This is a genomic window from Paenibacillus sp. LS-5, from assembly GCF_056121505.1.
Map to the genome: position 1 here is coordinate 114,433 of NZ_JBWAVA010000005.1, position 57,671 is coordinate 172,103.

51 protein-coding genes (2 of these 51 only partly in view) are annotated in these 57,671 nt (G+C 50.2%); 8 read left to right on the forward strand and 43 right to left on the reverse strand.

The genetic code is table 11. From position 1 onward, the window contains the following. From AC0MA3_RS10085 to cobD, 6 genes are all read right to left on the reverse strand, one after another. Positions 1 to 398 carry the start of a D-alanine--D-alanine ligase gene (locus tag AC0MA3_RS10085; protein ID WP_474656061.1) on the reverse strand. The gene continues 556 nt to the left of window position 1, outside the view, so the window shows 398 of its 954 coding nt (coding positions 1-398); the start codon lies at positions 396 to 398; the stop codon falls past the left edge of the window. A gap of 15 nt (positions 399 to 413) precedes the next feature. Then, positions 414 to 1,874 carry a MocR-like pyridoxine biosynthesis transcription factor PdxR gene (gene pdxR / locus AC0MA3_RS10090; protein ID WP_474656062.1) on the reverse strand — a complete coding sequence of 487 codons (1,461 nt, stop codon included), beginning with the start codon at positions 1,872 to 1,874 and terminating at the stop codon, positions 414 to 416. Positions 1,875 to 2,215: 341 nt separating this feature from the next. Then, positions 2,216 to 2,878 carry a histidine phosphatase family protein gene (locus AC0MA3_RS10095; protein WP_474656063.1) on the reverse strand — a complete coding sequence of 221 codons (663 nt, stop codon included), beginning with the start codon at positions 2,876 to 2,878 and terminating at the stop codon, positions 2,216 to 2,218. Between the two features lie 7 nt (positions 2,879 to 2,885). Then, the gene (gene cbiB / locus AC0MA3_RS10100; protein ID WP_474656064.1) at positions 2,886 to 3,851 is read right to left on the reverse strand and encodes an adenosylcobinamide-phosphate synthase CbiB; all 966 of its coding nucleotides are present in this window, start codon (positions 3,849 to 3,851) and stop codon (positions 2,886 to 2,888) included. 37 nt (positions 3,852 to 3,888) lie between these two features. Continuing rightward, entirely contained in the window at positions 3,889 to 4,641 is a 753-nt protein-coding gene (locus AC0MA3_RS10105) for an adenosylcobinamide amidohydrolase (protein WP_474656065.1), read from the reverse strand. 758 nt (positions 4,642 to 5,399) lie between these two features. Next, positions 5,400 to 6,491, reverse strand: coding sequence for a threonine-phosphate decarboxylase CobD (gene cobD / locus AC0MA3_RS10110; RefSeq protein WP_474656066.1), 1,092 nt, complete (start codon positions 6,489 to 6,491; stop codon positions 5,400 to 5,402). Between the two features lie 239 nt (positions 6,492 to 6,730). On the opposite strand from cobD, the gene AC0MA3_RS10115 reads away from it, so the two are divergent. Further along, positions 6,731 to 7,732 carry a lipoate--protein ligase gene (locus tag AC0MA3_RS10115; protein WP_474656067.1) on the forward strand — a complete coding sequence of 334 codons (1,002 nt, stop codon included), beginning with the start codon at positions 6,731 to 6,733 and terminating at the stop codon, positions 7,730 to 7,732. 119 nt (positions 7,733 to 7,851) lie between these two features. On the opposite strand, the gene AC0MA3_RS10120 is transcribed toward AC0MA3_RS10115, so the two are convergent. Beyond that, entirely contained in the window at positions 7,852 to 8,571 is a 720-nt protein-coding gene (locus tag AC0MA3_RS10120) for a metal-dependent hydrolase (RefSeq protein WP_379155146.1), read from the reverse strand. Between the two features lie 235 nt (positions 8,572 to 8,806). Here AC0MA3_RS10120 and AC0MA3_RS10125 point away from each other — a divergent pair, with 235 nt between their 5' ends. Continuing rightward, the gene (locus tag AC0MA3_RS10125) at positions 8,807 to 9,733 is read left to right on the forward strand and encodes a DMT family transporter (protein WP_474656068.1); all 927 of its coding nucleotides are present in this window, start codon (positions 8,807 to 8,809) and stop codon (positions 9,731 to 9,733) included. Between the two features lie 181 nt (positions 9,734 to 9,914). Next, positions 9,915 to 10,718, forward strand: a complete 804-nt coding sequence (locus tag AC0MA3_RS10130) for a Cof-type HAD-IIB family hydrolase (protein ID WP_474656069.1) — start codon at positions 9,915 to 9,917, stop codon at positions 10,716 to 10,718. 122 nt (positions 10,719 to 10,840) lie between these two features. On the opposite strand, the gene bshB2 is transcribed toward AC0MA3_RS10130, so the two are convergent. Both bshB2 and AC0MA3_RS10140 read right to left on the reverse strand, forming a co-directional pair. Then, entirely contained in the window at positions 10,841 to 11,524 is a 684-nt protein-coding gene (gene bshB2 / locus AC0MA3_RS10135) for a bacillithiol biosynthesis deacetylase BshB2 (protein WP_474656070.1), read from the reverse strand. A 23-nt stretch (positions 11,525 to 11,547) separates the two neighbouring features. Then, positions 11,548 to 11,892 (reverse strand): YojF family protein, encoded by a 345-nt coding sequence (locus AC0MA3_RS10140; protein ID WP_379155134.1) that lies wholly within the window; start codon positions 11,890 to 11,892, stop codon positions 11,548 to 11,550. Between the two features lie 152 nt (positions 11,893 to 12,044). Between AC0MA3_RS10140 and AC0MA3_RS10145 the strand changes: the two genes are divergently transcribed. Then, a complete protein-coding gene (locus AC0MA3_RS10145; RefSeq protein ID WP_474656071.1) occupies positions 12,045 to 12,521 on the forward strand; it encodes a GNAT family N-acetyltransferase in 477 nt (158 codons plus the stop codon). A gap of 144 nt (positions 12,522 to 12,665) precedes the next feature. On the opposite strand, the gene AC0MA3_RS10150 is transcribed toward AC0MA3_RS10145, so the two are convergent. From AC0MA3_RS10150 to cysT, 17 genes are all read right to left on the reverse strand, one after another. Further along, positions 12,666 to 14,474 carry an ABC transporter ATP-binding protein gene (locus AC0MA3_RS10150; RefSeq protein ID WP_474656072.1) on the reverse strand — a complete coding sequence of 603 codons (1,809 nt, stop codon included), beginning with the start codon at positions 14,472 to 14,474 and terminating at the stop codon, positions 12,666 to 12,668. Positions 14,475 to 14,488: 14 nt separating this feature from the next. Beyond that, on the reverse strand, positions 14,489 to 15,073 hold the full coding sequence (locus AC0MA3_RS10155; protein ID WP_474656073.1) for a GNAT family N-acetyltransferase: 585 nt from the start codon (positions 15,071 to 15,073) through the stop codon (positions 14,489 to 14,491). Between the two features lie 202 nt (positions 15,074 to 15,275). Continuing rightward, a complete protein-coding gene (gene hydF, locus AC0MA3_RS10160; RefSeq protein WP_474656074.1) occupies positions 15,276 to 16,544 on the reverse strand; it encodes a [FeFe] hydrogenase H-cluster maturation GTPase HydF in 1,269 nt (422 codons plus the stop codon). Positions 16,545 to 16,585: 41 nt separating this feature from the next. Further along, entirely contained in the window at positions 16,586 to 17,998 is a 1,413-nt protein-coding gene (locus tag AC0MA3_RS10165) for an aspartate ammonia-lyase (protein ID WP_474656075.1), read from the reverse strand. Positions 17,999 to 18,022: 24 nt separating this feature from the next. Beyond that, positions 18,023 to 19,213: a [FeFe] hydrogenase H-cluster maturation GTPase HydF gene (gene hydF, locus AC0MA3_RS10170; protein WP_474656076.1), complete on the reverse strand. Its 1,191-nt coding sequence runs from the start codon at positions 19,211 to 19,213 to the stop codon at positions 18,023 to 18,025. 27 nt (positions 19,214 to 19,240) lie between these two features. Beyond that, the gene (hydG, locus tag AC0MA3_RS10175; protein WP_474656077.1) at positions 19,241 to 20,665 is read right to left on the reverse strand and encodes a [FeFe] hydrogenase H-cluster radical SAM maturase HydG; all 1,425 of its coding nucleotides are present in this window, start codon (positions 20,663 to 20,665) and stop codon (positions 19,241 to 19,243) included. Between the two features lie 43 nt (positions 20,666 to 20,708). Continuing rightward, on the reverse strand, positions 20,709 to 22,445 hold the full coding sequence (locus tag AC0MA3_RS10180) for an NADH-dependent [FeFe] hydrogenase, group A6 (protein ID WP_474656078.1): 1,737 nt from the start codon (positions 22,443 to 22,445) through the stop codon (positions 20,709 to 20,711). 17 nt (positions 22,446 to 22,462) lie between these two features. Beyond that, a complete protein-coding gene (gene nuoF / locus AC0MA3_RS10185; protein WP_379155106.1) occupies positions 22,463 to 24,340 on the reverse strand; it encodes an NADH-quinone oxidoreductase subunit NuoF in 1,878 nt (625 codons plus the stop codon). A 42-nt stretch (positions 24,341 to 24,382) separates the two neighbouring features. After that, positions 24,383 to 24,883: an NADH-quinone oxidoreductase subunit NuoE family protein gene (locus tag AC0MA3_RS10190; RefSeq protein ID WP_379155103.1), complete on the reverse strand. Its 501-nt coding sequence runs from the start codon at positions 24,881 to 24,883 to the stop codon at positions 24,383 to 24,385. Positions 24,884 to 24,970: 87 nt separating this feature from the next. Continuing rightward, the gene (locus AC0MA3_RS10195; protein WP_379155101.1) at positions 24,971 to 27,262 is read right to left on the reverse strand and encodes a thiamine pyrophosphate-dependent enzyme; all 2,292 of its coding nucleotides are present in this window, start codon (positions 27,260 to 27,262) and stop codon (positions 24,971 to 24,973) included. Positions 27,263 to 27,289: 27 nt separating this feature from the next. Continuing rightward, positions 27,290 to 28,279 carry a 2-oxoacid:acceptor oxidoreductase family protein gene (locus tag AC0MA3_RS10200; RefSeq protein ID WP_379155098.1) on the reverse strand — a complete coding sequence of 330 codons (990 nt, stop codon included), beginning with the start codon at positions 28,277 to 28,279 and terminating at the stop codon, positions 27,290 to 27,292. 61 nt (positions 28,280 to 28,340) lie between these two features. Continuing rightward, a complete protein-coding gene (hydE, locus tag AC0MA3_RS10205) occupies positions 28,341 to 29,399 on the reverse strand; it encodes a [FeFe] hydrogenase H-cluster radical SAM maturase HydE (protein WP_474656079.1) in 1,059 nt (352 codons plus the stop codon). A gap of 504 nt (positions 29,400 to 29,903) precedes the next feature. Next, complete coding sequence (locus tag AC0MA3_RS10210; RefSeq protein WP_379155093.1) at positions 29,904 to 30,695, reverse strand: MBL fold metallo-hydrolase; 792 nt, start codon at positions 30,693 to 30,695, stop codon at positions 29,904 to 29,906. A gap of 231 nt (positions 30,696 to 30,926) precedes the next feature. Next, a complete protein-coding gene (locus AC0MA3_RS10215; RefSeq protein ID WP_379155090.1) occupies positions 30,927 to 31,994 on the reverse strand; it encodes a sulfate ABC transporter substrate-binding protein in 1,068 nt (355 codons plus the stop codon). 74 nt (positions 31,995 to 32,068) lie between these two features. Continuing rightward, positions 32,069 to 33,133 carry a sulfate/molybdate ABC transporter ATP-binding protein gene (locus tag AC0MA3_RS10220; protein ID WP_379155087.1) on the reverse strand — a complete coding sequence of 355 codons (1,065 nt, stop codon included), beginning with the start codon at positions 33,131 to 33,133 and terminating at the stop codon, positions 32,069 to 32,071. Position 33,134: 1 nt separating this feature from the next. After that, positions 33,135 to 33,932 carry a sulfate ABC transporter permease gene (locus AC0MA3_RS10225; protein ID WP_379155084.1) on the reverse strand — a complete coding sequence of 266 codons (798 nt, stop codon included), beginning with the start codon at positions 33,930 to 33,932 and terminating at the stop codon, positions 33,135 to 33,137. After that, entirely contained in the window at positions 33,929 to 34,744 is an 816-nt protein-coding gene (gene cysT, locus AC0MA3_RS10230; RefSeq protein ID WP_379155081.1) for a sulfate ABC transporter permease subunit CysT, read from the reverse strand. The genes AC0MA3_RS10225 and cysT overlap by 4 nt, the downstream gene beginning before the upstream one ends. Before the next feature lie 187 nt (positions 34,745 to 34,931). On the opposite strand from cysT, the gene AC0MA3_RS10235 reads away from it, so the two are divergent. Continuing rightward, positions 34,932 to 35,333, forward strand: coding sequence for a secondary thiamine-phosphate synthase enzyme YjbQ (locus tag AC0MA3_RS10235; RefSeq protein WP_379155078.1), 402 nt, complete (start codon positions 34,932 to 34,934; stop codon positions 35,331 to 35,333). 186 nt (positions 35,334 to 35,519) lie between these two features. Here AC0MA3_RS10235 and AC0MA3_RS10240 read toward each other — a convergent pair whose 3' ends face one another. The 3 genes from AC0MA3_RS10240 to AC0MA3_RS10250 form a co-directional block, all read right to left on the reverse strand. Next, positions 35,520 to 36,101, reverse strand: coding sequence for a TetR/AcrR family transcriptional regulator (locus AC0MA3_RS10240; protein ID WP_379155076.1), 582 nt, complete (start codon positions 36,099 to 36,101; stop codon positions 35,520 to 35,522). 3 nt (positions 36,102 to 36,104) lie between these two features. Continuing rightward, entirely contained in the window at positions 36,105 to 36,737 is a 633-nt protein-coding gene (locus AC0MA3_RS10245) for a YigZ family protein (protein ID WP_379155881.1), read from the reverse strand. Positions 36,738 to 36,866: 129 nt separating this feature from the next. After that, positions 36,867 to 38,222 (reverse strand): glucose-6-phosphate isomerase, encoded by a 1,356-nt coding sequence (locus AC0MA3_RS10250; RefSeq protein ID WP_379155073.1) that lies wholly within the window; start codon positions 38,220 to 38,222, stop codon positions 36,867 to 36,869. Positions 38,223 to 38,470: 248 nt separating this feature from the next. On the opposite strand from AC0MA3_RS10250, the gene AC0MA3_RS10255 reads away from it, so the two are divergent. Next, positions 38,471 to 39,373: an NAD(P)-dependent oxidoreductase gene (locus AC0MA3_RS10255; protein WP_474656080.1), complete on the forward strand. Its 903-nt coding sequence runs from the start codon at positions 38,471 to 38,473 to the stop codon at positions 39,371 to 39,373. A gap of 118 nt (positions 39,374 to 39,491) precedes the next feature. Further along, a complete protein-coding gene (locus AC0MA3_RS10260; RefSeq protein WP_474656081.1) occupies positions 39,492 to 39,995 on the forward strand; it encodes a GNAT family N-acetyltransferase in 504 nt (167 codons plus the stop codon). Between the two features lie 41 nt (positions 39,996 to 40,036). Here the strand turns inward: AC0MA3_RS10260 and AC0MA3_RS10265 are convergent, their stop codons facing one another. From AC0MA3_RS10265 to tkt, 3 genes are all read right to left on the reverse strand, one after another. After that, positions 40,037 to 41,623: a M14 family zinc carboxypeptidase gene (locus AC0MA3_RS10265; protein ID WP_474656082.1), complete on the reverse strand. Its 1,587-nt coding sequence runs from the start codon at positions 41,621 to 41,623 to the stop codon at positions 40,037 to 40,039. A 143-nt stretch (positions 41,624 to 41,766) separates the two neighbouring features. Then, positions 41,767 to 42,084 carry a pyrimidine/purine nucleoside phosphorylase gene (ppnP, locus tag AC0MA3_RS10270; protein ID WP_474656083.1) on the reverse strand — a complete coding sequence of 106 codons (318 nt, stop codon included), beginning with the start codon at positions 42,082 to 42,084 and terminating at the stop codon, positions 41,767 to 41,769. 34 nt (positions 42,085 to 42,118) lie between these two features. Beyond that, positions 42,119 to 44,167, reverse strand: coding sequence for a transketolase (gene tkt / locus AC0MA3_RS10275; protein WP_474656084.1), 2,049 nt, complete (start codon positions 44,165 to 44,167; stop codon positions 42,119 to 42,121). Positions 44,168 to 44,638: 471 nt separating this feature from the next. Between tkt and AC0MA3_RS10280 the strand changes: the two genes are divergently transcribed. Beyond that, positions 44,639 to 45,343: a hypothetical protein gene (locus AC0MA3_RS10280; protein ID WP_474656085.1), complete on the forward strand. Its 705-nt coding sequence runs from the start codon at positions 44,639 to 44,641 to the stop codon at positions 45,341 to 45,343. A gap of 107 nt (positions 45,344 to 45,450) precedes the next feature. Here AC0MA3_RS10280 and AC0MA3_RS10285 read toward each other — a convergent pair whose 3' ends face one another. The 11 genes from AC0MA3_RS10285 to AC0MA3_RS10335 all read right to left on the reverse strand — a co-directional run. Further along, complete coding sequence (locus tag AC0MA3_RS10285; protein WP_474656086.1) at positions 45,451 to 48,531, reverse strand: hypothetical protein; 3,081 nt, start codon at positions 48,529 to 48,531, stop codon at positions 45,451 to 45,453. An 889-nt stretch (positions 48,532 to 49,420) separates the two neighbouring features. Next, the gene (locus AC0MA3_RS10290) at positions 49,421 to 51,712 is read right to left on the reverse strand and encodes a hypothetical protein (protein ID WP_474656087.1); all 2,292 of its coding nucleotides are present in this window, start codon (positions 51,710 to 51,712) and stop codon (positions 49,421 to 49,423) included. Continuing rightward, positions 51,709 to 52,314, reverse strand: coding sequence for a hypothetical protein (locus tag AC0MA3_RS10295; RefSeq protein WP_474656088.1), 606 nt, complete (start codon positions 52,312 to 52,314; stop codon positions 51,709 to 51,711). The genes AC0MA3_RS10290 and AC0MA3_RS10295 overlap by 4 nt, the downstream gene beginning before the upstream one ends. Positions 52,315 to 52,344: 30 nt before the next feature. Then, on the reverse strand, positions 52,345 to 52,842 hold the full coding sequence (locus AC0MA3_RS10300) for a hypothetical protein (protein ID WP_474656089.1): 498 nt from the start codon (positions 52,840 to 52,842) through the stop codon (positions 52,345 to 52,347). 20 nt (positions 52,843 to 52,862) lie between these two features. Next, on the reverse strand, positions 52,863 to 53,243 hold the full coding sequence (locus AC0MA3_RS10305; RefSeq protein WP_474656090.1) for a hypothetical protein: 381 nt from the start codon (positions 53,241 to 53,243) through the stop codon (positions 52,863 to 52,865). A gap of 15 nt (positions 53,244 to 53,258) precedes the next feature. Further along, complete coding sequence (locus AC0MA3_RS10310; RefSeq protein WP_379155036.1) at positions 53,259 to 53,402, reverse strand: hypothetical protein; 144 nt, start codon at positions 53,400 to 53,402, stop codon at positions 53,259 to 53,261. A 5-nt stretch (positions 53,403 to 53,407) separates the two neighbouring features. Beyond that, entirely contained in the window at positions 53,408 to 53,620 is a 213-nt protein-coding gene (locus tag AC0MA3_RS10315) for a hypothetical protein (protein WP_474656091.1), read from the reverse strand. 205 nt (positions 53,621 to 53,825) lie between these two features. Beyond that, positions 53,826 to 54,695, reverse strand: a complete 870-nt coding sequence (locus tag AC0MA3_RS10320; RefSeq protein ID WP_474656092.1) for a hypothetical protein — start codon at positions 54,693 to 54,695, stop codon at positions 53,826 to 53,828. Positions 54,696 to 54,711: 16 nt separating this feature from the next. Continuing rightward, positions 54,712 to 55,761: a hypothetical protein gene (locus tag AC0MA3_RS10325; RefSeq protein WP_474656093.1), complete on the reverse strand. Its 1,050-nt coding sequence runs from the start codon at positions 55,759 to 55,761 to the stop codon at positions 54,712 to 54,714. A gap of 17 nt (positions 55,762 to 55,778) precedes the next feature. Next, on the reverse strand, positions 55,779 to 57,335 hold the full coding sequence (locus AC0MA3_RS10330) for a hypothetical protein (RefSeq protein WP_474656094.1): 1,557 nt from the start codon (positions 57,333 to 57,335) through the stop codon (positions 55,779 to 55,781). After that, on the reverse strand, positions 57,332 to 57,671 hold the 3' portion of the coding sequence (locus AC0MA3_RS10335; protein WP_474656095.1) for a CpaE/TadZ family protein. The gene runs 725 nt beyond the window's last position; the window shows 340 of its 1,065 coding nt (coding positions 726-1,065); its start codon lies beyond the right edge, outside the window — the gene reads right to left on this strand; it ends in the stop codon at positions 57,332 to 57,334. The genes AC0MA3_RS10330 and AC0MA3_RS10335 overlap by 4 nt, the downstream gene beginning before the upstream one ends.

Consider the following 57,671-nt stretch of genomic DNA (forward strand, 5'->3'; position numbering starts at 1 on the left):
GGGTATCCGAGATGCTGGACAGCTTCCGGCACTAAATCCTCCATACGGTCCAGGCAAATCCAGGAGGGGGTATGCACACCTTGGCTGCGGAGTATGGTCTTGGATAGCGCTTTATCCATGCACAGGCTGCTGGACAGCACACCGCTGCCGGAATAGGGAATGCCCAGCGTTTCCAGCGTCCCTTGCACAGTTCCGTCCTCGCCGTAGGCACCATGGAGAGCAAGCAGCGCAAAATCCAGCCCTTTTACCGCATCCACCAGCTCTTCCCGCGAAGTAATAACAACCGGGACGCCTTCATATTTACTGCGGTCCAAGTGTTTCAGCATTTCTCTGCCGGTATTCAGCGACACCTCATATTCTGAGGATACCCCGCCCATAATTACGCCTACTTTTTTCATTCCCATAACCCCTCTTCATCCCAGTAGTTGCCGTGCTATGCTGCCAATGATCTGAGTGCCCTTCCGGATATCCGCATCAGCCACCCTAGAGAACCCCAGCCGCAGCGTATTCTGCCCTTGCCCATCCGTATAGAACCTGTCTCCCGCCGTAAAAATAACCCCCTGCTCCCGGCACGCCGCCAGCAGCGCTCTCGTGCTGAACCCTTCAGCAAACGTAATAAAAAGATGCAAGCCCCCATCCCCGGTGAGTGACGCATACGGAATATATTCTTGACAGCAGGCCAGGGTCAGCTCGTATTTGCGTTTATATTCCGCTCTCGCTCGTTTCAGGTATTTCTCCAGATTGCCGCCCAGCAGATACTGATACAGAATCGATTGATCTAGTGTCGAGGTATGAATGGTGCGCGCTCTTTTGACACTTTCCAGGTAATAAATCAGCTCCTGATCCGCAAGCACCCAGCCTACCCGCAGTCCAGGGAAAAGCACTTTGGAGAAGCTCCCCAGATAGATCACGCTATTCCCGCCGCCCGCTGCTGCGATCAGAGGCGCCACATGGGAACCCGAATATCTCAACTCCTCGTTGAAGCCATCCTCAATCACCGGCACCTTATACTCCGCCATCAGCTTCATCAGCCGCTGTCTTTTTTCGGGAGACATGACGATGCCCGTTGGATTATGGTAGGAGGGCACAAAATACGCACAATCATACTCACGTGCCTCCAGCGCCCGTCTCAGTTCACCCAGATGGATGCCGTCCCGCTCCATAGGCACACCCGCAATCTCGAAACCATGCAGCTTCATGTTCTTAATCGCCGTGTGATGCGTCGGATTCTCGCAGAGCACCGCCCCAGCCTTGCGGCCGAGCGCAGACAATACGATATCAAACCCTTCCGTAAATCCGTTCGTAATCAGAATGTCTTTGCCCTGCGTATTTACACCCTTGTGCTCCATATATTGCCGCAAATAATCTATTAAAGGCTTATACCCCTTGGCATAACCATAATTCAGCAAAACATTGCCTTCCACCGCCATACGCTCCATGAACGCCCGCTTCACATTTTCCAGATCGAACAGGCTCTCATCGGGCGCGATGCTGGTAAAAGAAATCGTACCCTTCGCCGCGCGTATCCCGCGCTTCATAATATCCAGTTCCTCGGCCAGCCTGGCCTGGCTGCTCAGCCGCTCTTTCCAGTCCACCGTCCAGGCCGAATCCCCGGGACTTCCGGCTTGCTCAGCTGCAGCTTGTGATACATAACTTCCCTGGCCCTGCACCGCGTAGGTGAAGCCGTCATCCGCAAGTGCCTCATAGGCGGAAATAACGGAATTGCGGCTGACCCCCAGCAGTGTGCTGAGCTCGCGGGTGGACGGCAGCTTTTGGCCGCCCTGGAGGGCGCCTTTGAGAATCAGCTGCTTCATGTAATCCTTCACTTGAATATATACCGGCCGACCGGCAATGAGCTTGAAATTCTTGAACATGCTTCGATCGCCCCCATAACTATCATGGCACAGTCCCCGCCGTAAAAAAAGAACCACAGCCCGGGAATTTCTTCCCGCTGTGGTTCTTTGAGCGAATGGATAGGCTTTTGGAGCCGGATCTCTCCGGAGATTCTTCTGGAGACGGGATAAGCGTTTGGAAGCAGAAGACTTCCAGGATTCTCAGAGCGAATGGATAAGCGTTTTGGACCCAGAGCTCCAGGTAGTGTTAGGTGGTACATAAATCCGCAAACATTGCTCCTACAAAGCCAATCTAATTGGGCTCACCTTGTTCCACTCTGTTGGAAGCCAGATCATCGTTGCCTGGGTGGCAGCCGGATTGTTCACTTCGCGGGGACATCCCATTGTCCTCCCTGAAGCAGCAGTCTGACCGTAACCGGAGTGCCCGGCGGTGGTGCCGCCGTGTCACGGAAGCTACTCCCAGCTATAGTGCTTGCCAGCAATTGGCGGATCACACCGCCGTGGGTTACAATCAGCACCCGCATAGACCCGGGATGCCCGCTGTTCCCCAGGACTGAAGCCGCTGCCGCCGATTGCAACAGCCCAGACAGAAAATGCTCCACGCGTTCAGTGAATGCACTCCAGGACTCACCGCCCGGCGGGCTGACCGCCGCAGGGTCATCAATCCAGCTTCGATAGCGTGAATGATGCTGCAGTTGCTCATAGGTCTGCCCTTCCCAGTCGCCAAAGTTCATCTCACGCAGCCGTGAATCATAGCTGGCCGTTTGCATCAGCGCAGGGGCAATAAGCGCCAGAGTATCGCGGCATCTGCTCAAATCGCTGCAATATACACGCCAGAAGTTCCCGGCAAGTTGGGGCGGTTGCGGCAGTGCAGCCAGCTCAGTCTTCGCCTCCGGAAGCAAAGCAAGATCGGTGCTGCCCAGATAGCGGTGTTCCTTATTCCACAGAGTCTGTCCATGGCGCAAAAGCACAAGTTCGAGCTCTAATTCGTATTTACAGATCAATCCCGCTTGGTCACTTGCCATCACCGGTTTAACCTCCAATCCATTGCCATAGCAACGCTGCCGCTGCACACAGAGAGACAAATATGGTGGAAGACCACATCATTAGCCGTGAGGCAAGGATGATATCCTCCGGCTCCATAGTCCGATTAGGATCACCCATGTAGGCGCGAAAAGAGGCTACGCCATGGTATACATTTTCGCCGCCCAGTCGGATGCCAAGCGCTCCGGCTACTGCCGATTCAGGATAGCCGCTGTTCGGGCTGGGATGGCTGCGGGCATCGCGCCGCACAATACGCCAGCAGCTGCGCCAGTCCAGACGAAGCAGCCAGGCACACAAGACTAACAGCAGCGCTGTCATCCGCGCAGGTATGTAATTGGCCACATCATCGAGCCGGGCAGATGCCCAGCCGAGGTTAAGGTATTTGTCGTTTTTGTAACCGACCATGGAGTCCAGCGTGTTCACTGCACGGTAAGCCATGGCCAGCGGTGCTCCACCGAGCAAGGCGAAGAATAGCGGAGAAGTAATCGCATCGACGATATTCTCCGCCACGGTCTCCACTGTGCCCCGGACAATATCCGGGCTCTCCAGCTTCGTGGTGTCACGGCCGACAATCATACCGAGCGCCTTCCGGGCTGCGGGGATATCCCCCTTGCGCAGCTCCTCATAGACGGCCATCCCGGCATCTTTGAGCCCTTTGGAGGCAATGGTTGTAGCGATCAGCCAGACCTCTGCTACCCAGGCCAGCCAGGGCGAGATCCGGGACAGCAGGTAGAGAAGCACTGCGGTCAGCACCCAGGCTCCTCCCGCCACCAGCAGCGGGAGCAGCACTCCCGCGCGCTTCAGCGCGCGCGGCTGAGTGCAGAAGCGGCGGATGAGCCGTTCAATGGCAGTAATCGCCTTCCCCATGAGCACTACCGGATGGGGAAGACTGCGCGGATCGCCTATGATCCGGTCCAGCACATAGGCTGCTAGTAATATAATCGCAAGCGTCACCGGGCATCACCCGGCAGCAGTTTCCAGTGAATGCGGCTCATTGGCTGACCTTCCTTGCCGGCTCTGCCGCTTTCACAGATCCGAGGCTTGCCGTTACAGCGGCGTACACCAGCCGGCCAATCGCTCCGCCCAGGTCGGTGGCAGTTCCGGCGTAGACATGCTCTGCGCCGAAGCGCCCGCTCCCGCTCACTGCGAGCACCACTGCATCTGTAGTTGTGCCAGTAGCAATCAGGCCATTCTCGGGATCGGTAACCCCGAGATCGGCCAGTGCGGCAGCCTTCGCCTCGGCTGCCGTCATTACAGCATTGACCATCGCAGACGGAGTCAGGCGCCCGTCAATGCCCAGCATGATGTTGATCGTGCCGGAGCGGTAAGCCGCCAGCACGTTCCGCCGGACACCGGCACGCGCTGCATTGCCGGAGGCTGCGGTGACACAGCAGAAAACACCCGCCGAGCCGATATCCTCCTCTGCCACAGCGGCATGCTCCAGCGGTACCGCCGTCATCAGGCCCGCGCTGCCTTCCAGCGGATAACCCCATTCGCGCAATTTGTTCTCCATATCGCGCACCGGATTGCTACACTCATAATCGCGGCTGACGAACTGGTTGACGGCCCGTTTCAGACGGACCATTCCCCCGCCGTATACCGCGCTCGACAGCCCTTCCGCTTCTTCCGGGAATTCCAGCAGCAGATGCTCCTGCTTCCATTCCAGCACCAGTCCCGGCCAGACGGTGGATGAATACACCGTCTTACCGTCCTTGAGATTAAAAGGAATTCGCGCTTCAGTCATCCAGAATCCACTCCCTTCACATTGTAACTAACTGTTACCGGTGACCCTTCAGCGATCATCAGCAGCCAGCCGCACACTCCACCTCTAATCCGTTGCGGCATAGGCCAGATATTTCTTTCAAGTAACCTATTCACTTGCTATTTCACTAGCTATTTCACTAGCTATTTCACTAGCTATTTCACTAGCAAAGATACTTTAGTCATGCACATACTACTTGAGCAGATAGCCCTCTTCAAGACTAAGTGGAATTTGTATCACTAATTCGAGCCATTAGAAGCCATAGCAGAGAATAGTGGGAAAAAGTAAACCTATTCCTGCCATATCAGCCTATATATCGGGATTCACCTCATAATAAGTGTAGATAATCCCACTAACTCCCTTCAAATTCCGCATTCCACCGATTTAGGTGTACAAAATCCACTTAATTCATTATAAATCCAATTACTCAAAACCTGCTTAGTAATCACTCCACAGTTACTCTATAGCTACTCAACAGCAACTCTATATTTTCATTTTCTCAACCCTCATTAAAATCACTCAACACCCACTTCATAATTGCCCGATTGCTTAAAAGGCCTCGTAAAAAACTCAGCTAATTCAGCACCATATAAAGCACCGATACCCTGTTCCCAAAAGTAATACTCTTCAATGCCGCAACCAGGGTCAGGGTATACGTATAGAACACTGTATCTCCCAGCCGTCAGAATTCATCTATCATCATTTCATCCGTCCGGCTCCTGCCGCCATCATCTCATCCGTCAGCCCCCCGTGGACAGAATCTCCTCCATCTGCCGGAGCAGGCGGGCGTTGTCCGCCCCGCCTTTGACGGCAACGCGGATATGCCCCGGTGTAAGCCCCGGGTACATCGCACAGCTGCGCACCAGAATGCCGCTGTGCCCCAGCTTCTCCTGCAGAGCTGCTGCGCTCCACGGCGCCGGCAGGCCGAGCAGCAGGAAGTTCGCTTCGCCCGGCGGCACCTCGCAGCCGAGCCGCAGCAGCCCCTGCCGCAGCGCTTCGCGCTCTGCGGCGATCAGCCCGCGCGTGCGCTCTTCATAGCCGCGCCCGCTGCGCAGGCAAGCTTCCCCGGCCAGCAGCGCCAGGCCGTTCACGCTCCAGGTCACCTGCTTGCCGGTCATAGCCGCGGCAAGCTCCGGGGCTGCGATGGTGAAGCCCAGCCGCAGCCCCGGAATGGCATAGAACTTCGTCATCGAGCGGATCAGCACCGTATGACGATAAGCCCCGAGCTCCGGCAACAGGGATTGCCGGCGTTCTTCGGGGATGAAGTCGATGAACGCTTCATCCACCGCCAGCACCGTCCCGCAGCGCTCCGCCTGCTGCGCCAGAAGCCGGAGGTCGTCCAGCGCATACTGGACGCCATTCGGGTTGTTCGGCTGTCCGAGGAACAGCAGATCCACCTGCTCCAGCAGGCCGACGATGCTCTCTACACCTGCCCGGTATTCCCGTTCCTTAGTCCCTTGAACTGACAAGACCTCCGCACCGAACTGCTCCGCCAGCTGGCGGTATTCAGAGAAGCAAGGCTCGACGATGCCCACTTTACGCGGCTTCACAGCCAGAAGCAGCAGCGCCATCGACTCTGCCGCCCCGTTGCCCGCCGTAATCCAGTCGCTGTCTACTCCCAGGTTCTCCGCAAGCAGGGACTTCAACCGCCGGTGTCCGGGGTCCGGATAAGCCGTAACAGCTGACAATGAATGGCGCAGCAGGTCCAGCACACCAGGCGGCGGGCCGAGGGGATTGATATTGGCGCTGAAATCAACAAAAGCGCCGCTCCCATCCCCGTACAGTTCCGCAGCCGTCAGCAAATCGCCGCCGTGGCCGTATTTTTCAAGCATGCCTACACTCCTCTTCCTCTGTCGATATACTCTAATCACTTATGCTGTATGACGCATTGTCCCCATTATTGCCCCATAGCCGGAAATACGTCAATGATTTCACATTCCACGAACCGCACAACCCTGGCGGTTGCCGCAGACAACCTTCTGGCTCAGCGTCATCTGTTCTTTTGTACAAACTGCGCTTTTGGTTTAAAATAACTACAGCAGTTAATCATGCTCAAGCGGAGGAATTTACTATGCTTTTTATCGATAACAATGGAATTACAGACGCATCGATCAATCTCGCGATTGAGGAATTTGCGCTCAAGAATCTGCCGATGGACGACAGCTATCTGCTCTTTTATATCAACAGTCCGTCCATTATCATCGGCAAACACCAGAATACCATTGAAGAGATCAACCAGGAATACGTGAAAGACAATCATATTCAGGTCGTACGGCGGTTGTCCGGCGGCGGAGCTGTCTATCACGATCTCGGAAATCTCAACTTCAGCTTCATTACCAAGGACGACGGACAGTCTTTTCATAACTTTCTGAAATTCACCCAGCCGGTCATCGACTACTTGCAGTCCATGGGTGTGAATGCCGAGCTGAGCGGACGCAATGATCTCCAGGTTGGTGAGCAAAAAATCTCTGGCAACGCACAGTTTTCCACACGCGGGCGCATGTTCAGCCATGGCACTCTGATGTTCAATCTCAATCTGGATGATGTGCAGGCCTCCCTGAATGTGAACCCGGAGAAATTCAAATCGAAGAGTACCAAATCCGTGCGCAGCCGTGTCGCCAATATCAAGGACTTGCTTGGAACCGATATGACGATTGAGGAATTCCGCGAAGGCCTGCTGCGTTCCATCTTCGGCATGGAGGCATCTGAGGTGCCGCAGTACAAGCTGACTCAGGACGACTGGGTGCGGATCAATGAAATTTCCAGGGAGCATTACCAGAACTGGGATTGGAACTACGGCCTCTCGCCAAAAAGCAATGTGAAGCATACCCGCAAATTCCCCGCAGGCCTCGTCGATATCCGTATGGACATTGAGGATTCCTACATTAAGGATATCAAAATCTACGGCGACTTCTTCGGCGTCGGTGATGTTGCAGATGTGGAGAACGCACTGCGCGGCAAACGCTATGAAAATGCAGAGGTCAGAGATACCCTGTCCGGGCTTGACCTGAAGCATTATTTCGGCCGGATTGAGCCGGAGGACTTCATCGGGCTGATTTTCCTGGAAGAATAGCTTCCAGGCAGCGGAGCAGCAAAAATAAAAAGGGCCGGCCCATATCCTTAAGGATATGCGGACCGGCCCTTTTGTGGCGATATAACAGCACGAATCAGTCTATGAGGTGGAGTAGCTTTCTAAATACCAGGTGTAAGCACAAATACATACACAACCAACGCAAGCGTAAGAACGATGCAGAATTTCTCCACCGCGCTGCCCTTCTTCGTTCCGGTGCTCATCAGTTTCAGGCGAAGCTTGAAGGGCAGCGGAGGCAGCGGGGTGATGCCGCGCTGGGTCAGGGAATCGGCCAGCAGATGCAGCGCGTAGGACATGCCTCCGGCAATCCAGAGGCTGCCGCCGTCATTCATGCCAAGCGAGGCGAAATAGAGCAATGCTCCCCAGCCGGCCACGCCGTACAGCGTATGGGTCAGTCCACGGTGCGGAACAACGGAGGATACAACAAGCACGCAGGCCGCAATGTAGTTCCACGGATCGTAATCCTCTGCGAACGCAAACAGCCCCAGAGCCAGCAGCAGCATCACCAGATGCCGCAGCCGGCGGCCCGGCAGGAAGGATACGCTTCCCACTAGCAGCGCCAGCGCAATATTCCAGGGTGGTGCTGCGATTCCTGCAAAATACAAATAGATGGCTGCTCCAATCAGTGCAACCTGAAGGATCCGCAGCAGGAAATCCGGTAGGGCTTTGCGCACCAGCAGTGAATTCGGCTCATCGATATCAGGCAAAAGGGCGCTAAGTCCCGCCACGGCAACCGCCGGAATCGTAATCTCATGGCCGAGCAGGCTCATGACAGATAGGGTAACCCCGGTGCTGATAATGAAATGGGATTTGCCCATCATGGTGCACCCGCTCCTTTCTAAGGTGTAGGCAATCTTATGCAAAATAAGAACAAGTGTACGGTTATCGAAGTATATCAAGTGCTGGCTTTTTTGTCCAGCCTTTGGCTGTTTTCCAGGTACTGAAGCCGTTGGTCTGCCTGCCCAGCGCATAGTTTCGTCTTGTCCTCCCCCTTGTTTTAAGATACAATTTGGACAACTTGATTAAGGCACCTCTTGCCTGGAAAGGATGACCTCTGTGAATCGCTCCCGAATAGCCGATCTCAGTCTGCTGCTGGTGGCGATGATGTGGGGATGTACGTTTCTGATTGTGCAAAGCGCAGTCAAGGTGTTGCCGCCGCTCGCATTTAACAGCATCCGCTTCATAGGTGCCGCCCTACTGCTGGCGCTGATCACCGCCGTTTTCTACCGCCGGGAATGGAGGCTGCTGAGCTGGCGCATGGTAGGACACGCCTTGCTGTTGGGCCTGTTTCTGTTCATGGGCTATGCCTTCCAGACAATGGGACTGCTCTATACCACTACATCTAATACCGGATTTATAACCGGGCTGTCCGTAGTGCTCGTCCCTTTCCTGTCGCTGGCGCTGCTTAAGACTCCCATCTCCCGGTATACCTGGTTCAGCGCGGGACTCGCGGTGGCAGGCCTCTACCTGCTCACCTTCACCGGCTCCGCGCTGTCCCTGAACAAGGGTGACGCACTGGTCCTGCTATGTGCGGTCGCCTTTGCCCTGCAGGTCGCATATACCGGCGTATATGCTCCGCGTTATCCGGCGCTACCGCTCGCCACGCTGCAGCTTGCCTTTGTCGGATTGCTCAGCACCCTCGCTTCCCTTGTTGTGGATAGGCCTGCCCCGCTTGCGCACAGCGGGGCACTAGTCCTGAAACCAGAGGTACTGTGGGCACTGCTCGTATCCATCGGACCGACCAGCGCGTTTGCCTTCTGGATCCAGACCGCATGCCAGAAATACACCACCCCCTCCCGGGTGGCAATTATTTTTGCCACAGAGCCGGTATTCGCCGCCCTGACAGGACTGGCGTTTGGCGGGGAATCGCTCGGGGTATCAGCGCTGCTTGGCTGTCTATGTATTCTTGCCGCCATGCTGATAGCCGAGCTAAGCCCAGAGCCTACCCCGGCTGCCGAGGAAGTGAAGAACCTGGACTGCTGATTTCATCAGACCAGTAATTGGATCAGACAGGCGATTTCATTTGCATTAGTACGCTCCGTTAACTTGATTAGAGAAAGAGCCCAGCCTTAACATAGGCTCACAGCACACTTACTTCAGCGTATCCCGCGGGGTGGAAACACTCACACGGCTGCGCCTACCAAACCATTAGGAGAGAACCTGCATGTACAAATTGATTGCAATCGATATTGACGACACCCTTATTACGGATAAAAAGGAAGTTACCCCTGCCACACAAACCGCGCTGGAACAAGCCGTTGCCGCAGGCGTTGTGGTTACCCTGGCTACCGGACGCGCCTATGCTTCCGCCCAGGCCATCGCCCGCCAGACCGGCTTGAATGTGCCGATTATCACCTACCAGGGCGCACTTGTGAAGAACCTGATGGATGAAAAGGTACTGTACGAGCGCTATGTGCCGCAAGATGCCGTACGGAAGCTGTTCAGCTATTGCGTAGAGCATAACCTGCATTTACAGACTTATATTGATGACAAGCTGTATGCGCGTGAAGAAAATCAAAAGCTGATTGACTATGCCACGCTTAACGGAACTCAATACTTCATTGAGCCGGACTGGGAGAAGCTTGTTCCGCAAAAAACACCAAAAATGCTGATCATCGACGATCCCGATTTTCTGGATGAACTGTCTCCGATTCTGCACGAGCTGCTGGGTGATTCCGTACACATTACGAAATCCAAGCCGCATTTCCTGGAGATCATGCACCACGAAGGCACCAAGGGCCTGGCTCTTGAGTTCCTGGCGGCCCACTTCGGGTGCGATCTGTCCGAGACTATCGCTGTAGGCGATTCCTGGAACGACCACGAAATGCTCGAAGCCGCCGGCCTTGGCGTTGCCATGGCGAACTCGATCCCGGCGCTGAAGGACATTGCCGACTTCATCACCCTCAGCAACAATGAAGACGGTGTGAAATACGCCATCGATAAATTCATCCTGCACACTGTGGAATAGAGAGCATTAGCTTGCACTGCAGCAGCACAAAGGGTGCCTCACTCCGGTTTGAATCCGGCTGTAAGGCACCCTTAGTTGTTGTATAAGACAATTCATAGACTCAATGCAGTTTCATATCTATATTACGAAGGTTCCGGGAACCGGTAGGTCCAGAACTGTTCTGTTCCGAACCGGTTCCGGATATCCTCATCCGTCAGCTCCAGGTTCCCCACAAGCTCCGCCGCTTGGAATTGTGTACGGTGCGCTTGAATGGAGGCCATTTTCTTCGCAAGGAATGGAGTCACGTCTACGGTTACATCCGCTTTGCCTATCGCCTGCTCATGATTGCTGGCGAACGCGCTGCAATATACTAGTGGACGCTCTGCCGCAGGGAGCCGGCCAATCGTTCGGATGACAGCCGCTCCGGTAGCATCGTGATCGGGGTGCACACTGTATCCTGGATAGAAGGTGATGACCAGTGACGGGGTCAGTTCCTTGAGCAGCGCCATAATCTGAGAGTCCAGAAGTTCCGTGTCTTCGAATTCGATCATTTTATCGTGGAATCCGAGCATTCTTAAGTCCTGGATACCAATCGCAAGGCAGGATGCGGCCAGTTCATCCTTGCGGATTGCCGGCAAGGTGACACGGTTCGCGAACGGTGGAATGCCCATGTTGCGTCCCATCTCTCCCAGGGTCAGACAAGCATAGGTGACCTCTGCACCGCTTGCTATGTACATTGATAACGTCCCTGATGCAACAAAGGATTCGTCGTCGGGATGGGGGAGCACAACCAGGATTCGCTGGTGTTCGGCTTGATTATGATTCATAGATGTTTGATCCTCCGCTTTCATCAGAACTTTTCCCGGCTTAGTTGCAAGGCAACAATTAGCTTTCCTTGACTGTCATGTCCTGCCAGGATTAGCCGATCCTTGTCCATTTCATCAATGTGTGTAAGGCCTTCGGCATAAATCCAGCCAAGCGTTGTCTTTAAGCCCACCCGGTATGGACCCGTACCAGAGATGGAACCTTGTGTATACCGGATCACCGCATTGGAGATGAAAGCTGATGCCGGATGCCGGGTACTGTCCAGATGGCTGGCATAGGCCCCTGTCGTAAGTTCAAGGTGTACATAAAGCTCCTGATCGGCAAGCTGATCGATCCGGAACTGGATATCTTCAGGGAGTATCGGCTTCATAGTAGCCTCCTTATTAGGTAGTATGTATTAGTAATAGTTTAACATACGACCCGGGAGAGTAAACAATAGTGGTGGAACCCAACGGTTAATCCGTTGAATTCACTGACCTGAAACTGTGGAATAGCAAAGAAGAATGAAAGGGGTAGGCCTGCATGATTACGCTTAGAACAATCACATTAGAAAACCGGCGTACCATATTCAATCTTGAGGTTTCAGAAGATCAAAACCGCTTCGTGGCGTCCAATCTGTCAAGCGTGGCTTCGTGTTATGTCCTTGCAACCAATGGGGGGCGTCCATTTCCGTTTGCCATTTACGCGGAAGAACAGCCAGTCGGTTTTGTTATGATGACTTATGGAATCACCGGATACGAATTGCCTTCAATTGCTGACGACAGCTATTGCATCTTGAGGCTGATGATCGGCGAGCAATATCAGAACCGGGGCTACGGCCGGGAAGCCATGAAAAAAATCCTTGAATTTATCCGTACCTTTCCGGCCGGCCCCGCACGTTACTGTTGGATCCCTTATGAAGCCGATAACGTCGTCGCCAAAAGGCTGTATGAAAGCTTTGGCTTCCAAGACAACGGCGAAATCTGCGACAACGAGCCGATAACCGTATTGCGCCTCTGATATGCAGCAAGTCTCAACAGCGTTATTACCGTTCCGATTTTCACCAAGTCTTCCTGGCGCAAGGTCCGTCATTTATCCAATATACATGTCTTCACTGTTCTTTTAGATAATTATCATTGATGTTCATGCTTCCCCCTCAAAGTTCTAGTTTTGAGGGAGGAGAACTCCCTGTTTATCCCCATACTCTTCATTCACTGCCCTTTCTTCCTGCCCCTCCGCTTCCGCCTGCTCCAGCTGGGAGTTGTAGAGATCATAGTAGCGGCCTTCTGCCGTAAGCAGCTCCTCGTGGCTGCCACGCTCCACAATCTCCCCGTTTTCCATCACGAGAATGACGTCGGCGTTCTGAATGGTTGATAGTCGGTGGGCGATGACGATGGTGGTTTTGTCCTTCATCAGCTTGCGGATAGCCTGCTGCACCATTTTTTCCGATTCGTTATCCAGCGCAGCCGTGGCTTCATCCAGCAGCAGGATCGGCGCATCCTTCAACATCGCTCTCGCAATCGAGAGCCGCTGCCGCTGACCACCGGAGAGCCGCGAGCCATGCTCACCTATGTCGGAGTCTACCCCTTCGGGCAGCTCCATTACAAAATCATAGGCATTGGCCTGCCGGAGCGCCTCTATAACCTCTTCCTCCGAGGCATCCTGCCTGCCATTGCGGATATTGTCGCGGATACTGCCTGTGTACAGCCCCGATTCCTGCGGTACATAGGCAAAATGGCTTCTAAGTTCCTCCAGACTCATCGCCTGTGCCGCTTTACCATTGATTAAGATTTCGCCTTCGTCCGGGATGTAGAATCCCAGCAGCAGCTTGAACAAGGTAGACTTTCCGCCTCCGCTCGGCCCGACCACCGCCATCTGCATCCCCTGGGGCAATTCCAGACTCACCTGGTTCAGACTGAGCTTCCCGGCCCCGGGATAACTGAACGTTACCGCCGACAGCCTCAGCTGTTCAAATGCCGGGTGCTGCATTGGTTTCTCAGGCAAAGCCTCTACCTCAGCAGGCGCATCCATCACTTCAAAAATCCGTTGCGCCGCCCCCAGTGACTGCTGCATGGAAGCCACAAGCCCCGGCAGTGCTGAGAACGGCGCAACCAGATAATTCATTAGCTGAATGAATGCGATCATAGCTCCTACCTCAAGTGACCCCTTGGCGACAAAATATCCGGCAATGACCAGAGCCAGCAAAAAGGTGAGATTTCCTAATACAGAAGACAGCGCCCCCGTGGCCCCTTCGATACGTCCCCGATTCTGCTCTCCGGCATTAATGCTGTCACTGTAGCCTCTATACTGCTTCATCAGTCTGCGCTCAATCGAAAATGACTTGAATACCATACTGCTGCCCAGTATATCGTTCAGAAATGAAGTCGTCCGGCTCATACTCTCCTGCACCAGCACACTGTTCTTGCGCATCGCTTTGCCAAAAACCTTACCAACCAGATAGAGCAGCGGCCCTATCGCAATGCAGATCAGCGCAAGCAGCCAGTTAATGTAGATCAGATAGGCAAAAGACGCCACAGCCAGGAGCGGATTGCGTAAGAGATCGATCATGACCTGTCCGCAGGCTTCCCCAACCGATTGGTTATCACTCGTAAAACGGGACAATAGATCTCCAGAATGATTGCGGTCAAAATAGGACTGCGGCAGTAATAGTGTATGGTCCATCAAATCCAGGCGCAGCTCATTTCTGATCTTGGCGGAAAGACTGATTTTGAGGTAGACACTGAAATAAGTATTCACTCCTACGGTAATCAGGAATAGCACCCCGAACCAGGCGAGTCCGGAGAAAGCCTCCACATCCCGGCGGACCGCCGCATCTGTAATTCTGGCCAGAAACCAGGCCATCGTCAGATCCAGAACAATGCTGAACAATGTGATCAGCAGCAGTACGGAATAGAGCAGCTTGTGCTTCAGCATATATGTACCCAACCTGGAAAAAGCGCCTCTCTTCTTCAAACCATCATCTCCCTCTAAAATTCGGTTCCCCGCACCTTGGCGTACACCATGGAGTCATGCAGTTCCCCGTTTGTGGCCAGGGTGCTTAACCGCAGGATGCCATCCAAGGAATACCCTGCACGCTCTGCAACGGCAGCACTTCTGGTATTAAGTCTACTGCAGCGGATTTCGATCCGGTTCGCCTCAAGCTCCCTTATGGCAAAAGCTGTGACTCCATTCACCGCTTCGGTGATGTATCCATGGCCGGCACTGGAGGTCCGAATCCAATATCCGATCTCAAAACAACGGGCGTCCCAGTCGATATGGTGCAGGCCGGTACAGCCGAGAAAACCCCCTCCCGTCTTGTCAAAAATAAGCATGTTCAATTGGGAGCGGTTCAGAAACTTCAGTCTTGAATCCCTGACAAAGGTTTCCGACTCCGCAAGTGACGGCTGAGTTTGAGCAAAAGGCATCCACGGCTTCAGCTCCTCCAGGCTTTCCCGGATTGCTTCATTAACTGCCGTCCCGTCCCCCCACTGCGGGGCACTCACCCGCAGCCGTTCCGTTTCGAAGATCTCAGGAAAATCCAGCAGGATAGGAACAAATGATTGGGATGTCATAACATCAATAGCCTCCTGTTCAAATCAGTTTGATTTTCAATTTTCCACCAAATAAACCACAGAATATTTCCATTATATAGGCGGATACCTTTCCTTGAAAGGTTAATTAATCCGCAGGAGCTGATTATATTAAAGGAATTCCATATAAAAAAACCGCCTTCCGGTTGCAGGTAGGCGGTTATCCCTCGTATACAAATACTGATCATTCCTGCGTCTCACTCTCTTCCCAGGCCATACGAGCCAGCGGAAACGGAGATATTGCCCGCTCCAGAATACCTTGGACATAGGCAATCACGATGCCGTAATTGACAATAGGCACCCCTGCGCCAAGCGCCTGCTCTTCCCGCCATAGCATCTGCCTGCGGCTGAGCATACAGCCGCCACAGTGAACAATAAGCGAGTAGTCCTCCAGACGATCCGGGAACTTCATGCCGCTGGTGAACTCGAATTGCAGCTGCTTGCCGGTGGCCTGGCGGATCCAGCGCGGGATTTTTACTTTGCCGATATCATCTGCCTGTTCGTGATGGGTGCAGGCCTCGGCAATGAGCACTCTGTCACCATGCTGCAATCTGTCGATGGCACGTGCGCCCCTCACCATCTCATCCAGATTACCTTTGTGCCGGGCAAACAGGATAGAGAAGGACGTCAGAGGAATGTCCCGGGGCGTATCTGCTGCAGCCTTCAGGAATACCTGTGAATCTGTGACCACCAGCCGCGGCTTCTTGCCGAGACTCTCCAGGGTTTCCTTCAGCTCGAATTCCTTGGTAACCACCGCAATGGCGTCGCTCTCCAGCAGGTCACGGATGGTCTGCTGCTGCGGCAGGATCAATCTGCCTTTGGGGGCTGCCCGGTCAATCGGAACCACCAGGACGACCAAGTCTCCCGGAGAGACCAAATCACCGATTATACGGAATTTATCCTCGGTATCGGGTACTGCCGCAATCAGCGCCTTCATCAGCTTGCTGATCCCCTGCTGTTCAAGTGCAGATACAGGGATCACCTTACAGCCCAGTTCCTGCTCTACCCTGATAACCTGAGCTCCAAGTTCTTCAGCAGGGCAAGAATCTTGGCCAGCTAACAAATCGATTTTATTCAAAATGCCTATAGCCGGGATGCCCTTGCTGCGGACGCTCTCTGCAATCTGCAGGTCACATGAGGTCACACCGCAGGCAGCATCAATAACGATCAGGGCCATATCGGATTTGTTAAGAACCTCCAATGTTTTCTGTTTCCTCAGCTCCCCCAGCTCTCCTGCCTCATCCAGACCAGCAGTATCAATAAATACAACCGGCCCGAGAGGCAGCAGCTCCATCGCTTTATACACGGGATCTGTTGTCGTTCCTTTGACGGGTGACACGACTGCTGCTTCCTGTTTGGTGATGGCGTTGATCAGACTTGATTTGCCTGCGTTACTCCTGCCAAACAGGGCGATGTGCAGGCGATTCGAGCGCGGGGTATGGTTCACACTCATACGGCTCTCTCCTCCCCCCGACGGCTAGCGCGGGTCCGTATTTATTTGCCGGGTACACCCGGTCTGGTCACTTGGCAGGGATTCAGGATCCGGGTGATCTCAGCCTCCGTGAGAAGCTGCTTCTCCGTCAGCACCTGCTGCACCGTTTTACCCTCTTGGCTTGCCTGCTTGGCTACCTCCGCACTTTTCTCGTAACCGATGTGATGGATTAACGCAGCTGCGAGTACGGAGGAGTTCATCACATGGTCGTGACACTGCTGCTCACAAATACTGATGCCACAGATACAGCGCTCTTCGAACAGCCTTACGGCGTTTGCCAGAATCTCCAGGGACTCCAAGAGTGCATCCGCGATCAGCGGCATGAATGCATTCAGCTCCAGTTGGCCGCCCGCAGCGGCCATCGTTACAGCCGTATCATTGGCAATGACACGCATCGCAACAAGTCCCGCCATCTCTGCCATGACCGGATTGACTTTACCCGGCATAATCGAGGAGCCTGCCTGCACCGCCGGCAATTCAAGCTCCCCCAGGCCCCCAACCGGTCCGCTGGCCAGAAGACGCAGATCTCCTGATATTTTCAAAAGATTAACAGAGGCAGCCTTCAGCAGCCCCGATACTTCAGCGAACACATCCATGTTCTGTGTAGGGTCCATCGGATATTCGCTCCGGGCCAGCCCGTAGCCGGTCAAATCCTGCAAAATATCAGTCATCAAAAATGTATATTTTACCGGTGCATTAAGGCCTGTTCCAATGGCAGTTCCTCCAATGTTAATCTCCCTGAGCCGCTCCTCCACTTTGTACAGCCGCCAGCGGTCCCGGGCTACCGCCTTGGCATAGGCTCCGAAGCTCTGCCCTGCCATCATCGGCAAGGCATCCATGAGCTCCGTACGGCCCAGCTTGAGCACATCTGCGAAGGCATGTTCTTTCTCCTGGAGGGCTTCCTGCAAGGAGGCTAAAGCTTGGCTCAGCTGCCGAACCCGACCGATAGCGGCAATTCTTAGTGCGGTTGGATAGACATCATTGGTAGATTGGCAGCAGTTGACATGATCGAGCGGATGAACCTGTGAATAGTCTCCCCGCTCACCGCCCATAAGCTCAATGGCACGGTTAGCGATGACTTCGTTCACATTCATATTAGTTGATGTACCGGCTCCGCCCTGCATGGCATCTACAGTGAATTGCTCCCTGTGGGCACCGGCCAGAAGCTCGTCACAGGCCTGCACAATCGCAAGGGCTATCGCTGCCGGGTAAGTATTCAGCTGCAAATGGGCAAGCGCCGCAGCTTTCTTCACCGTCACCAGGCCATGAAGAAGATGCGTATTAACCGTTCTGCCGCTTACAGCGAAATTGTCCATGGCCCGCGCGGTATGAATACCGTAATAAGCAGCCGCTGGTATATCCTTTGCACCTAAGGCATCCTGTTCAATACGGAGAGACTTCTGCGATTTATCCATCTTTTCAAGTCCGCCTTATACCGCTCAAGCCTTCACTTGCAGGATTTCCAGCACACGCGGCAGAATTCCATTGAAATAGGCAAAAGCGATGCCATAGTTGGTAATCGGCACGCCTTGCACCCCTGAACTCTGCAGCCGCATCATCAGCTGCTTGCGATTAAAGATACAGCCTCCACAGTGAACGATCAGCTTATACGCGGAGATGTCAGCAGGGAAATCGGGTCCTACACTCGTCGTGATATCCAGAGCGCCGCCAGCAATTTCCTGAAGCTTGGCCTTGACCAGCACACGGTCGATCTCTCCGTTATGCGGGTGATGAATACACGCTTCTGACAGAAGGACCTTATCTCCAGGCTTCAAGGTTGATATCATCCCGGCACCGGCCACAAAGGTATCTAAATCCCCCTTAAACCGCGCCATCAGAATCGCAAAGGTGGTTAATGGTACACTCGCGGGTATAATCTCGTTCACTTTGTCAAATACCTGTGAATCTGTAATTACAAGGTCTGGCAACTTATTCAAGCGCGAGAGCAGCTCTGGCAGTTCTTCTTCGGTGACCGACACAGCCATAGCGTGATGATCAAGCAGATCGCGAAGAATTTGCTGTTGCGAGGCAACCAGCCGGTATTTAGGGGCAGGTATCATCTCAGGCATCACCATAACGACCAGATCCGCCGGGTTCACCAGATCACCCACTATGCTGTTTCGCTCAAACTCGGCAGGAGCAAAATCACTCAAGGCGTGGCGTAGACTTCCAAGATTAGTGTTTCGCTTCACGCTGATCTTCACGATGGGGATATTCAGCCCCGTCTTTAAAGAATCAATATCTACATAATGATCGTCAGTTTTGGCGATAACCCCGATGACAGGAATATTCCGTTTAGCCAGTTCGTGGACCCATTCCTTCTCCAGCTTGTAATCACCAGGCTCATCCGAGAAGATCATGATCCCCAGATCGGTTAAATCCATAACCTCTCTCGTCCTTTGAACCCGGAAGAGGTCCGAATCATCAATTCCGGCTGTATCAACGATAATGGCGGTCCCTATATTTTTTATATCCAAATATTGAAAGACCGGTTCTATGGTCGTTCCCGGCAAATCGCTAACCAGCAAGGTCGATTTCCCTGTGAGCGCGTTGATCAGACTGGATTTACCGGAATTCCTTCTGCCAAAAACAGCTATATGCATTTTGTTCGATTGTGGAGTAAATTGCATAGCGATTCTCTCCTTAAAAATACGATTTTAGAAACGCAAATCCCGTTCGCCATTTTCGATGCGCTGGAGCCGGTTAATCGTTGCTTTTCTCGCGGCTTCCTTCGGAATATCCTCAAGCCCCTTGCGGATGATCTCTTCCCCTAAGGTACGGGTCTCTTCGTCTGCATAATCAAGCAAGTATTCCTTAAAAGTTAACAGAGAGTTCGGCTGGCAGATATTATGAATCTGACCGGATTTAGCAAGTCTCATAAAGCGGTCCCCTGTACGTCCTTCCCGATAGCAAGCTGTGCAGTAGCTGGGAACATATCCATCCTGGCACAGTCCACGGATAATCTCTTCTGGTGAACGATGATCACTGACTTCAAATTGCGGCTTCTCTTTTGGCTCACCTGAGGTTCCCTGCTTGCTCTCCATGTAGCCACCGACTCCCGTACTGGAGCCCGCGCTCACCTGGGAAATCCCAAGCTGGATCACCTCGTCACGGAATGACGGTTCTTCACGGGTGGAGAGGATCATTCCGGCATAGGGAACAGCCAAGCGCAAAATGGCAACAAGCTTCTTGAAATCCTCATCCTTCACCAAATGCGGATAGGTTTCCAAATTCACATTCGCCGCCTCACGCAGTCTGGGAACGGATACGGTGTGAGGGCCGACGCCAAACCTCTCCTCCAAGTGCTCAGCATGCATCAGCATAGCGACTGTATCGTACTTGTGGTCATATAGGCCGTAGAGAACGCCTATACCCACATCGTCAATCCCCCCCATTTGGGCACGGTCCATGGCCGTGGTATGCCAGTCGTAATCTCTCTTGGGTCCTTGGTGATGCATAGCAGCATAAGTGGGTCTATGATACGTCTCCTGGAATAAAATATAGGTCCCGATCTCCGCATCCCTAAGCTTCGTGTAATCCTCGATTGTGGTAGCTGCAATGTTAATATTCACGCGGCGAATGCTGCCATTATCCACCTTCACGGAATAAATCGTCTTGATCGATTCGACGACATAGTCAATATCACAGTTCACTTGATCTTCTCCTGCTTCGACAACAAGCCGTTTGTGACCTAATTCCTGCAGCACGCGGACTTCATCCGCCAATTCATCCATACTGAGCTTCCGCCGCTGAAAATCACTGTTGCTGTGTTTATATCCGCAGTACTCGCAATTATTAACGCAGTAGTTGCTTATATATAATGGAGCGAATAATACAATACGATTGCCGTAAATTTTCTCTTTAATCACCTTCGCAGACCGGTTAATATCACCCAGCACCTCTGTATCTGTAACTTCAAGAAGTACAGCTGCCTCCCGGTGGGTAAGTCCCTTGCACGCTCTTGCTTTCTCTAAAATAGCCTGGACATAGGCCTCATCGCCTGCCCTCACTTTAGCTTCTTCCAGACTGAGCAGGATTTCCTCGTCATTGATAAAATCAGCTGATTCCCAATCTTGCCGCAACTTTGTCAACCTCCTCAAAGTTTTGTACTACGGAAGCATAGGCTTAGAACTTGGAGCGCGCCACGTAATGCGTATGCAGCAGTTCGTGCGCAAGGTGACTACTAGGCTCCCCTAAGAACTCTTCATAAAGAGCTTTTATATAAGGATTGTTATGCGATTTACGAACCGTTTGGGCCTCATCTTCCGTGTAGATGGCTTTCGCTCGTTCAGCCTTAATATCAATCCGCTCAGAGGTTTTCGCATCCACGATGGGCTGACCCCCGCCCGTAATACAGCCGCCGGGGCAGGCCATTACTTCTATGAACTCATAGCTTTTTTCACCACGTTCCATCGCTTCCATCAGCTCACGCGCATGGCCGAGACCATGAACAACAGCCGTACGAATCTTCTGGCCATTAGGCAGCTCGATGACATTTTCTCTGATTCCATCCATTCCCCGGACAGCAGTGTATTCGATAGTCTCCAGTTCCTTACCTGAGGTGATTTCGAATACAGTTCGAAGCGCAGCTTCTGCAACACCACCGGTTGCACCGAAGATAACGCCAGCACCAGAGCCCTCACCAATCGGATTATCAAATGCTTCATCCTTCAGGTTAACAAAGTCGATACCCGCTTCTTTGATCATTGCTGCAAGCTCGCGGGTTGTCAGTACCCGATCGACATCCTGCAGCCCTTCCCTCGACAGCTCTTCCCGGGCACCCTCAAACTTCTTAGCGGTACAAGGCATAATCGAGACGACGACAATATTCTTCGGATCGATCCCCATTTTCTGAGCGAAAAAGGATTTAACGATGGCCCCTTCCATTTCATGCGGTGATTTGCAGGTGGATAGGTTATCGAGCCTGTCAGGGAAGTTATGCTCCATAAATTTCACCCAGCCGGGGCAGCAGGAGGTCATAAGCGGCAGGTTCTGCCCGCTGTTGAGACGGGAGATGAGTTCCGTACCTTCTTCCATAATCGTAAGGTCAGCAGCAAAGTTCGAGTCGAATACTTTATCAAATCCAAGCTTCCGAAGTGCTGCCACCATTTTACCGGTTACGCGAGTCCCCACAGGCATCCCGAATTCTTCTCCAAGTGCAACTCGTACGGCAGGTGCTGTCTGCACAACAACATATTTACCTGGTTCTGCAAGATCATTCCACACCTCATTAATGCTCTCATGCTCACTAAGAGCGCCTACGGGGCAAGCCATAATGCACTGGCCACAGTTGACACAGGTTGATTCCGCAAGTGAACGACCGAACGCAGTCGAGATCACCGTATCAAAACCGCGTCTCGCGAAGCCGATAGCCCCTACAGTCTGCATAGTTCCACAAGCCCCGACACAGCGGCCGCAAAGGATACATTTAGATGCGTCACGAACAATTGCCGGGGAAGTGTAGTCTTTCTCTTGGCTGGACTTTTCACCCATGTAAGTCACTTGGCGGATATTAAGATCGCTCGATACGGATTGCAGCTCACACCCCCCGCTACGGGAGCAACTGAGACATTCCTGGTCATGATCGGACAGTAACAGTTCTATGGAAGCTTTACGGGCATCCCGGATTTTCTTGGTGTTCGTCCGAATGTTCATGCCTTCCTCCGCCATCAGCGTACAAGAAGCAATAAGCCTTGGACCCACTTCAACCACGCACACACGGCAGCTGGAAGAGTGGTTAATTCCTTTCAAATAACACAGGGAAGGGATATGAATGCCCTGATCACGGGCCGCTTCAAGAACAGTTGTCCCTTTGGAAACTTCTGCTTCGATGCCATCAATCATAATTTTTATGGTATTCAACTTGGTCACTCCCATCGTCAGACTATCGCTACGGCATTGAACTTACATACATCGAAGCAGACACCGCACTTGATACAGGCTACCGTGTCGATGACAAACGGTTCCTTCATTTCACCGGAAATCGCATCATTGGGACACTTTTTGGCACAAAGGCTGCAGCCCCGGCACAGATCAGGATCGATCTGATAAGATATCAGCGATTTGCAGACGCCGGACGGACATTTTCTATCGACAATATGTGAGATATATTCTTCGCGGAAATACTTGATCGTAGACAATACCGGATTCGGTGCGGTCTGGCCCAGGGCACACAGGGAAGCGTTCTTGATCTGAACCGAAAGATTCTCAAGCTTCTCGAGATCCTCCATGCTTCCTTTACCTTCGGTGATCTTATCCAGCAGCTCCAACAGACGTTTGGTGCCTATGCGGCAAGGCGTACATTTCCCGCAGGACTCATCGCGTGTGAAGTCCAGATAGAAGCGGGCAACGTCGACCATACAGGTATCTTCGTCCATGATGATCATGCCGCCTGAGCCCATCATCGAACCGAGACTGGTCAGTGTATCAAAATCTATGGTGCAGTCCAGGTGCTCTTCTGTCAGACAGCCACCAGAAGGCCCGCCGGTCTGTACAGCCTTGAATTTTTTCCCATCTGGAATACCGCCGCCAATTTCAAAGATAACCTCCCGCAGAGTTATGCCCATTGGAACTTCAACCAGGCCAGTGTTGACGACTTTTCCGCCTAGAGCAAATACTTTAGTGCCTTTCGACTTCTCGGTTCCGATACTTGCATACCACTGCGCACCTTTAAGAATAATCTGGGCGACGTTAGCCAGTGTTTCAACATTATTGATAATCGTCGGCTGGCCCCACAGGCCTTCTACAGCCGGGAATGGCGGTTTGGGCGTTGGCATTCCCCGGTGGCCTTCAATGGAGTGAATCAAAGCCGTTTCTTCCCCGCAGACAAAAGCTCCGGCACCCAGCCGTACATCAATGTTAAAAGTAAAGCCGGTTCCAAGTATGTTATCACCGAGCAACTCATACTCACGGGCTTGTTCAAGCGCTTTCATAAAACGCTTAACAGCGATTGGATATTCTGCACGAACATAGATGAAGCCTTGGTTCGAACCAATGGCATAACCGGCAATCGCCATCGCCTCTATGACCGAGTGAGGATTGCCTTCGAGGATCGAGCGGTCCATAAATGCCCCTGGGTCTCCTTCGTCTGCATTACAAATGACATACTTCTGTTCCTTATCCTGCTTCGCTGCAAATTCCCACTTCAGACCCGTGTTGAATCCGCCGCCTCCGCGTCCCCGAAGACCGGATTGCTTCATCGTATCAATAACCTCTTGGCAGCTCATGGTCTTCAGCACTTGGTCAAGGGCTTTATAGCCATCACTGCCGATATACTCATCAATATTCTCGGGGTCAATAACTCCGCAGTTGTGCAGAGCGATCCGCACTTGTTTTTTGTAGAATTCCGTTTCCTCAAAGTTCAGGATTTCGCCGTCCTGCTTGGTCTTCTCGTAGATTTTCTTATCATACGGTTTGCCATGGAGCAGATGCTCTTCAACCAGCTTCGGAATATCCTTAACCTCTACGCGGCTGTAAAAAATCCCTTCCGGGTATACGATGACGACCGGACCCAGCTCGCAGAGGCCGAAGCATCCTGTACGCACGACTTCCACCTGTTCCTGAATGCCATGACTTTCTATTACTTGGTTTAATTCGGCGATGATCATATTGGAATCCGACGATGTACACCCCGTGCCCCCGCACACCATCACGGATCTGAACTTGATGGAATCAGCGGATTCTCCGGTGATTTTCCGGTTATTGAGACGGCCCTGCGTGAGCGTTCTGATGGCATCAAGATCCGTTAAAAGCTTCATACCCATACCTCCTGTATCAATTGCGCTAGAGGCGCAAGATGATCATTTGTATTCGTTCAGAATTTTCGGAATGTTATTGGAAACCAGACGTCCATGTACTTTCTCACCAATGGTCATGACCGGCGCAAGGCCGCATGCCCCAAGGCAGCGGGTCGCTTCAAGAGTGAACTTGTTGTCCGCTGTAGTTCCTTGTACAGGTACTTTAAGTTCCGTGCTCAGACGGTCAAGCACAGCTTGTGCGCCCTTGATATAGCAGGCTGTGCCGAGGCACACATGGATCACATTCTCCCCCTTTGGGGTTAGCGAAAAGAAATGATAAAACGAGGCCACACCATAGATTTCACTCATAGGTAAGTTCAGCTCCGTGGATACGATCTGGAGCACATGCTCCGGCAGGTAGCCGTAGATATCCTGAATTTCATGGAGCACAGGGATCAAGGCTCCTTTGATTGCTTTGAACTGCACGATAGCAGACTGTACCTTCATAAGCTTCTCGTCAGCTTCAGCTACGTTTACACTGCAACTATTTTGTTGATGTTCCATTAAGAACGCTCCCTCTGTATTAGAGTGGTATTCATTTGCGGGGAAGAGGCCGAAGCCCTTGAACTATCGGCCTCCGTAGTACCAGCCCTAGAGCAGCGAACTCTCGTGTCTGAGCTTCAAGCGGCTCCAGCGGCGCTCAATCTCGGCTTCGAAGTTTTGCAGCAGCTCCTCATCCTTCAGCAGATGTTTGGTCTTGCCCATTCCCTTCAGCCATTCCACTACCGGGATACGCTTGCCTTTCAATTCCGGATTGTATGTGATATTGGTGAGGCCTTGCTCAATTTCATATAGCGGGAAGAAGCAGGAATCTACAGCCGCCTTCACCAGGTCATAGCCGCTATGGTCAGAGGTTTTCCAGTTCAGCGGGCAGGCGCAGAGAATTTTGCCGTAGGCCGTACCTACGTTATTGGCGTACCACTGTGCTTTAGCTGCTTTTTGCAGCAAATCCTGAGGATTGGATTCAGCACCAGTGAACACATAAGGGATGTTGCAAGCCGCCAGAATTTGAGCCGTATCCTTGTGATGCCCCTTCTTGCCTTTTTGGGTTTTACCGACACCGGAGGTGCTGGTCATATGTCCCATTGGCGTGGAATAGGACAACTGGGAACCGGTGTTCATATAACCCTCATTATCGTACTCAAGAATGATCATCTTATGGTTGCGAAGTGCCGCACCAACGGTTGCACCCATCCCGATATCCATACCCCCGTCACCGGATACCATCACGAAGGTAACATCGTCACTAACCTGAACTTCGCCGCGCCGCTTCAATTCATAGAAGGCATCAACCATACCGGCTAAGGTAGCTGCACCATTCTGGAACAGATTGTGGACAAAGGTTTGTTTATGAGAAGAGTACGGATAACTTGCTGTTACAACATACGCGCATCCCGTTTGGAACAAGACAACCATATCACCTTCAATTCCCTTGAAAAACAGCTCCAGGGCGGAGAGCGCACCACATCCCGGACATGCGCCATGTCCAGAAGCCAGACGATGCGGCTTCACAGTCAATTGACTGAGTGGCGGAAGCTTAACTTTCAACAAACCGGTATCTTCGTTTTGGGTGACCGTGATCAGGCCGGTTTTAAAGGCATCCCCATGCATCGGTTCGATTACCGGAACAAGAGCATCCTTTTCTTCACCAGGGTAGTATCCATGATAGTCAAAAGGTTTCTCCGCATAGCCTTTTTCTGCCGCCTCTATCGCCAATTTAAAGAATGCTTCTGCATCGTCAGCATAGAAGTCTTTACCGCCCAGACCAAAGATACGGGAGAGGATGATTGTCTTGTTCTCAGGATCTACTTGCAGGGCGGAACGAATTTCGTGAGTCAGGTTGCCGCCCTGGGCACCATAAGAATCCGCGCGCTCACCTACAAGCAGTGCCTTGACGTTCTTCAGTGCTTTGCGCAGCTGTTCGGTAGGGAACGGACGGATGATATTGGGACGAACTAACCCTGCTTTGATGCCTTTGGCGCGCAGAGCGTCAACGGTATCCTTGGCTGACTCACCTGCCGAGTTGAGCAGAAACACAGCTACTTCAGCATCATCCATACGATACAGGTCGAGAACCGGATATTCGCGCCCTGACAAGAGTGCATATTCCCGGGCGACTTCCTCGTAAACCTCGCCCGCTTTTTCAAGCGCTACTGATAGCTGATAGTGGTTATTCAGCAGGTCATCTCCACCCATATGTGCACCAATGGTTACCGGATGGGAAGGATCGGAGACGTTCGGATAATTGTGATTCGGATTCGGGCCTACAAAATTCTGTACGACTTCGTTCTCTTTGAAATATTGGACTTTGCGTTTTTGGTGGGATGTGAAGAAGCCGTCATAAGCAACGATAACAGGTAGACGCACTTCAGAATGCTCAGCAATTCTGAGTGCCATGATGTTCATGTCATATACTGCTTGCGGTGTACTGGCAGTTAGGATGACCCAGCCTACATTAAGACCATAATACAAGTCAGAGTGATCCCCACGAATATCAAGCGGTCCACTGATTGCACGGGTTACGAGGTTAAGGACCATTGGGAAGCGTGTCCCGGATTGGGTGGGGAGCTGCTCTAGCATATACAGAAATCCCTGAGAACTGGTGGCGTTGATGACCCGTGCACCCGCCATAGCCGCACCATAGCATATCCCCGCAGAACCATGCTCACCATCTGCTGCAATCAGCTCTATATCGTGTAACCCGCGGGCTTTCATCTGATCCAGGTACTGAGCTACTTCCGTGGAGGGCGTAATCGGAAAATATCCCATGATATGATAATTGATTTGAGCTGCTGCTGTAGCAGCCATTTCATTTCCGGATTCGAAGTGTGTGACTTGCTCAGCAAGTTTAACCTCATTCAATTGATTTTCAACTACAGCCATTTTGTTGTATCCTCCCTTTCGATTGATTTACAACACTTGAGGAACGCGATTTTGTTCGGCAAACCCAACTTCCTCACGAAGACTGGTGAGAGCCTCTGTTGGGCATACATCAATGCATTTCAGGCAGCCCTTACAGTATTGATAATCTATTCCCAGCAGCTGCTGCTGTTGGCGTCCACGTTTATCTTCAGTGGTCTCCCACACAAAACAAAAATCAGGGCAAACATTGTCGCAAGCTGCACAGCTAACACACAAATCTGAATCAAGTACCGGCAGCATACCAGACCGCGAACCGCTCAAATCCTTTAGAGTGCTGTTGCCTTGAGCTGTAATAACGCCGCCGGGCAGCTGTGTAAGATAGCCAAGTGCGGATTTGGCACGTATGAAAGGTTTTGCTTCGGTACCTTCTGGTACTTCATAGGTCTTAAATTTCACTTCATTGTAGCCGCGATCGAAAGTACGGATATTCGGCTCTACCAAGTGCGGGTATTTGTTCTCAAAGGTTCTACGGATTACCTTACGCATCGCTTCCGGATCGAGGAAGTCGCAGATACGGAACATAGCGCCAAGCATGGAGGTATTTACCTTGGTTTTCTCTTCAACGGCTATCCCCATGGCATCCACTAATGCAATCGTGCCGTATTCAAGCTTCAGACTAGCGCGAACCTCATCGAAGTCACGTGAGGTGTTAACCAGTACAACTCCATCTGGCTGCATGCCGCTTACCACATTTACTGTCTTGTACAGGGCTTCATGAAAAACCGCAACCAGATGGGGCTCCTCAATTGGACTGTGGTCCCTGATCTCAACCTCTGGATCGCAGAAGCGAACGAAGGTTTTAATGGGGGTGCCTTTTTTCTCGGAGCCGTAAGACGAGAAGTTGGCTGCATTGAAGCCAAGTTCAATAGCGCCTGTCTCAGCAAGCATTTTCCCCGCAAGGTTGGCACCAAGTCCGCCGATGGATTCAAGACGGATTTCGTAAAAACCTAGCGCATTCTTTTTTGGCAAAGTTGACATTAGATCTCCTCCTTATAACGTGAAAATATTCACTTACTTTATTAAAATGATGTTCACAGCATTAGCTTTTATCTGGTGTGCGAATGAAGCTGCAGTGATCCCCTCTACTGAGTTCAATCTTAAATCCAGCGGCTGCGATTCTCATTTCAATACAGTTCCTACAATGTGAAGCTTCGTCGCCCATGCAAATCTTGTTCTCATACAAGGCATATTTCTCGCGAACATTGAGCGGGGAAAGAACAGGCATAACAACATTGCTTCCTGCCAAAAGCGCCTTCTCCCTGCCTTCTCTATCCAGAGTCCCCATTGCCGTGGTAGCAGGCATCAGAGCATCTGGAACGAGTAATCTTGCCATGGCAATCATCACGAGCGTGTCCTCTACAGTTCCACCTTGAGCATCTTTAAGCGGTGTTGCGCTATGAGGGATGAATGGACCTATGCCGATCATTTCTGGATGGAGTTCTTTCAGAAATAGCAGATCCTCTGCAAGATGCTCGTAGGTCTGACCCGGAAGTCCAACCATAAAACCGGCTCCAACCTGGTAGCCAATATCCTTCAGAGTCCGCAAGCAGTTCAGACGGTTATCATACGACATCCCTGGATGCAAAGATTGGTAAAGCGAACGTGAGGCTGTCTCATGCCTTAGCAAGTATCGGTCAGTTCCTGCATCAAAAAGCGCTCGGTAAAAAGCTTCGCTTCGTTCTCCAATGGACAAGGTGATTGCCACATCAGGATAATGAACCTTTATGTTCGTGACTAAGCGGACCATCCGTTCTTCCGTGAAGTAAAAATCCTCTCCACTCTGCAAGACAAACGAACGATATCCAAGACGATATCCCTCAGCCGTACACTCCAGAATTTCTTCCTCAGTCAGCCGGTAACGATTGGCCCTGGAATTGGACCTGCGCAGGCCACAATATAGGCAATCCTGCTTACAGAAGTTTGAAAATTCTATCAAGCCTCTCATGTAAACGCTTTCATGATAGTGCTTCTTTCTAGTTTGTGCTGCTAGAATGTACAAGCGATCTTTGAGGTCAGGAGTTAGATTCTCAAGGAAATACACAATCTCTTCCTTAGTCAGCTCATTCTGCTCAACTAATTTGCCGAGCAATACCTCCATTGGGGCGTATTCCTCCATTCCGTATGCTGGCTTTGGTGAACTACTTTTCTCTCAATCTTTGTCAAGTGAACAAGTTGGAATTAACAATGAATTACTATAGATTATGCTTAGTATGAGGGTTACATGTCGGTGTGATCTGCAAATTTTTGCTTTTTACGTATTTCTAAAAAAGCTCATCCATTAGGAACTGCAAAACCAACAGCGTATGTTTGTACTAGAGGGGGTTGATGAGGAATAAATTGAAATTTAATCTGTCTTTATTATATTTTGTAAATACTGACTCTGTATGTGAGAACTATCATTCGCACAAAATAATTTACTAAAAATATCCTGGAATGGAAAGGCGCTATTTCGCCGTTTATTCCATTATGATAGTTTGATATGAAACGGTTAAAAGGAAGAGGAAAAATGATGAAAGATAAAGCTTCCAATTGGATCATGCGAAGGTAAAAGCCCCCACTTGCCCAGCATTTATTGCGAACAGGCGGGGGCTTCCTTTTGGAATTAAGAACCAGAACCTTCGCCGTGGCCCAGTTGCAGCTTCAGCCCTGTTACCGCGAGGGTCACATTTCCAGGGAGAATGTAGTCTTTTCGGAAATCTACATCATGCGACATATGAGTATACACAGCACGAATGGGCTGTACGATGTCCAGCAGTTCTGCGGCTTCGGTCATGTCATAGACTGAACGGGTGGACAGCTCGGCAGATTCATAATAAAAGCTTGTTCCCAGTACCAGAAGGTCCGCCCCGTGCATGTGCTCCGTTTCTTCCTCCGAGAGGGAGATGGAGTCGGGGCAATAGATCCAGGTGTAACCGTCCTTCTCCAGTCTGTAGGCATAGGAATAACCGTTCTTCCCATGGTTGACCCGCCAGGTGCGGATCTGCCAGCCGTCCAGCACAAGACCATCATCGCACGGAATCATATCGATGTGGCCGCCAAGCCACGGATACTGACGCTGAATTACCGGTATTACTTCCGCTGGCGCGTAGAGTTCCCCTCTGTAACCCATCCAGCGGCAGCTGTCTGCCCATTCCGGCAGTCCTCCGATATGGTCAAAATGCGCATGCGTCACCAGCAGCCTGCGCATGCTGCGCTGCCCCTGCAGCTCCATCTGGCGCCGCCAGTCCGGGCCGCAGTCTATCACCCAGAAATCACTGCCGTTATCTATAAGCACCGAGGAGCGCAGCCGGATATTCTCCCCGCTGCTTCTCGCCTCCATGCAGGTCTCACAGCTGCAATATACCCGGGGTACGCCCATGGCGTCCCCGGTCCCCATAAATACCAATGTGTCCACAAGCCAGCCCTCCTTAGATTTCGCATCACACACTCACGAGTGTTCAGAAATACCTTTTTATTATAGAACAGCTCAGCCACCTATTGCATCCTGCAGGAAAAAGGAGAGCGGCCCGGCAGAAGAACAAAAAAAGAGCGGCCTGTCTACAGGCCCGCCTGCAGATGAAACCACTCTTTTTCATGTACAATTCCCTTGTTCTCTTCCTTACTCATCACATACGAAGTCCAGTTCCTAGATTCCAGCCAGCACCTGATACCAGATGCCCCGCTTTGAATACAGGGTCGTGCGGACCTCATCCCAGCCGCCGAGATATGAAATATCGAACAGACCCGCAGGAACCGGATAACGGCTCTCATTCTCTGCATAGACCTGCTTGTCAACGGGCCGGAACCCGTATTTGGCAAAGACCTCCTGCGCTTCCGGTGTTGTCAGATAATCCACCAATGCGCCTGCAGCCTCACTGGTGCCATGCTCTTTAGCATATTTATCGACGACCGCAGCCGGATTTTCAATCAGGATCGTATTCTTGGGAATCACCACTTCATAGTGCACACCTTGCGCAATCCGGGCCAGCAGCTCATTCTCGTAAGTGACGATTACATCACCCACCCCGTATTCAAAAGCCGCCATGGATGCCCGTCCGCTTTTATCCAGAGACTCGACGTTAGCGTGTATGCTCTCCAAAAACGCTTTGGCGGCAGCAGGGTCCTTCGTCCCTTCCTGCTCCTCAGACAGCTTCAGGCCCGCCCCGTAGATGGCGTTAATATCCCACTGTGCCCCGCCGGAGGTCTTCGGATTGGGATAGAGCACCTTCACTCCCGGCTTCGCCAGGTCAGCAAAATCATAAATGCCCTTCGGGTTGCCCTCCCGGGTACCCAGCGCCACCACTGATCGGGTCACCATACCATCCATCCCATGGTCCTTCCAGCCAGATTCAACAAGTCCCGCCTTGACCAGCTTCTCCACATCGCCTTCCATCGCCAGCAGCGTCACATCGGCTTCAAATCCGCCCACAATGGCGCGTGCCTGGGTTCCCGAAGCCTCATACGACTGCTGAAAGGTGAGGGTCTGGCCCGTCTTGGCCTTCCACTCGGCTGCGAACAGGGGCAGAATCTCACCCAGAGCATCCTTCGCCACACTATAGGCTCCTACCACCAGCGTAAGATCACCTTGCTGCGGACTCTCAGCCGCCGTGCTTTCCTTCCCGTTCCCGCAACCGGCCAGGGCCAGCGCTAGCATCGCCAGCATTAAGGCAGCCAGCCAGCCGTGCAGTTGTATGCTCCTATTGAAAAGCCTCATCCCGGCGACACATCCTTTGCAAGATAGCCCCCACATAGAGGGGATCTGATTTCGAAGCTTACCCAAGTACTTATTTAGATAAAGACAGGCATTGGATCTTCCTTTAATCCATTTTCTTGAATCCAGCTTCGTTCGTCATTGAACAAGTAGGCGCGGTGGACAAGCACAGCAATTTCCTGGCCTGGTGTAAGGGTTTCTTTCTCCAGAGAGCGGTAGGTCACCAGCTTGTGGCCGTTCACTTCCACTTCAACCAGCCATTCACTGCCGCGGAAATGCAGATGCTTCACGATACCCTGCTCCGTGGCGGAGGCCATTTTGAATTCATTAAGATTGCCTACTTCAATGTATTCCGGACGAATCAGTGCCTTTGTAGGCTTGCCGCCGCCAGCGTTCTTGAAGCCCTTCAACTCGGATGTGCTCTCGATCAGCGTCGATTCTCCGATAAAGGTGGCCACAAACGGCGTTTTCGGCTCTTTATAGATATCCCAGGGTGTACCCTTTTGCTCTAACCGTCCCTGATTAATAATCATAATCTCATCAGCTACTTCAATCGCTTCATCCTGGTCATGGGTTACGAAAATAGAAGTGATACCCACGCGCTCAATCAACTCGCGGAGCCATGAACGCAGCTCCTGCCGGATCTTGGCATCGATCGCAGCGAACGGCTCATCCAGCAGCAATAGCTGCGGCTCAGGTGCAAGCGCCCGGGCAAAAGCGACCCGCTGGCGCTGCCCGCCAGAGAGCTGATGTGGATAGCGCTTCTCAAAGCCTTTCAGTCCCGTAAGCTCCACAAGCTCCGCCACACGGTTCTGGATCGTATTTTTGTTCACCTTTTTCACCTTAAGGCCAAAAGCGATATTCTCGTACACGGTCATATGCTTGAACAGCGCATAGTTCTGGAACACAAAGCCGATCTCGCGCTCCTGGGGCGGAAGATTATTGACAGTCTTGCCGTGAAAAATAATCTCGCCGCTGTCCGGTGTCTCAAGGCCCGCCAGCATGCGCAGGATCGAGGTTTTGCCGCCGCCGCTTGGACCGAGTAGGCCAATGAGATGGCCTTTGGTAATTCCGAAGTTGACATCCTTCACCGCATGAAAATCTCCAAAATGCTTATCGAGTCCCCGGACTTCTACATGCATATTAATGCACTTCCTTTCTTCTTTTGCTCCATTCCATAAGCAGCAGCAGACCCGCAGAGAATGCGGCGAGCACCAACGCTATACCGCCCGCAGCCGTTACATTGAAGTTCTCGACATCCTGATAGACCAGCGTAGTAGCTGTCTGGGTTTTGTTCATGATATTTCCTGACACCACCAGCACAGCCCCGAATTCACCCAGTGAACGCGCCACCGTCAGAATTACACCGTAGATTACAGCCCAACGGATCGAGGGCCAGGTTACCTTCCAAAAGGTAGTCCAGCCATACGCACCGAGCGTTGAAGCCGCCTCCTCCTGCTGGGACCCGATCTCCTGCAGCACTGGCATGACCTCACGCACCATCAGCGGAAAAGTCACGAAGAGTGTCGCAATGACCATTCCCGGAAAAGCATATACAATTTTCATCCCGATTTGTTCAAATACAGCACCCAGAGCACTGTCCGGACCGAGCAGGAGCACAATCATCAGTCCGCCAATAACTGGAGATACGGCATAAGGCAAATCTACGATGCTGTTGAGCAGCCCTCTGACCCGTCTTCCCATCCAGTCCGCCCTAACCAGATACAGTGCCATCATAATGCCAAACAGCGTATTAAACAGCGTGACCACCACAACGACGAACCCTGTCATCATCAGCGCATGTAGCGCCTCCGGCCGGGTCAGCGCATCCCAGAAGCCGCCGAAGCCTTCACTGAAGGCGCCGATCGTCATTTTACCTAGAGGGGCGGCAATGAGCAGGAAGAACACCAGATAAGTCAGTCCGATCCACAGTTTCCTCATGCTCTTCTCCCCCGCATCTGCAGCATATTGATCAGCCAGAGAATGAGAAAGGACAAGGTTAACAAAATTATAGACACTGCTGCGGCCCCGACGGGATTGTCACTTTCAACTTCACCGAAAATAAACACAGAGGACACCAGCGTACGCCCCGGAATATTGCCCGCTACGAGCACCACGGCTCCGAATTCGGCAAGGGCCCGGGAGAATGCAAGCATGCCGCCGCTAATCATCCCAGGAGCCATGGAAGGCAGAATCACCTGACGGAAGACCCGGCTATGTGTAGCTCCCATCGTATAAGCTGCTTCCTCTTCAGAAGGGTCCAGTTCCTCCAGCAGCGGCTGTACCGCACGGATCACAAATGGAAAAGTTACAAAGACCATGGCAATCACAATGGCCGGCTGGTGAAATACGATTTCGAATCCCAAGGCTTCCGCCATTCCGCCGATCAGACTGCCCGGACCCAGCAGCAGCAGAATCATCAATCCGCCAACCGCTGTCGGCAGTGCGAAAGGCAAATCCACCAGACTGTTCAGCAATGCCTTGCCGGGAAATTGATACCGGATCAGCACCCAGGCAATCATTGTGCCGAGCAGGACATTAATGACTGTAGCTATGACAGCAAGCTTCAATGTCAACAGAACCGATTTCCAGGCGATCGGGTCGCTGAGGCTCTCGGCAAAATTCCCAAACCCAAGTGAAAACGAGTTGTAATAGACACCGAGTATCGGCAGAACAATCAATACAACAAAATAGAGAAGTATGGTCGTGCGGAATCCCCAGATCCAGCCTTTGTGTCTAAGCAGCGTATTCAAGAATAAGTCCCCCCACCTCCGGCTTACCGGTCGGTATACTTGCCATTACAGCCATAATTATTCCTATTAATATACTTGGTTTAAAGTTATCACTACTTTACCAAATGCTACTTGCCCCCGTCAATTACTTTCCTGCCGATTTGGGGTAAAATATAGTATATTGCCAACACAGAGAGGGGATAACGTTATGCTGCACACTATGGAGATCAGTACCAGCAAACGGGATGAACTGCGTGACATCACCCGTGAAGTCATTTCGTATGTCAAAAAGAGCGGCGTACAGAATGGTATCATCGTCATCTATTGCCCGCATACCACAGCTGGAATAGCTATTAATGAGAATGCCGACCCGGATGTCAAACATGATGTGCTGATGAGACTGGACGAGGTTTTTCCTTGGGAGCATCCCAAATACCGTCATGCAGAAGGAAACACAGCCTCCCATCTTAAATCCATCACCGCCGGCCCCTCACAAAGTATTATTATCCATGAAGGCGCACTTCTGATGGGGCGCTGGCAAGGCATTTATTTCTGTGAATTCGACGGCCCAAGGCACCGGCAATGCCACTTTAAAATTATCGAGGGTTAAAAAGCCTCAGGCAGCGAATCTCCAATGGGTACTTCCTCATCTGACAAAAATAGCGGCTCCGCCTATTTCCGGCGGAGCCGCCTTTTATGCAACTCAATATATTGAATATATGCTTTCACACTTTCACCTTTGAAAGTTATAACAAGGCAACGCGCTAAACTGTGAAGAGATAAAAAAATACAGTACCTATAAACTGCGGCTTAGGACCTTGACATGCATGAGTGCGGCCTGCCTGACATCTTCGAACGAAACCTTATCCTGGATATAATAAGAGATAAATCCGTGTGCGGACAAGAACAAGGTTAGTGGGATGCTCTGCCAGTCTTCAGATACATACCCCTCTTCTTTCATGTGAGAACGTACAATCCCTGCGAATAACTCAAAACATCGGCCCTGTTCCGCTCGGCAATAAGCAAGCAGCTCCTCGTCACGGATCATGAACATAATTTCATACTGATAGGGATGATCGAGTCCAAACCGGATAAATTCCAGAATAAGCTGTTCCACCCGGGTCATTCCCGGTTCAGGAGGACTCTGCATCACTTGATTCAGCAATGTGGCTACACGATTGAAATCCTCGACGACAATAGCGTAGAACAACTCCGCCTTTTCCTTGAAGTGATAATAGAGCGACCCATGGCTGTACCCCAAATGCTGACCAATGCTGCGCATCGATATGGCCCGGTATCCTTTGGTGATAAATAAATGCCTGGCTGCCTCCAAGATTCTTTCCCTCGACAACTCCTGCTCGACTGCTCTTCTAGCCATATCTTATTCCCCTTCGCTGTAGTAAAGCCGCCGCCCTTCTGTAACCAGCGCCTGCCCCTGGGTAAGATCCGTTATCCATGCCATAAATGCGTCGCCTTCATCATTACGCGGCAAACACAGCAGTTTAACCTTATCCGTAAATAAAGTATCCCCAGTCTGTATGCCTCTTCCTCTAAGCTCGTTCTCCACCTTGCCTAGCCAGGTATAGTCGATTTCAACGAATACCTCCCGCCTAAGCACACGGGTGATCACTTCTCCTGCTTCGAGTGCAAGCACAGCGCCGTCCGTATAAGCCCGGATTAATCCGCCTGCCCCCAGCATAATGCCTCCGAAATAACGGGTGACAACAATTGCGACATTTTTAACGTTCTGGCTGCGAATTACTTCCAAAATCGGTTTCCCGGCCGTTCCACTCGGTTCCCCGTCGTCCGATTGTCTCTGGATCTCGTCCCGCTCACCAATCATATATGCTGAGCAGTTATGTGTGGCATTCCAATGCTGCTTCTTGATATTCTCGATAAATTGTACCGCTTCTTCTTCGTTCTCTACCGGCATAACATGGCCGATAAAGCGTGATTTACGGATTACGACTTCCCGGGAACCGGGAGAGCGCACCGTCCGGTAATGTTCCAGCATCATTATTCCATTCCTAACATCTATATAATTACTTGATATATATGAGGAGCAGGCCATGGTATAGGATTACCTATGGACTGCTCCCGTGTGTTCACTGCTAGTATGAATGATCTGCGATGTTCAGCAATACTATTCGGTAAGTCTGGCTTCGAGTTCTGCTTTTTCTTTCTCGTAGCCCGGTTTGCCGAGGAGCGCGAACATGTTCTTCTTGTATGCTTCTACGCCCGGTTGGTCAAATGGGTTAACGCCCATCAGGTATCCGCTGATGCCGCAGGCTTTTTCAAAGAAGTACACCAGGTAACCAAAGGTATAAGGCGTTTGGTCAGGGATGGTCACGATCAGATTCGGTACTTGTCCGTCTGTGTGGGCCAGCATTGTACCCTGGAACGCTTTTTTATTGACAAAGTCCATGGTCTTGCCTGTCAGGAAGTTCAGACCGTCCAGATCATCCGGATCATTCTCAATGGATACATGATGCTGAACCTGTTCAACCTGAATGACTGTTTCAAAAATATTGCGGTTACCCTCTTGAATGAATTGGCCCATGGAATGCAGATCCGTGGAGAAATCAACAGAGGATGGATAGATGCCCTTGAAATCCTTGCCTTCGCTTTCGCCGTACAGCTGTTTCCACCATTCGGATACAAAGTGCAGGGAAGGCTCGTAGTTAACGAGAATTTCTGTTGTTTTGCCCTTGCGATACAAAGCATTGCGGACTGCCGCATATTGATAGCTCTGGTTGGTAGCCACATCAGGATTGTTGAACTCATCGGCTGCGGCTGCGGCCCCTTGCATCATTTCTTCGATGTTAATTCCGGCTACTGCGATTGGCAGCAGGCCTACTGGTGTAAGTACGGAATAACGTCCGCCTACATCATCAGGAATAATGAACGACTCATAGCCTTCTTCATTTGCAAGCTTCTTGAGTGCGCCCTTCTCCTTGTCAGTAGTAGCATAGATACGTTTGCGTGCTTCTTCTTTGCCGTATTTCTTCTCCAGTGCTGCACGGAAAATGCGGAATGCGATAGCCGGTTCAGTAGTTGTTCCGGATTTGGAGATGACGTTCACGGAGAAGTCTTTGCCTTCTACAAGGTCAAGCAGGTGGGTAATATATGTCGAGCTGATGTTGTTTCCTGCAAAATAAACTTCTGGTGTTTTGCGTTTGTCTTTGGACAGGTTGTTATAGAACGAGTGCGAGAGGGCTTCAATCGCCGCACGCGCGCCCAGATAAGAACCGCCGATACCGATTACGATAAGTACATCGGAATCCCCTTGGATCTTCTTCGCAGCCTGCTGGATACGGGCGAATTCTTCCTTGTCATAAGCTGTAGGCAGATCAATCCAGCCCAGGTAATCGGAACCTGCGCCACTTTTGTTGTGGAGCTGCTCATGGGCCAGCTTCACCGGAGCGGCAAAGTAGTCAATCTCATGCTGGCTAAAGAAAGAAAGAGCTTTGGTGTAGTCAAAATTAATCTTCTTGGACATCGGTAATGGTAACCTCCTGTTTATCTCTTTAGATTTGACACCGTTTGTTACAACTTTATAATAGGATACTTTAATTTACCTTTACTGGCAAGGTCTTAAGGCACATCCCGGGCTTTTGAACCATGTTTTTGAAAGTTTTGTGGAAGCGTTTGCCGCTTAGAGCCAGGCACGGTTTTGTGGAACAAGCCCGGGGGGCGTGATAGAATGTAACAAAGCATATCATTTCAAAGAGCGAAGGTGGAAACGGAATGAAACAGATCGGCTTTATCGGACTCGGAACAATGGGAGCACCTATGGCTTCCAACCTGCTGCGCAGCGGATTCGGAGTTACAGTGTATAACCGGACATCCAGCAAAAGCGAACCTCTGAGAGCAGAAGGTGCCCAGGTGGCTGCAACATCACAAGATGCCGCCAAAGGCAAGGATGTTATTATTACCATGATCAGCAATGATGATTCTATCCGTGAAGTATTCTATGGCGAGAACGGTATCCTGGATGTTATCAAACCAGGGGCTACGGTAGTCGATTCAAGCACAATATCTCCTGACTTGGCCCGTGAAATCGCTGCAGCCGTGGAGGAACGGGGTGGAAAGTTTCTGGATGCTCCAGTTACAGGCAGCAAGCCCGCCGCCATTGAAGGTACCTTGGTATTCATGGTTGGCGGCAGTGCGGATGTCATTGAAGAACACCGGGACATCTTCGACTCCATGGGCAGACTGCTGCTGCATATGGGCGCAAATGGCAGCGGAGCAGTGGCGAAGCTGGCACATAACGCCATGGTCGGCATTCATAATGTTGCGCTCGCTGAAGGCTTCTCCATCGCGGTGAAATCAGGCGTTCCCGCTGACAAGTTCCTGGAACTGGTCAAGAACGGATCGGCTGGCAGCAAACAAGCCGAGCTGAAGGGTCAGAAGATTATAGATAATGATTTCAGCAACCAGTTCTCCCTTGCGCTGATGCTGAAGGATCTCAAGCTGGCTTCCTCGCTCAGTGACTCTACAGGCGTACCTTCCCCTATGCTTGGCGTAGCGAAGAGTATGTTCCAGGCCGGGTTCAACCACGGCTTCGGGGACGAAGATCTGTCCGCAGTGGTCAAATCGTATGAAGAATGGATCGGCCAGAAAATCGGCGGCAAAACCGACAAAGAATAGACTTAAGATTCATTCAGAAAATAAGCAAGTGCAATCAGGCGCAGCCGACAACATAGGCTGCGTCTTCCCACGTTTCATAGCAGAATTACTACATAACCATATCAAGGAGGACATACCTATGCTGTCCATTCGTTCAGCTGATCTTCAGGATGCTGACAAGTTAGCGGAGATTCAAAAAAGAACCTTCGATGAGGACGCCCGGCGTTATCAGAACAAAGCTGAAGACGGACCGCCGGGATATAGCTCCATTTCCTGGCAGAGCGAGATGATGGAGAAAGGCTTATATTACAAGCTGCTTGCAGATGACTCCATCATCGGCGGAATGATTGTATTCGCTTCACCCGATGAACAGGAGGTTCATCTCGGCCGTATCTTTATCGACCCGCTGTATCAGAATCGGGGCTACGGGCAAGCTGCATTCCACTTCCTATTTAGCACTTTCCCCAATGCGCACAAATGGACACTGGATACACCTTCCTGGGCGTTCAGAAACCAATATTTCTATGAAAAGCACGGGTTTGTGCAGATTGCAGTAGTTCCGCTCAATGATAGTGGAGAATCACTGATTCAATATGAACGGACCGGACAATTTGAACAGGTACAAAAGAGCCCCGCTGAATAGCAGGACTCTGTAGTTATAGCAGTTATGAATTAGATTGCTTTTTATGGAGTAATTGCAGGTTCTGATGGTATTTCTCCAGGTGTCTCCACATCCGTTGCTGGAGTTGCCACAGGTGCTGGAGTTGCCACAGGTGCTGGAGTTGCCGCAGGTTCCTCTATTGGCCACTGGAGCTCTGCCAATCGCCCGTCGATCCACCAGTTCCCGCTTGGGGTGGAGGCCAGCAGCCAGGTTCCCCATCTTCCTGATACCTGGACGGTTTGCGGAGCTAGCATGCTCACCTTAGGAGAGAAAGCATCCGGATATTTATAGGCGGGTGAACTTACTTTTAATTCAGCAGTTGCGGTAATCTCCTCGATGATTGTCAGCTTTCCAGGGGATGGATGAATCCATCCCAGACCTTCCTTGGCCTGAACCTGATACCAATCCCCCTTCCGGGCAATAACATGAATCTTTTGCGGTTGCAGCTGGGTATGGCCCACTGAGGCTCCTATTGAAGGATACAACTCTGTTCCCCCTAGGAGACTCATGGATTGCTGAAGATACTGCACCTTCTGCTTCTTAAGCCATAATGAATAGGATTGCATCGCGGTATACAGCCCCACCTGCTTATTCTCAGACCAAATGCTGCTGAACTGGCTTAACGGTACACTGCTCTCGCCGGCATAATTGGCAATCTCAATAGTAAACCCGGGACGGCCATATTCTTGGATGAACCAATCCTTATATCCGCCGCCCGAAGGGTTTTTCTCTGGAGTCACTAGAGAGTAACCTGTCAGGTTGGCAAGTGTCCGGGCCATTGTTTTGTCGCGGGTCAGATTGCTGCTCAGGGTATTGAAATGCCAGAATATGATCTCACCGGAGCTATGGTAGGAAACCGTAACTTCCGGATCAATCTTATGGGTGAAATCCATCATCATCTGCACTTCAGGAGCTTGCCCCGGCTTCTGCCCCTTATAATTCTGATAGGAAGGATACTTAGCCGCATTCTTAATCGTATTCCAGCTCGCCGGATATTGACGATTGAGGTCTATTCCCTGCATATTTGCTTTCCAGCGGGTGAAATTTGTACTGTTTCCGTTATACTTACGCAGTGTCTGGGCCAGATTCGCCGGCAACCCCGCTGTGCCTTGTTGGGCCAGCGTCACACCGTCCGGATTCACCATCGGAACGATCCAAATGCTGACTTCATCCAGCAAAGTGCGTATGTTGTAGGTTCCGATTGTTCCATTATTCATATAGGCATCCGCATAGGTATCGATCATTTTCATCAACAAGGAACTTGTCATCCATTCTCTGGCATGATGAGAGCCGTTAAGAAACAGCACCGATTCCCCTCTCCCTAACTTTACAGCCAACAGCTGACGCCCGTATGCAGTCTGTCCCAGCGATTCATAAGAAACCAGGTCAGGGTATTGCTTCACTAATCTATCAATATCCCTTTGCATTATCGTATAGGAATAGACCTGATTGGGATTCACGATGTTTGCCGATGCCTGTACAGGTCCGGTAATAAAGAATAACGAGACTAGTAACATACAACTGAATAAAAATAGTGTAACCTTATGTATTTCCTTGCAAAATCCTGACTTTATCACATTCACATCTCCCATTCTATCTGCTTGAGGCATGTTGGCCTCTCTGGTAGCTAGAGGAAGTATATGAGAATGTACCTATATCGTCAATATTAATAATTGGTAGAATTATTGGCCTGCACAAAAAAGTGTCCCGACAGCCTAAGCTGCCGGGACACTTTACATTCCTGTGGTTTGAATTACAAATTCGGGTAAGAACAGCAATAATCAGTTAATGCGAATACTTCCAGCGAGAACTTGGAGTTTCCTGGAACATGGAAGGTGTCCGCACCTTTAATTTCCTTCCACACGTCTGAGCCGGGAAGCAGTACTTTTAGATCGCCGGACAGAATTTCCATCGTCTCAGGGCCTTCGGTACCGAATTCATACACTCCTGGCAGCATGATGCCGAGCGTCACCTTGGTGCCGTCCTGCAAAGTAACTGTACGGCTGGTAACTTTTCCATCGTAATAAATATTAGCTGCTTTTTGAATTGTCGCGTTGGTGAACTGACTCATCTGCTTATTCTCCCCTTTGTCGTTAATCCGTCTATTATAGCAGGGCTTTAACGCGGCTGACTACATTTTCAACCGTAAAGCCGTATTCTCTAATTACAGTATCGCCAGGTGCGGAAGCGCCAAACGTTGTAATTCCAAGGATGTCACCCTGATCGCCGGTGTAACGTTCCCAGCCGAAGGTTTGCGCCATTTCAATCGCCAGCCGGGCTTTGACTTCAGGCAGGATGACGGAATCACGGTAGGCTTTATCCTGCTTCTCGAACAGATCCCAGCTCGGCAAGCTGATGACACGGACATCGATGCCTTCTTCGGCAAGCGCCGCCTGTGCTTTCACAGCCAATTGAACCTCGGAGCCTGTAGCGATAATTTGTGCTTGCGGTGTAGCGTTCTTGGAATCGGAAACCACGTATCCGCCGCGTTTGATGTTATCACGCACTCCGTCTACAGTACCTTGGAGAATCGGCAGGTTTTGGCGGGTCAGCACCAGCGCTACCGGATTCGAAGTATTTTCCATTGCATAGGCCCAAGCTGCAGAGGTTTCATTGCCGTCAGCCGGACGGATCACCGTAAGGCCCGGAATGATACGCAGGGAAGCGAGCTGCTCGATAGGTTCATGCGTCGGACCGTCTTCCCCAACAGCGATACTGTCATGCGTAAGCACATAAGTTACCGGAAGCTTCATAATCGAAGCCAGACGAACCGCCGGACGCAGGTAGTCGGTGAATACGAAGAACGTACCGCCGAATACTTTGAGACCACTGTGCAGTGCAATCCCGTTCATCGCTGCAGCCATCCCGAACTCGCGTACACCAAAATAGATATTACGGCCATCGTAAGAATCCGGAGTGAATTGCTCTAGACCATTCAGATGGGTCATCGTCGAGCTCTCCAGGTCGGCGGAACCGCCCACCAACTGAGGAACTCCAGCAGTCAATCCGTTCAAGGCGTTACCGGAAGCAACACGTGTGGACACTGCTTTGTCTTCAGCTTTGTAGAACGGAAGATTTGCATCCCAACCTTCAGGGAGTTCACCCTTCAGAGCGGTTTCGAGCTGTGCTGCAAGCTCTGGATAGGCTTTTTTATAGGCAGCGAATTTCTCATCCCATGCTTTGTTGGCTGCAATGCCTTTTTCCTTCACTTCAGCAAAACGGGCACGGACTTCATCAGGCACATAGAAGTTTTCTTCGTATACCCATTTGTAGAAATCCTTCGTCAGCTTGGCTTCATCTGCTCCCAGTGGGGAACCGTGAGTACCACCGTGGCCACCTTTACCTTGTTTGTTCGGACTGCCATAGCCGATAACCGTCTTCACTTCAATGAGTGTTGGCTTGCTGCTGTCGGCCTGTGCTTCACTAATAGCTTTGCCCAGTGCAGGAAGGTCGTTGCCGTCTTCAACGCGCAGTACCTGCCAGCCATAGGCATCAAAACGTTTGGCTACATTCTCGGAGAACGCCAGATTCAGCTTGCCGTCCAGCGAGATATCATTGGAATCGTACATGACAATCAGTTTGCCAAGCTTCAAATGGCCGGCAAGCGATGCGGATTCCGAAGAAATCCCTTCCATCAGATCGCCGTCACCGCAGATTGCGTACGTATAATGGTCAATTACATTGTGTTCACCTTTATTGTAAGTAGCGCCCAGCTGAGCCTCAGCCATCGCCATCCCTACTGCCATCCCGATACCCTGTCCCAGCGGTCCGGTAGTAGCATCAACACCTGCAGTATGGCCGAACTCCGGATGTCCCGGTGTCAGGCTGCCCCATTGGCGGAATTGCTTCAATTCTTCCATCGGAAGATCATAGCCGCTCAGGTGCAGCAGGCTGTACAGCAGCATGGAACCGTGTCCCGCAGACAATACAAAGCGGTCGCGGTTGACCCAAGTCGGGTGCTCCGGATTATGATTCATAGTCTTCGCAAACAGCTGATACCCCATTGGAGCTGAACCCATCGGCATTCCCGGGTGTCCGGAATTTGCTTTTTCAATCGCATCGATAGCAAGCGTACGGATTGTCGTGATGGCCAGGTTGTCCACTGTGGAGTTTTCTTTTTTGTGGATTGCTTGTTCTTTTGCCTGTTCAGTCATGAAAATAATCCTCCTCGAATTCAAGAATGTCATTTTGACTATTATTGTATCACTAAAGTGGAAGCATTTCCAATTGTTTTTGCAAACCCTAAGTTCGAACAGCTTATATTTTGCGGCTTCAGCCGGATATATACATCGGTTTATTCAGTTTTCCAGAGCCCCGTGGAGCAATTCCCTCCTCACAGCAACAGAACAAAAACAGCCGTCCTATGAAAAGAAACGACTGCTAGAGTAAATAGTAGAGTATGATGAATTTAACAAAAAACAATTTATTCCATATAAAAAAGAATATGCATCCTTCCAAATGTTCTGCAGCACACCTTAGACCAGCTTACGACTTAGGCTTTGGTCCAGTATCGGGATTAGACTAAAGTACGTTTTACGATGCAGGAATGTACAGTAAGATGGAATCACTGAAGTGAGCGGATATACCAAGTTATCCAATATTTCCTGCAGAAAGGGATCGCGAAGATGACAGCAAACCACGATATTTACGTTGTGCTTACCGGGACAGGCACTGCTTTTAGCGGGCTCATTAAATGGTTCACCAAAGCCGAGCTTAATCATGCTTCGATTGCCTTTGACAGTGAACTGCGCGAGGTCTACAGCTTCGGGCGAAAAAAAGCCTATAACCCCTTTATCGCGGGACTGATCCGCGAAGACTTTATCCACCCCTTTTATAACAGGGCGGACTGCGCCATCTATCGGCTAAGAGTGAGCAAAGCAGAATACGAGAAAATGTATAACCACGTGAAGGGTATGATGGAGCACCAGGATCGCTACAAATACCATTTGTTGGGCCTAATCGGTGTCCTGCTGAATGTGAAAATCGATCGGGAAGACGCATATTTCTGCTCCCATTTTGTCGCCTCAGTATTCGAAGAGTCTGCCGTTCATCCGGTAGCCAAACCCTCCTGCTTCGTGACTCCCGAAGATTTCGCCGACTCCTTGTACGCTCATAAAATCTTCAGCGGCAAGCTGTCCTATTATATGCGCAGAACGCATGGAATGACAGTCCATACTTCTGGTGTACATACTTCTGGAGTACATGCCTCTGGAGTAAATCCTTCTGGAGTGCATACTTCTGGAGTACATCCCTCCGGGTCTGCAGTTCCCGCTTCTGTTGCGGCAAGATTGATGAGGCTGCAGGATGAACGTGCGGAAGAGGTTGTCTGAACGTCCTCGCTCCGCACGCTAATGCTTACATAGAATAAATACCTTACAGCTAATATTCACAATTAGATGATTCGTCTCAAATTAAGACTCGTATATTCTCATCTGCTCTATTTGACCCTGTGACTCTGAAAGTATTCTGTCCAGTCTCCCAGCACGGTAACAGTTACCGTATCTATTTTGGTATTATATTCATTCTTCGCGGTAAACGTAAATGTAACTGGGCCGTCCGGCAGTTTTTCAAAAGCGGGATTATACAATTCCCCCCTCCACAGCGTTTTGCTGCTGTCTGTAGGACTGAGCTGCGCCGTGTACCCACCAGACATGACTACAACAATCGTATCCGGCAGCCCGGTTGCATTCGCCTGGAGCACAAAACTTTCTCCCGCCCAATACACACTATAACCTCGCGGACTCTCTATACTGCCGCTTTTATTCAAATTATAAGCTTGGCGGTTCGCATTCCACTCTGCTGTATGCTGTACCCCACCCGTAACTGTAAGCAGATTGACCATAAAGTATTTACGAGGAGAGATATGACTCCAATTGAAGCCGTCATATACCTCTACTTCTGCTGCATACTTCTGATTCTCCACCAAGGCGCTGGCCGGTACCTGCCACTGCGTGTCGCTGAACGCCTGCTCTCCAGACTGAACTTCAGCAGCCCCTGTTGTCAGATTAATAATCCTAACTTTGTAGCGCTGCTGCAAATCTCCATCTTCATCCTCATACTCCCATTTGATGATGGGGGTTAGCGTACTGACAATCGCGGAATCGGCCACACTGGTGCCAGCGGGATACGTAATATTGGCCACAGGAATACGATTCACCACCGTGATCGTCTGTACCTCTTCCCGGAACAGTCCAAGTGAATCCGTGACCTTTTGCCGCACACTAAAAATGCCGTTGGAGCTAAATTGCTTGCTGAACGAACCCTGTGTATTCGCCAGCCCCTCCGTCCCGCCTGCAGGCTTCAGGAAATATTGATGGGTGATGCTGTCCCCCTTCACTGTGTCTTCATCTGACGCGGTACTCTGAATATGCACAACATCTGTACGGTAGATAGGACCGGCTGCTGCATTTTTGCCCGTATCCGTCATCAAGGTAAAGCCCGGCTGCGGCGGGTTATCAATGATGAAGGCTTTTTCGTTCGAAAAATCCGACCACTTCCGCTTTGAAAAAGCGCGCCCCTGAACCGTGTAGAGCAAAAATCGTTCGAGTGACAGATTAGGCAGCTGATATTGTCGAATTCCCCCCGTACTATCGCTATTCTCCACGGTTTTGGCCAGAAGTCCATTCTTCGTAAAAAACTCAAGCCGGTAGTTCTCCTGCGGATCACTTTCCGGATCAGAGTAAGTCCATTTGATCAGCGGATCTCCTTCTTTTTCTGCGTCAATAACTGTAGGATTGTTAACCGTCCCTGCAGGTGAAGTCAGAGTCATGCTTGGCGGCAGATTTTCGGTAACCATCACCTTGAGTGTTGCAATATTCGATTTGTCTCCAATCTGGTCAACCACCCAATGCTCGAGAGTATAGGTGCCGACTTCATCGAAGGTCTGGTTAATATTAGCGGTATTGAACATCGTTATTTTGCCGTCACTCCCGGTAACTCGCCAGTAATACTGCAGGCTGCTTCGGTCGGCCGAGTCCTCATCATCATCTGCCGATGTAAAGGTATGACTGTCATATTGATATACGACTGAGGGTCCGGTAATCGCAGCCGTTGGAATATGGTTTTTTACACTGAAAAGCTGAGTCGCATAGGATGTCAAACTTCCATCGGTAACGTTCAGCCTCATTTCCCAGCCGTCCGAAATCGCTTTTTTAGCGGAAATTCCATAATTCGCCATAACATTACTGATTGTAAAGGGCTGCGTACGCTTGCTCCCCGCCCAGTTGTAAGGGTCGCTGTTCAGGCGTGTATACCAACCATATTGCAGGCTATCCCCGTCTTCATCCGGATCTGGGGTAAGGTTGGTTGGGGTAATAACCGTGTCTCGATATACCTCGTTAGGCATCGTAAAGCTTGCATTCGGTGGGTGATTGATTACCTGTACGGTTTGGCTGTACACCCCTGACCAAAGCCCGCGGTTATCGTGCACCTGTAAATTAATCTGATATGAACCAACTCCATATAAAGCCACATTCGGAGGAGCAACGACACCACCGTAGGAGGACCACACTTGATTCCATCCATCCTTCACGATAGACCAGCTATAGATGTCCAGCGGATCATTGTCCGGGTCAAACGACTTATCCGTAACCGTAGCCGTCTTTCGGTAAGAGACGTTCAGCGGATCAACGGTAAACAGGGCGACCGGGGGTAGATTGCTTGGACTGCCTACAGTCTGCTTCATCCAGTCACTCCACACCCCAATACCGTTGGAACCATCCATATCCCTAACTCGCAGCCGGATCTCATACGGATTGGTTGTCCGCAGCTGCGCTGGGGGCTGGCCCTCGGTCCACACTTGATCTCCAATCTTTCGCCATTGCCACTGCCAGGTGATTAGCCCCTTCGTAGGGCTAGTCGTATGATCCAGATCGTAAGAATTGTCTGTGAGCTGCAGCGAGCCATTCACCAGCTTGGCCGTAAATAAGGCGACTGGCTTGCGGTGAATCATAAAGGTCATGCTCGACAGGTTATCCCGACTCCAAAGACGGTAGGCATCCAGCCGGTTGTCCGCATCCGGATTGTCCCTGGCCTGAAAGATCGCTGTATACGCTCCAGTATAGGAGAAAGACGGATACTTGCTACTGCGCCATAGTCCGCAGTCCGGGATCATTCCCATGGAATTATCGAATAGTGATGGGTCCTGATCATATCGGTAACGCTCGGCGTATTTGCTGTCATTTTCATAGTCTGAATAGGAAGTCCCTATATCAATCGGACTATTAATCAAGAAAAAGGCTTTATTCCTTAACCGGTTCGTTACCGAAAAAGAAGTTGACGCTTCCGCATAAAAATTAAAGGGATCGACCACTTTCACATTGACCGTATAGTTTCCCGGTGGAATCCCATCGCTGAGCACATCAATAGGAATGCTGAAGTTTTTCGGGGAGCCTGTACTAGGTACAGAGATCTTTTTGTAGAACACGTTAGGGATCTCCGCAATGACGTCCACGGTGTCATTATCCACATCCTGTACGTACCCTTCCACGTTAAAAGTACTGAATCCCGGATCGTTCATCACCGTCTGGTTAGGTTGAGAAGTAAGTGTGATATTGGGTTTCTTGTTCGTGGTGAGTGGAATTATCTGTACATCTGAAATTGTATATGGGTAATGATCAGTGCCATGAAAGTTCCATACGTCAAACGTTTCATAGGTTTCAGTAAGGTCTACTCTCAATCTTAAATAGGCAGGAACTTTATCAGGATAGGAATATTGAATATATTCTGAATGTGGAATGATGGAACGTCGATTATAAATATCCCAATAACCGCCATAAGAAGGGTTCGGATACATAACATATGGGCTATAACTCAGTGGGTGATCTTTTAGATACGATGATACCATACCATTGGCGTACCCAGACAAATTCCAATTAGTAAACGCTATTCCCCCACCACCTCCCGCTACACCCACAAGAGTTTCAGCTGTACCATCCTTATAAACTATCTCTAAGGACTGGCTCCATATCATATTATGTCCATGATATGCTCTATCCTTGCTGGGAAGTTTAGGACTATTTCCAAGTGGTTCTCGGTAGCTATCCCACCTTGTTGGTAAATAGCTGTTGCTCATGTCAACATATAAAAAATGTGTTACCTGATTCCACTTTACGTTAAAAGTGTTCGATGGCATATCCACGTACGTTGTGCTTGCGTACCAATCAGGATCATCAGGATAGTTCGCAGGCGGGCGTGATGCAACATAGCTTCTTGCTGGAGAAGTATACTCGTTGAATTCAATAATTTCGCCTGCTGCTAAAGCTTTATTAGGTATTATATTAACCCAGAGCAAAGCTGCAGCGATTAGTACTAAGGTTAACGCTATTTTCATGTAAAATTTCATTTGTTTCCCCCTACCACATCAGAACGTGAAACATAATCGTTTTTCGTTCTTATTCTTCTGGGCTCTACCACGTCCAATCCACTACAGGAGCACGGTTATAGACTTCAATTACTCGTTCGGCTAACGGCTGTGCAGGAACGCTGTTATAGGAATTTATCGATCTCCGATCTGCCGCTGTTACAAATTCATCAATGGTGGGTTGATCAAACTCTTCAGTGGCAGTAAGTCTTACTTCATACTTCCCGACTCTGGTAAGCGACAATGTTAACGTACTGAGATTTGCATCACTAAATGTAGTCCAGGCGTTAGTCGAAAAGTCTCCATCATTCTCTGCATCATAGCGATATTCCCATTTCCGGTGGCCGATAAAATCATAATCCGGTGAAAACGACATATCGATTAACGATGCCGGAGCTATATTCCCGTTCGCCGGATCGCGGAATATCTTGCTTGGCGCCGCAAAATATACGACCGGAGGTTCATCCGGAACAATATCAAAAGTAATACTTGCCACATCCGAATACCCCACATTATTCTCGACATAAATCGTAGCTTTGTAGGTTCCCGCCTTTTTGAACACTACATCTTTGTCGTCTGTACCATTCAGCGTTCCACTATACTTGATGTCCGCTGCTGTTCCACCTGAAACCGCTTCGATGGTAAATCTTGTTTTCTCATCGACAATCGGAAAGTGTTCGGCCGGATTATGGCTGGCATTATGTAGGGTAACTTTACGGTTTTCCTTCTTAGTCCCCAGGATGGTTATCGCTGCCCTTGGTATGGGAGCATTGACCTCCAATTTGGCAGATGTGGATGCAGATAGACCATCGTTGTCTGTGACACGCAGATTGATCGACTTCCGGTTCCCTACCTCAGATAGTGGATACCAGGTGAATCCATATTCCCCCGTAACCGTATCTATGGCTCCAGGCGTAGCATATTTGTAATTTTCAATTCTACCATCCGGGTCATATGAAAGCTTACCATATACCAAAAACTCTTCTCCGGCCATCACGGAATCCGGTATATCCAATACTGCTACAGGCGGCTTATTACTACCGGAAGGTGGCGGATTATTTGCTGGGGTTTTAGAAACACCCACCCTTGCTTTCATTGTTTTACTCAGTGAGGTAATGCTCCCAGCAGACGTAATCACTGGTTTTGAGAAACGAACGGTGACCGTTACCGTATATTCCTGTTCAAAGTCGCCTCCAGCAAACTTCGCCTTCGGAATGATGAAATTATCAAACGACCTTGAACTGGTTAATACCTTAGTGCCGTCCTTCTTGGTGCTGACCGCTGAAGAGTCCGATTCCTTGGCGTAGAATACCCACTCCATGATGTTAGAGTTATCCGTGTAGGCCAGCAGATCACCGGTTATCTTCAGCGTAACCGGAATGTCCTTTCCCTCATCTCTCGCAGGATTCGGGCTTGGCTGAACAACGGATACCCGGCCGTCTAGGGTTGGTTCGGTGATTGGAGTATAGTTAAAGGATACGCTGCCGCTGTAGCTGTAGGTGGGGACTTTGGCTTCGGCAGTATAGTAGTAATAAACATCGACCATATACTTTCTTCCTTGTGCGTAACCAACAAGAGGATGGGAGGAATCAGCATCTTGATTATCATAAGTTTGTTGTTGCTGCACTCCTTGTGGATCTACATAAAAAGGAATAGCGTAATTCACAATGACCTTACCATTTTTAAATTTTGGAATCTCTTTAATATAATTTGAGGACATACTTGAATTATAATGTGGTGTAATTGTATTAGGGACAATATATTTAGAATCAATAATATTTGTCTGTGCCCCGTCGTACCATTTGAGATACGTAATATCCTGAGCAGGAGCAGCCGAAACAACGGTTCTAGGCGGATATGCTGAGGGTGTGGCACTATCCTCTGCAGGTTTATCATACGTTTTCATACCATCTGTTGCTTCATTGTATTCATTGACTTGCCAGTGTCTTCCATCAGAGTATCGCCATATAGAGTTACTCGGGTTGGTATGAAAGTATGCCTCATATGAAGCTTGATATCCTTCAAGGTTGGTTAGCGTTTTCGTAGTAGTAATACCGTTTAATTTTAATTTAATTTTCCCGTTTTCTAGTACAATATTTCCATTCAATGTATTGTTGCCTGTATATTTTAAGGTACTGACATTAATAGATGCAGCCGCTACCCCACTGGGCAATTCCAAACTATACGATTTAGCTGAGTTATCATCCCCGATCAATCCTGTATTTGCCGGAATGGCGATCGTTGCACTTTTTACTTCTGCTGCTTCCACTGCTTTCGTCTGAGTCAGAGTGGTCGTTAACAAGATAAAAATCAACACAAAGATAATTGTTTTTCTCATTCGGGAACTACATACTTTTCAACGAAGTTTTTTCCATAAAGCATACGAATTGCAAAATAATCAAAACGTTCATTATAGGCATATGCAAGATAAGAAGTTATTTTTTCGCCAGGCTTAAGTTTATAGGTCCATAATGCATCCGTACTATTCGTTTTTTCTGCAAGTTTTTGTGGCCAAAGTGTATCTGAAATCTTCCCTGTTTGAAAAGTGAAAGGAATTGTTCTCAAAATATCTTTCCCTCCTCCAATCATTGTCTTTTTAGTATTGTTCTGAATAGTTACCTTAGTCCAAATAAAATATTTAGGAAACCCTAAAATTGGTGTGGAATTCTGAAACCCATACAGCTTCTGCAAATTCTTAACCTCAGCCGACTTGAAATCATAAATCATAATCTTATGAAGCGTGTAACTTAATCCCTCCGACTCAAGCGTAACCGGCAGGTTCATGGCTTTCTTCAATCCGTATTTCGCCAAGTTATCCGTCATAACTGGTGCTGCCGCAGAACTTGTCGCCGCATCCACATGATGTACGCTCCCCTGCCCTACCACCGCACCGGCTAACATTGTAGCTGCCAAAGCTGCTTTCATCATTGTTTTTTTCATTTTCAAAATCCCCCTATTTGTTTGGTTTGATTAATCATTCATCTTATACTCCTGTACAGCTGGTACAACAATGGCCTCCTGCACTTTCGCACGGGAGATCAGCACTGGATGGGCCGTCTCAATGACGGCAACAACGGAAGGGCCTTGTATGTATTTGGTGATGCCATAGTTGCTGTCTTCGTAGAGAAAAGGAAAGGTAACTCCACTGGATTGATCGATAATATCGAACTTTACGATTCTTACTTGGGTTTGGAGACGACTGCCCGTTATAGGAGACAGGTCGTCATCCAGCCCAAGATTAGCCTGCAGAGATTGTCGGAAGGTCGCAAGAGCTTCAACAGGATCAATAATCAGACGTCCTTGTGCACGGGCGGATTCATTCAGTTCCTGTGAGGCGTCATGAACGGCAATGTTATTGGCATCCTTCAACATGCTGCGCAGCGTGTCCCATTCCTGATTCTGAATCTGAAAAAACCAGGAGTAAATAAAGATGAGCAATACAAACGCCAGCTTGATAATATAATCCATAGATTAGCTTCATCCCTCAATCAGTCGAGATACTCACTCATGATCGACCCGTGGCCATAATAACGTGTAGGCTGGGCCGTGCCAGAAAAATTATAGGGAAACAGATTCATCCGCGGTGCTGAGATGTATACATCCATCCGCTGTTTGCGTTCCTGTACGGTGTCTGTTCTGCTTGTGATTTGAATAGAACCTTCAGGAAACCCAACTGCCATCAGATTAGAGATGACTTCACTTTTCATTGAAGCTGTAACCATCCCCTCCGTTGCCGCTTTTTGCGTAATATAGGAGGTATTAGCCTTGACCTGCAAATCGAGCAGATAATCAATGTAAGTGAAGATCGGCTGCAGGATAATGAACAATACAAGCCACAAGAATAATGCCCGGAGAACGGTAGCCTTCAATGCTTACGCCCCCTATTAATACTGCTCGACTTGTTTGGTGTGTGTGATGATATCATCTTGACTGCTGCCGATAATATTCGTTGCCACTGCGATGAACATGCCCGCAATTACAAACCCGATGGCCAGAAACATTGCGACTGAGATGGAATCCTTCTTCATCGTGATTAGACCGAAATATGGGACTGGGTCTGAGCAAGTATAGCTGATGGTCCGGACTCTATCGGTTGAACCATAGTTACACCCGGTATTGTCGGTCTGTTGTCGTCTGTGGCGTTAATGACATCCCGAACAACTGGAATCAAAATGGCAATTACGATGGCAACACACAGGAATCCGATAGCGATGAACAATCCAGTAGAAATGGCGTCTTTTTTCATTGTTAATATCTCCCTATTCATTTTATATTTTTAAAAGATTCTTGAATATAACAAAAATTTCATTCGATGCAATTCATGGATGCTGGACCGCGTTAGTTGGACATTTATTGTTGCGATCTCAAGGAGAAAAATCAAGCAGCTTAGCCAGTTTGAGATCTTAACAAAAATTTCATTCGATGCAATTCATGGATGCTGGACCGCAAAATCACTGAAACATCCCCACCCCATTGAAATTCCCTTTGATCAGCAAAATGTACTGCATTGCCAGCGACACTATCATCAGAAAGGTAGCGATGGAAGGAATCACGTTGATGATGGTGGAGATATCTCCGATGAATGACCATTTTTTCAAATATTGATCACTGGAGATCTTGGAAATGATCCTGCCTTGCTCCCGCAAATAATTAGCAGCTTCCGTATCGTCGTCCATCCCTTCTGTAGCGAGCAGAATAGAGCGGATATCGTTGATAAAAGCGTGGTTGTCCGGGAATTTGCCGCAGAACCATTCAATTGCCCGTTCGGTCCCCTCGTCTACTGCCCGCTCAGACAGCTCATACAGATCCTGACGAATGTAGTTGAAATGTCCGGCCGTCCCGGCGCAAAAAGCTCCAAACTGCATGTAGCCCCGCTTGCGCAGCCGGTTATTCTCATAGAGACGTATGAAGGAGATTAATTCGCCGTCTTTTTGAATAAGTGTCTTTTGATGCAGCCAGGCTAGCAACCACCCTAGCGGAAGATATCTTAAGGGACTGGTGATCACCAGGATCAGAACAGCAACAAGCAGATCATATAGGGAAAACGGCTCCGAGCGCAGAAAGTCGCCAGCAATCTGAACAAGCATGTAGATCAGTGCGGCCGAATAACGGAACAGTGTAATTTTGCTTGCGGAAATGGCCAGACCGCTGTTATTCAGAAGCCGCTGCAGCCGCTCATTATGCATCCGCTCCCCAAACAACCTCCACCTGCTACCCACCTGAAGAAGATAACGCTCCTGTCTGGTGCTGCTGCTCACAAAAACCAGCAACGAGAGATATGCAATTCCCAGTACGGCAATCAAAAGTAAAAGTCTATCCATAATTCAATTCATCACCTCAGTGGTAGTCCAGCTTTGGCCTGGCGAGTATGGTACTGATCATGAAAGAGATGAACAGCCCGGCAATAATAACCATCAAAAAGGTTAATCCAACCGTAGTCTGAAACTGCAATTTTAAATAAACATCCGGCTTCAGCATGTAGATAAACGTTCCCACAGAAGACACAAGAACCACCAGATTACCGTACAGCCCCAGACTGATCGCATCCCTGCTGCCCGCCTTCACGGTCAGAATAGTCTCCCGCTGCTGCTCCATAGAACGGCTAAGCATCATAAGTGTGTTCTTCAGATATCGGGTCCCTTCTTTCTCGCAGTAGAGCAAATCCGAGACAAATTCCACCGCAAAGGTAGTACCAATTGCCCCCGCAAAGCGTTCTGCCTCACGTGTCAGCTCCCGCTCATTGCTATAGTTGGAGAAGGAGGCTCCCAGCAGTCTCAGCGGAGTTTTCAGCACATTATCTTTCGTTAAAAGTTCAGCGGTTTTGGTTAAAATCGAGTCTACCGACAGATGAGTGAATTTGGTCGCAATTTTGATGACATCCAGTAGATCGTAGCTTCCACGTACCTTGCGCTGCGCATAGAGGTATCTCGTCCGCAAATAGGGAATACTGGCTGCAATAACTGCAACAAAGAGCGGAAAGCGCCAACTTCCTTGAACCGGAATCCGATCATCGAAGCTGATGCCCTCCAAAAACGGATTGTTGAGACTCAAATGCCCAGGCAGCTCAGTTAGGGTCAGCAATCCGGAGAGAAACACTGCGCTGAAGAGAAACAACGTGCGAATCGCAAAACGCGTGACACTAATTCCCGGCTCATACTTACGCTTAGAAAAGTAGAGCAGATCATCCAAATGCCGGTACAGCCACCTCCGCTTTGTATTCGTGCTGACCTTTTTACCAAAAAGACTGATCCGCAGGCTCATATGCTGGTCGATCTTTTGTCCAAACTGCCTTAAATGCCTCTCAATGAGCGGCTTTACTAGTAGCCACAGACCACCGGCAATCAATAAATGAAAGGCAACCTGAAGCACATATAGCAGCAGTTCCACAAGCTCTCCCCCTCATTTCATTCGTTCAGGACAATCTTTGACTTGAGACTCTCTTTCAGTGGCCCGTCCATCGGTTTCAGCGCAGCCAGATGCCCAAGCTCTTGCAAAAGCACCCGTGATGCACGCGGATTTTTCTTCTTCATCTTCCGCATCAGGCCAGTCGTCAGCTTGTCATTATAACTCCATGCGGACTGTTCATCTTCCCAACGCATCAGATCATTGGCGAATACAGAGTTGGCGGCTTCGTCATAATAAACCTCGGAGATCCGCGCCAGCCGCTTTTTGCCGTCAGCTACACTTTCCAGAATAAACACCAGTTCACAGGACTTGAGCGCAGAGATCAGATGCCCCTTCAGGCTCCCGCCGATCCTTGTGGATACCGCAAATGCACCCTGATATGGAATATCCTCCGAATCCACTGTATGAAAGGTTCCCGTAATCCCGTCATAGCCCTTTTCGCCGCTCCACAGATAAAACTCCCATTCGTTGTAACGCATCTCTGTCATATAGAGAATGTTAGGATCATGCCGCAGCGACTCCACCCCCACCTCCATCAATTCCTCGTTGGCTGCCTGAATCGGAATAATCCGGTGTCCTTTGATCTGATACGGTAGAATCGACTCCGGATGCTTCTCGATCATCACAACCCCCATGCAGGAAGAAGAACCGAGTAACTGCTCACCGACAATCGTGTTGGCAAAGGTGGTTTTTCCTGATCCAACCGCACCGGCGATAATGGTATTTCGGAATGTACCTGACAGTGCGCGGATCAACTCAATGGCTTCTGCGGGAATACATTCAGTGCCGGCTTGATCTTCAAGATCCAGGAACTCTACCACCTGCCGCCGCAGCGAGATCGTGGTGAAGCCTTCCCACACTCTGGGCGACACCCAGATCGCGAGCCGGATGAAGCGGCCGGGCCAGAGGGGATCATCCATTTTGAATTCAACTGAAGGGTTATCCTTGTTGAGTTTTTTATTGGGATCGCTTTTCAGCAAGGAGCGTTTGAGCTGTTCTACCCGGTCCAGCGAAGGCATCTCATAGGGATACACCACAAACTTCCCATGATGGTTGTAAAATATCTGCCGTCCAATCATCTGCAGCCCGGTAGATTCGCTATAGGCCCGGTCAGTGAACCAGCGGTAAGCGGGTCCAAATCCCTTCCATTCGTGAAACAGCGCCTCTGCTGCTGTTCCGTATGCTTCCGGCACTTTGCCGGTAAACGGTGTTTTGCGCAGATATTTCTCAATCTCATTCATGAAAAAGCTGACGGCCTGCGGATCACCGATCAGTGCCTTTGCATTAAGCTCAAAGTAGCCATCATCCTCACGCTCCAGTTCGGCGTTCATGTCGCTTTTCATTTTTTGCAGAAACCCGTAAAATTCCTCCTTGCCCGGCTTGCTGATACTCAGCACACTTCGCTTCAGGGAGAACAGCCTGCGGTTGTCCTGAGGATTCGGCAGCCAAACCGCCTTATGAACCTGTTCAAGATCCGTGTCAATCCCCCGAACATGAACCTGCGGCTGTGCTTCGCTCCGCTTCTCCAACCACGCCTCATCCCGGTATTCAATCATTGAAAGATCCCCTTCTTTCGTGTTTCCGGTGCCAGGCCGATTGAGACGAGCAATGCGTGAACCTTGTCGTCCACCTGCTGCAGCTCTCTTTTGCCGAGTGGAAGACTGTCCTGAAGTGGCTGGTAATAGGGCAATTCAAGCAAAATCTCACTGCCGAAGCGGAGCGCCAGATTCTTGGATGAGCTCATTTCCTCTACATTGCTGCGGTTGATGATCCACTGAAAATCCTGCGGATGCAAGTCCATATGGCCGGCAAGCTCCATAAGGGGCTGAAGGCGGTACTCATGCTTCGGATGCGTAACCATCATGCGCAAAGCGGATTTGTGCATCCCCACA

Coding starts and splice junctions, on each gene's coding strand:
- ppnP (WP_474656083.1), bottom strand. CDS start 42,084: ATGAGTCAGTTCACCAACGCGACAATTCAAAAAGCAGCTAATATTTAT.
- pdxR (WP_474656062.1), bottom strand. CDS start 1,874: ATGTTCAAGAATTTCAAGCTCATTGCCGGTCGGCCGGTATATATTCAA.
- AC0MA3_RS10235 (WP_379155078.1), top strand. CDS start 34,932: ATGCTGCACACTATGGAGATCAGTACCAGCAAACGGGATGAACTGCGT.
- AC0MA3_RS10115 (WP_474656067.1), top strand. CDS start 6,731: ATGCTTTTTATCGATAACAATGGAATTACAGACGCATCGATCAATCTC.
- tkt (WP_474656084.1), bottom strand. CDS start 44,167: ATGACTGAACAGGCAAAAGAACAAGCAATCCACAAAAAAGAAAACTCC.
- AC0MA3_RS10190 (WP_379155103.1), bottom strand. CDS start 24,883: ATGGAACATCAACAAAATAGTTGCAGTGTAAACGTAGCTGAAGCTGAC.
- AC0MA3_RS10265 (WP_474656082.1), bottom strand. CDS start 41,623: ATGCCTCAAGCAGATAGAATGGGAGATGTGAATGTGATAAAGTCAGGA.
- AC0MA3_RS10260 (WP_474656081.1), top strand. CDS start 39,492: ATGCTGTCCATTCGTTCAGCTGATCTTCAGGATGCTGACAAGTTAGCG.
- cobD (WP_474656066.1), bottom strand. CDS start 6,491: ATGCTTGAAAAATACGGCCACGGCGGCGATTTGCTGACGGCTGCGGAA.
- AC0MA3_RS10290 (WP_474656087.1), bottom strand. CDS start 51,712: ATGAGAAAAACAATTATCTTTGTGTTGATTTTTATCTTGTTAACGACC.
- nuoF (WP_379155106.1), bottom strand. CDS start 24,340: ATGAAGCTTTTAACGGATCTTGATGCCATCAGAACGCTCACGCAGGGC.
- AC0MA3_RS10220 (WP_379155087.1), bottom strand. CDS start 33,133: ATGCATGTAGAAGTCCGGGGACTCGATAAGCATTTTGGAGATTTTCAT.
- AC0MA3_RS10165 (WP_474656075.1), bottom strand. CDS start 17,998: ATGGATAAATCGCAGAAGTCTCTCCGTATTGAACAGGATGCCTTAGGT.
- AC0MA3_RS10095 (WP_474656063.1), bottom strand. CDS start 2,878: ATGGCAAGTGACCAAGCGGGATTGATCTGTAAATACGAATTAGAGCTC.
- AC0MA3_RS10285 (WP_474656086.1), bottom strand. CDS start 48,531: ATGAACGATCCGGGATTCAGTACTTTTAACGTGGAAGGGTACGTACAG.
- AC0MA3_RS10310 (WP_379155036.1), bottom strand. CDS start 53,402: ATGAAGAAGGATTCCATCTCAGTCGCAATGTTTCTGGCCATCGGGTTT.
- bshB2 (WP_474656070.1), bottom strand. CDS start 11,524: ATGAATCATAATCAAGCCGAACACCAGCGAATCCTGGTTGTGCTCCCC.
- AC0MA3_RS10145 (WP_474656071.1), top strand. CDS start 12,045: ATGATTACGCTTAGAACAATCACATTAGAAAACCGGCGTACCATATTC.
- AC0MA3_RS10280 (WP_474656085.1), top strand. CDS start 44,639: ATGACAGCAAACCACGATATTTACGTTGTGCTTACCGGGACAGGCACT.
- AC0MA3_RS10130 (WP_474656069.1), top strand. CDS start 9,915: ATGTACAAATTGATTGCAATCGATATTGACGACACCCTTATTACGGAT.
- AC0MA3_RS10295 (WP_474656088.1), bottom strand. CDS start 52,314: ATGAAAAAAACAATGATGAAAGCAGCTTTGGCAGCTACAATGTTAGCC.
- AC0MA3_RS10105 (WP_474656065.1), bottom strand. CDS start 4,641: ATGACTGAAGCGCGAATTCCTTTTAATCTCAAGGACGGTAAGACGGTG.
- AC0MA3_RS10155 (WP_474656073.1), bottom strand. CDS start 15,073: ATGACATCCCAATCATTTGTTCCTATCCTGCTGGATTTTCCTGAGATC.
- AC0MA3_RS10195 (WP_379155101.1), bottom strand. CDS start 27,262: ATGGCTGTAGTTGAAAATCAATTGAATGAGGTTAAACTTGCTGAGCAA.
- AC0MA3_RS10320 (WP_474656092.1), bottom strand. CDS start 54,695: ATGGATAGACTTTTACTTTTGATTGCCGTACTGGGAATTGCATATCTC.
- hydF (WP_474656074.1), bottom strand. CDS start 16,544: ATGAGTGTGAACCATACCCCGCGCTCGAATCGCCTGCACATCGCCCTG.
- AC0MA3_RS10330 (WP_474656094.1), bottom strand. CDS start 57,335: ATGATTGAATACCGGGATGAGGCGTGGTTGGAGAAGCGGAGCGAAGCA.
- AC0MA3_RS10240 (WP_379155076.1), bottom strand. CDS start 36,101: ATGGCTAGAAGAGCAGTCGAGCAGGAGTTGTCGAGGGAAAGAATCTTG.
- hydF (WP_474656076.1), bottom strand. CDS start 19,213: ATGCAATTTACTCCACAATCGAACAAAATGCATATAGCTGTTTTTGGC.
- AC0MA3_RS10120 (WP_379155146.1), bottom strand. CDS start 8,571: ATGATGGGCAAATCCCATTTCATTATCAGCACCGGGGTTACCCTATCT.
- AC0MA3_RS10315 (WP_474656091.1), bottom strand. CDS start 53,620: ATGAAAAAAGACGCCATTTCTACTGGATTGTTCATCGCTATCGGATTC.
- AC0MA3_RS10245 (WP_379155881.1), bottom strand. CDS start 36,737: ATGCTGGAACATTACCGGACGGTGCGCTCTCCCGGTTCCCGGGAAGTC.
- AC0MA3_RS10255 (WP_474656080.1), top strand. CDS start 38,471: ATGAAACAGATCGGCTTTATCGGACTCGGAACAATGGGAGCACCTATG.
- AC0MA3_RS10215 (WP_379155090.1), bottom strand. CDS start 31,994: ATGAGGCTTTTCAATAGGAGCATACAACTGCACGGCTGGCTGGCTGCC.
- AC0MA3_RS10300 (WP_474656089.1), bottom strand. CDS start 52,842: ATGGATTATATTATCAAGCTGGCGTTTGTATTGCTCATCTTTATTTAC.
- AC0MA3_RS10225 (WP_379155084.1), bottom strand. CDS start 33,932: ATGAGGAAACTGTGGATCGGACTGACTTATCTGGTGTTCTTCCTGCTC.
- AC0MA3_RS10140 (WP_379155134.1), bottom strand. CDS start 11,892: ATGAAGCCGATACTCCCTGAAGATATCCAGTTCCGGATCGATCAGCTT.
- hydE (WP_474656079.1), bottom strand. CDS start 29,399: ATGGAGGTATTGCTCGGCAAATTAGTTGAGCAGAATGAGCTGACTAAG.
- AC0MA3_RS10250 (WP_379155073.1), bottom strand. CDS start 38,222: ATGTCCAAGAAGATTAATTTTGACTACACCAAAGCTCTTTCTTTCTTT.
- AC0MA3_RS10200 (WP_379155098.1), bottom strand. CDS start 28,279: ATGTCAACTTTGCCAAAAAAGAATGCGCTAGGTTTTTACGAAATCCGT.